The organism is Microvirga sp. GCM10011540 (assembly GCF_042650665.1).
In the GTDB taxonomy this organism is placed as follows: domain Bacteria; phylum Pseudomonadota; class Alphaproteobacteria; order Rhizobiales; family Beijerinckiaceae; genus Microvirga; species Microvirga lenta.
In genome coordinates, this window is the sequence record NZ_JBHSBQ010000131.1 from 1 (window position 1) to 43,771 (window position 43,771).

The following is a 43,771-nucleotide window of genomic DNA, read 5'->3' on the forward strand; positions in this document are numbered from 1 at the left end:
AGCGCCGCCGGCGCTCTGTGCCGAGAACTTCGATCTTCATTGATCTACTGACCTTAAAGCTAGCCTTAAGGTCAGAACGTCACGTGCAAACAGCACTCTCACAAGAGGGCCCACGCCGAGTGCTTACCCTGGATCATCTCCCGGATGCCCGCCACCTTGTGGGCCGCCAGGTTGTCGAGCACGACCACATCACCGGGCGAGAGCTCTGGGATCAGCACTTGCTCGACATAGGCGCGGAAAACCTCACCGGTCATTGGGCCATCGAGCACCATCGGAGCAATCAGGCCGCTCGCGCGCAAGCCTGCCACGAGGGTAGTGACCTTCCAATGTCCCCACGGCGTGGCATCTACCACGCGCTTGCCCTTGGGACCCCAGCCATAACGGCGCGTCATCGTGGTGGTGGCGCCCGTCTCGTCCAGGAACACGAAGCGGGTACTATCCATGTAGCGCTGCCACACACGCCAGCGCTGGCGCTCGCGGGCTACATCCGGCCGGTCCTGCTCGGCCGCCCGACTGTCTTTTTTTGTGCCGCAGGCCAAGCCGGCGCAGGGTGAGCAGGATGGTGGAGAGAGCCGCCACCACGATCCCGCGGGCTCTTAACTCAGCCCGGATCTCGGCCAGCGTGATGCCGGACTTGGCAGCAACTAAGCGGCGGAGTAGGTCCTCATGTGGTTCCAGCACCGGGCGGCGATGCCCACCAACCCGGTCAGGGACGAGCGAGCCAGTCCTGCGGACCCGCTGCATCAGCTTCACGGCAGCCGACGGGCTGACCTCGTAACGTGCGGCAGCCTGGCGGATCGAACTGCCCTTCTCAACGGCCCGGGCAATGCGCCGGCGCAGATCCTGTGATAGCGGTGTGGTCATGGTGAGCCTCGCTGCTCACGCCCCACTCGCTACGGAATCAGACACGTCGATTCCGTTCAACCCCAAACTGCTCTAGCCTTCCTCATTGCGGGCCGAGTGGCTGCAGCTCGGCTAGCCGGCCATACTCATGATTGAAGCGTTCCGTTGATGCGCGAGCAAAAATCAGGAACGGGTTATCGTGCCGACGCGGAGCCGGCACCTGCCGTCGCGTGGCTTCAGCGACAAACGCATCCAGGACCTCGCCTGACCTCCGACACTCCAGGATGAAAGCATAGCCTTCCTTAATCCGGCTAAAGGCGCGCCTATGCCCTTCTGCCTCAACGCCTGTCTGCTCAATTGCAAGGGAATTAAGATAGTCTAATTTTGTAAGGACGTGCTGTAGCACGTCCTGCTCCCGGCCTGCAGTCTCACCGACGGCCTGTTCATCACTTGATTGGTTGGTCATACAGGTTCCATCCAAGTTGAGCTGGATGGTATGCCGTGCTTCCAGAAGACAGACGCGGCGGCACACCACCCTGCTTAAGGGTTGATGTCCGCCACCGCGCAGTGGGGTTATAGCCCGAGTTTTTTACTTACACTCATTGATCAGGGCCCTGATCACCCCTCTCTTGGTCTTCTCAAGAGAGATTGAGTGCCAAGTCACTCTTAGTTCTGTTTGGGATTGACAGAACTAAAGTGCTCGCCGGGTTTGCCCGCCGGATCGCTCCGAACGTCTCTGCCGAGCACTATAAGCTGCAACAGAGGGGGTTAGAGGCGCAGGTGCCTCACAGATGCTTGAAACTCCTCTACCATGCAGAGGAGGCGCGAGGGACCATATAGCCTCAGCGGCGCGCTCAGACAAGATTATAGATGGAATATATTTGTCGCACCGCACGCAGACTAAGATCCCAGATTTCCTTTGCTAGCGAATACATATGTCATACTGGTTATCGGCTCACCAATGGCAATCATGATTCTTGCTGGCCACAAGCACCTTTCAACGACGCAGCGCTATATCGACGTCAACGACGAGATGATGCGCGCTGCGGTCGAAGTGCTTTAGACAAACCGTTATTCTCCGCCCACGACAACGTCCCTAAACTTCTCGCAAATCTCAAATCTTTCGCATCTGAGTTTTGCGAATGTGAACGTCTCGGGCAGCCAGCGTCCGCACCCACTCGCATACACGGGCATACCCCCCTCTGCGGTCCAGTACGGATTGCAAGTCGGCTAAAGGGTGGCTGAGAAAACGGGGTCAATCTAAAGTGGTATGAGAGCCTCATGTTCTAGAAACCTTCTCGTCAGCATGTCTAAATTCTGGTACAAAATGTTAGATCCTGCAGAGATACTATCTACACTAGTTGTCGCGTGCCCATCCCAACGTGATTCAAAGGGCTACCCTGACGGAGGTCGGAGAAATTGGAGATCGCGATGTCTCGATCGTCTGACACTGGACTCGGCCTGGCGGAATATCTGACAGCACTGCAGGCAGAATTGAGCACGGCCGGCGCGCAGGCAAAAAGGAACGATTCCAAATTCAGCATTGATGGAGTCACGCTCCAGGTAGATATCTCATACACGCTCGTTGCATCTGCGGACTCGCCGACGAGCACTAAACCGCAATTCTGGGTACTCGGACCCGCGACACAGGATACCAAAGACGGCAACTCCCCGGTTCATCAAACTAACAACAACTAACCGTGCGATTGTCCCCAATTCCAGAGGCCGCCGACGAGAATGGGGCCAAAGAGGTCGAGGTCTCATCTGTTTCGCCACCAGCCCGTTCTACAGTAAAGAACGGCTAACGAGAGACCGATGGCAAACCATGATCCGATGACGTGAACTACGAAAAGACTGTTACTAGTTCCGTCCCTGCTTGCGGGAGTGCTTGCGATGGATGTGCTAAGGCTCGGAGAACCGAATAACTTCTGGAATGCGCCGGCTTATACGGTCAAGGTGCGCGGGCTGCGATATCTATGGGGGTCGTCCGGCCTCACACAGAATCTTAAATTTGAGAAAGCCTTCATTCTCCACATCGCAAACGATAAGGCCGGTGAGCCGATTACGGTTGGAACGCTTGTCGCGGGGGGAGCCAAAACAGGACTGGGAACCATAGAGCCGGGCGAGTGCCTCTCGGTTTCCGTGAACGATATTTCGGGCGTTTACGCGGAGTGCGCCACCGATTCAATCGTGCACTGTTTGATTTACTAAGCTAGCCGCCAACGGGGAAGATCTGCAATGGGCACTGCAAATATCATTGCGATGGTCGCACAGCCTGTGCACGCATCCTATCTTTGCTTCGAAGTTGGCGGCATTCTTGACACGTGTAGAGCCCAACTAGGCGCAGCCGTGAACGTCATCCCATACGACCAGTTTAGTGGGACTGTGAAGAACGGCGGGACGATCGCCGGCGACCCTTCACGTCTCCAATTCGATTCTGACGGAATCGTGAATTTTGCCCAAAATTTTTCCCTGGCTACCCTCAGGAATGAGGACAGGAAGGCCCTCCTGGACAAGGCCGTCAATACTCGGCAAAACGTCTACTTTTCGAGGCATGCCAACTCTGCTTCAGTCATTTCAACAATTAGGGGCAACTACTCCAAAACTTCGCCGGCTTCGACCCCGAACCTGCTCGAAATTCTGAGCGACATTGCCCAACAACAGTCGATGGATCTCCAGGAGGCCTACAGGGAGGACGACCGATTGGGTGTCGTGAAGGCGACGAGCAGCAGCTTTGAAACAACAACGACGAGCACAGGGCGGGCTCAGCGAATCGGTAAGTTCTACCAGGAGAGTGTGGCGAGGACCTTTAGTCAAACGTCTCGCATCCCGGCAGAGCCGTGGGAAGGGGCAGATCCTTATAAAGATAAACCTATATGGAACAGCTATTATAAAAAGGCTGCCTACACCAGTGTGCCTTCTGGAACCTTACCTGTGCAGACGACCGGGGTAAATTACGAAATGTCGAATAACGACGGCACTGCGCGGGCTACGCAATCGTCAACACATGTTGATTATGAATACAGAACACCTTTTCTCGAAGCACGAGCGAGAAACCTACGTGCTCAAATAAGCTTAAGGGATCAGAAGTTTGAATTTTTTATGTTCGGGCAGACTGTACCACACTTAGAGCAGATTTTTGAAAATGAACTCGCATCTCTCGACAGCGATGTCTATCAACTTCAAATCGCGTTGTTGAGATCGTTCCTGACATCGCCGGTTCCAGGCATCGTCACGGGCATCTACAAAAATCCCGGTGACGCGGTGAGCGCAGGCGAACCCGTAGTCCGAGTCGAGGACAATGCGGTCATCCATCTTGTTGCAAATCTCGTACACTATGGGCCGATTCCGGTTGGTGCGACCGCAACCGTGACGACAACATTGAACGGCTCTGCGGGCGGGACCACGAAGCTTACGGGAAGCGTTGTTGCGGCTCGCGGAGCAGGAAGCGGCGGCCGTTGGGAGGTCATAATAAAGGTCGACAACTTAGACAGTGGCGGCAATTTCATAGTTCCGCTCGGCTATAGTTTTGATGCCGAGTATACCGTCATGACAGTAGTCTGAAGACAGCGTCCTTATACAGGATATTTTGTTGGTTCGGCGCGAGCTGCTTCTAAGTGATTGAGTGAGATCGAGCAGGACTGCCGCCGCGATATAGAGGAGACGCCTCATGCCTGGCGAAGGCGAAACCGGTGGTGGCGGCGGTGGAGATGGAGGTAGCGGTGGATCGGGAGGACCTAACTATAGTGATATCGAAGCTATTCTGCGCTATTTAGGACATTTGCCGATCGGTAAGGACGGTGACTTTACTGGCAACGCCGGCTACTTTGGAGACAATATCGGTCCGGTCGGCTCCAAGGAGCCGGAGAAGTACGAGGATCAATCCACCGCGTTGATCAATGCACTTATGACGTCGTTGGGAAGGATCTCTGGCGGGCCGCCGCGAGCACGTGATGAGAACCAGCGATCACGGGGAATCGAGCCCTATAGTGGCGCCACAATGCCGAGAGAAAACCTGTTTTCCTTTGTCGGCGCCGACGTCGATATCTATTCTGGCCTGCCCTTGGGCATCGAGGACCCGAATCCCTTTACGGGACTGCCTGCTTCCGATCCGTTCGCCAAAGCCGAAGGGCCGGAGCGCATGCGGAGCGGCGCACCGTTCGGCGCCATTCGGCAGACAAGCCTCCTTTCGTCTCCTTATCTGCTTGCCGAAAATGATACCGTCACACGCAATTATAGCCGGGCCCCGAGTCCGCCGACCATGAAAAGCGATTTTAACCAATCCAGCGTCGCAAACTTAATTCAAGCCGAGACGGATGAAAGCTATGCCGCGATTCAAGCCCTTACGGAAGGAAAGGCAAGAATCATCGGCATTACTAATGGTTTTGACGTGCACGCGGCTGCGGCGAAGGCCGTGCAAATGGCACAGAGCGATGAATATAGACTCGCATCTACCGTCAACCAGCTACGCGACCATCCACTGGAAATCCGGCATTCCGCAGTTTCGACTGGTCTCGGACATTTCGCTAAGGGCGTGTTCCTGGCAGGGAGCGGCGTGCTGACGCTCCCGGAGTTGCCTCCGATTGGTGCAATGGGCCTTGCGGCCGGCATCGCTCAGGCTTCCTCAGGTCTCGTCTTGGCCTTCAGCGGCGCGGACATCACAGAAACGATTCGTATGAGCGGCGATCTCGATTACGTCTTCGATCTGACGTCATCGCCCATGAAGATAATGTTTGGAACTACGGGGCTCGTCCTGTTCGGTGGAGACGTCGAAATGTCACATCGGTGGGCTCTCGCAGGTGGCATTTTCGAAGATTTGGCGACACTCCGCGGTGACCCCTCTAAACTTTACTCGGCCTTAATTCCGGGGGTGGGAACAAAGGCCGAAAAAGGGGCGTCAGCGCTGCTCGTGAAGGACGTGGTGGCGCTCGGATACAAGGCGCGCGCCGAGAGCGTCGAGCAGGTTGTGGCAAAGCTCAACAGGAATTTCACCGTTGAAGAATTGAACGCGATTGGAGCGTTCCGGGAGGAGTTGGCCGCAAGTGGCCGATTAGATCTTGCGGGACAAGCCGGTCATGCTGCGGCGGGAGCGGCAGGTGGTAGCGGTGGTGTCGACTTTCCGAAGTTTGGTGGCGCTTTTCAGCAGGAGCTGAAGCTTCACGGTCCGTATACCGGGGTCGTTCAATGGCACTTGGATAAGGCTTCGACCCAGAGCCTCAACTACAGCATCAAATCTCAGTTGGAGACCCGTGCTTTGGGCGAGCAACTGGTCCCAATCCGCTCGGTCAAACACATCTGGATCAGCCCGACCGAAGCCGTGAAGTCTGTCGGAAGGTGATGAAGCTTCTACCCGCGCGGCCGAGCAATGGAGTGCAGGACAGCAGCTGGGCTAACTGGGAACCTCGATAAGCAATTGTTATACGATAAGCATTAGCAAAGGAGAGCGCAATGTCCCAGTCAATTCGACTTATCTACCGGAACGTGCAGGGAAGAGTACGGTTAAATCACAATTGGGGTGCTATCAACAAAAGGTCTGCGGTCATTATTACTGCCGCGGAGTGGAAGCCCGTAAATCCGCCAAACCCGGACGACATGACGGGTCGTCCGCATCTAGGTGACGCGAATATCTATGTGACCAACATAGGCCCACACGATCCTGAAGGAGGTCCCGGAGGCGTCGAGTTTTACCTACATGTCGATTTTGACAGCCCTCTGCACGTCCAGGTTACAATTACTGTCCTAGATCAGGTTGACGGATATCAAGTTATTGGATGAGTCACCAGATCACGTGCGCGTTGACGCGGAGCGACGACAGATACTTCAAGCGATCAGCTTAGGACACTGATAGCTCTCGTCGGCATGCCTATCGGAACTGTTGCATTAACCCTGGCCTTATAGGTTGGTGCGGTTCGTCAGAAACCGCCTCGGTGTCGATGTACAAGCGCAGTCTCGCGTCCTGTTGAGATCATCCTGGTTTGCGTGCGTTGGTGCTGCAGGTATGTAATTTTCTACCGTGATTTGGTGAAGATGATTTAAGAGCATGGCGTCGAGGTTGACCCATCCACAATCTTCCGGTGGGGCATAATCCACCACTGCACTTAGAGCACGACCAGCCTCTCGCTCGGACTGATCACACTGCTCCACTGCATCGTTGCGCACGGTTGAACAACGATCAATATGCACCTTTGCTAACCGATCGTATTCACCTGAGCTTGTTGCGATGACCTGACTTGCGGCTTGGGCGAGCCAATCTGTTGCGCCTTTTTCATCGCGGCGAGGTTTGGAACGTAGGAACGCGTTGGCGGAGAAGACATGGGGTGACTGGGGCGATGGCAGCCCCGGCGCTCAGGGCGAGGCTGCTCTCGGGCTGGGCAGGAGTGTCGCCGCTATGACGCGGAAGAGGTCAGCGTCCGGACAGCAGGACGCAAAGGCCAAGCGGATGCGGCTCGCCGTTTCCTGGACCCGCACGGCGATCTTGAGCAGGCGCAGCCGCAGCGTGGCGAACTCGGCCCAGGCCAGATCGCGGACAGTTGGGATGGCCTCGCGCACGGACAGCATCAGCCAGTAGGCAGCCGTATGCAGCACGAGGCGGACCTGGTTGGCCACCGCGCGGCGGCACGAGGTTCGGTCGGAGGCAAGTTGCGCTTTGTGGAACTTGATCCAATTCTCCGCCTGACCGCGGGCACAGTACAGGCCCTCGTAGACGACGCGCGGGCTCGTCCCGGTCAGGTTGGTGACCACAAAGCGGATGTCGAGCCCGAGGCGGGTCGCCTCGATGCGGGCGATCGCGCGACGCTCGCCCGACCAGCTTTTGGCCCGGTGCCTGGTCTCAGCGAAATCCCGCACCACCTCACGATCCTCGATCGCCCGTCGGGTGCGCACCGCATCGGCGACATCCTGCACCTTGCTGGTGAGCGGTCGGCTCCCGGCCAGCCCGAACAGATAACTGAGGCCGCTCTGCTCGCAGAAGGCCATGACCTCGGGGCGGGCATAGTGACTGTCGCCGCGGATCGTGATCTGCGTGGTCGGCCAGCGCGTGCGGATGCGGCGCACGAGGCGTCGCAGATGCGCCCGTACCTCCACGCCGGAGGGCGTCTTGCCCGGCCGCAGCACGACGGCGACCGGTCGGCCGGTGCTGTCGTAGACATGGATCGGCAGAAAGCAGCGCTCATCATAATGGGCGTTGAACAAGGACAGTTGCTGGTGCCCATGCACCACGTCGCAGGTGTCGTCGATATCCAGCACCACGCCATCCGGTGGGGCGGCATAGCTGTCCATCCACTGGTCGACCAGGGCATAGGTCAACCGGATCGCATCGCGGATCGTAGGCGCATTCTCCAGACGCGAGAGCGTTGGCTGCGAGGCCAGATCCACCCCCGTCTCCGGCAGGTGCCCGCAGGCGAGCTTGAAGGCCGGATCCGTCCGCAGCGGATCAAAGTCGTTGCAGTCCTCGTAGCCGCAAGCGATGGCGAAGATGCGGGCGCGGATCATGTCAGGAATGGCGTGCTTGGTCCGCTCCGGGGTGCGCCGGTCCGGGATGAGGTGCGCCAGTCGCTCGGCGATCCCGAGCCGGCGCTCGGCCTGGGCGAGGAGCATGACGCCGCCGTCTGATGATAATCGTCCAGCATCGAAAGCGGCGGTGATCTTCTTGCGGGACACGGCTGGAAACGGAAACGTTGCGGTTGTATCGTCCGGCATGGCGGGTGTGGCACAGTGCAATCAGTGGCAGGGGTTGGTCTCAGCAACCAAATCCTACGCTGCCTCAAGGCCTTAAGCTACATCCGCCAGCCCTCTCCAGCCACCTCGTGCATAAGAACGGCTAGCTAGCCTGTTCGGGGGTTAGGGTTTGATGCGCGCCCCAAGATTTTCTCTGTATCCGCTAGGAGGAACTTCAGCATCTGCCCCTCCGCTTTCTGGCAAGCGTCTATGTGCCGCCAATAGGTCGCCCAGCGCATCCACTTCGGCTTGAACGGCAACTTCTCCGTTAGGTTCGAACTGCCACCAATCCGCTTCCGGGCCTTACGGGTCCTCCTGCGGGCTTGATCCAGAGCACCCTCCCGCTGCACGGCATACCCCAGGCGATAAGCTTTTTGGGACGCGAAGATGCGTGCCCCATATGGCAGATACAGCTTCATCACGCGACGGCCTGTCGACGGGCACACAAACCACCAGCGCCGACCACCATAGGGTGGAGTGGTCGTGACCAGGTGGATCCTCTGCCCTCCCACGCGGAAAGGTTCTCCAAGCGAGTTGAAACGGTTGATGCTAGCCATTTCCAGAGTGCCGGTATTCTCGCCGAAGGCAGCCTGATACTCGATGTAGCAAACAGGTTGCCTGCTGTTCGGCCATGTCCATTGCAGATTTCCGGATTGCGGGGAGCCTGACCCGAGACCGGCGCGTATCAGATGCCGAAGGTCAAGCGTGATGCTGTTTTCGACCGTTGGACGCCCGCCGCCACTTCTCGCCATTTATTCGCCCTCCATTCCTAAATTTTCTGGCAAACGCTAATTCTCTACGCATAAAAAATTCGACCCCCACAATTCCTACACGTCTTGCAGGGGTCCATGAACTTGAGCACTCGGCTCAGCCAGCTCCCGCTCTCGCCCCTTCTATGGTTTGATGTCGGCCATGATGATTTCTTCGGCAGAGGCTCGGACGAAGGTGCGCCCGTCCGAGAGACGGGCACTTGTTGCCGTGAGGCCAATCACCTGCGCACCCTGAAGTGCCCAAGCCAGAGCCGTGGGCGTGAACTGCGGGCTGATGATGTCGCGAGCCGTCCACCCGAGCCGCTCGGCCGTGCTGCTCCAGCTGTCCAGAAACACACCAAAATCGTTGATGGCCTGGTACCAGCGGGCCACGTCCACGCTCGCCGGTCGAGCCACCTGCAAGGCCGCGAACACCCGGGCGAAGGCGGGGGAGACCCCGCCCTCCAGAGCCATGGCTTCACGCTCCTCGAGGTTACCATTGGAACTTGCCCGGCATGCACCCTCCTCGTGAACGAGGTGCGGGTATTTGAAAGCCGAAGCCGGTGTCACAAGCGTCCCAATGCCGCGTGACAGGTAAGTGCTTGCGCCGCCTGGCATCACAGCGTCACAAGCATCACGCGCCTTTTTGGGCGGGGTGGCTTTCGTCAGCCGGGCCAGGTAAGCGCGCAGCGCCGGAAGGTTCGGTGCCATTACGCCCCCCACGTCTCAAGGGCGTCCGCCTTCACGGCGAACAGGTTCTGGGTGCGACCATCAATGCGCTTGGCCAGCCGGTGGGCCGGATCCGCGCTGGTGACAAGCACGCCGTTTTCCGCCAGCAGCTTCGCGACCGTGGAGGGCTGGCCGACACCGCCGACAACCTCCTTCCAGCCCGTGGCCGTGAAGCCCCACACCAGCTCGCCGTCATGCAAGAAGCGATAGCCCAGCAGGTCGCGGATTGCGCCATGCTGGACCGGGGTCGACGGATCGGTGAACGCCATCGGCTCAAGATTGCGGAAGCGGCTCTCGCCATGGCTCTGGGTGGTGGCGCGCAGCACCTCCACAGCCGTCACGAGTTCGCCCGGTCCTTCGCCACCTCGTGTGCTCCGCAAGGCCTGAAAGCACGCTACAGCAGCCTGCTCCGCCTCGCCTTCAGCCCACGGCAGGTCCAGGATTACCTGTGCTAGCTCACCGGCCACAGCCACTAGAGCAAAGCGCGCGGCGACGCGATGCGCCTGTCCGTCCGACGGCGGAATGCCATCGAGGAGCTTGCTGGTGATCTCCCGGATCCGAATACGCGCTCCACTTTCGACTCCTATCGGATCTGCGGCCAGACCTTCAATGTATGCCAGCCCAACCGTGCCGTAGGTGCGTAGCGCCGCGTTCTTGAGCTCCTTCGAGAATGCTGCCGGCTCCATACCCTTTGTGTCTTCGAACGTGCCGTAGCCCTGGCCGGCATCCGCCGGGATATCCGGCATGCGCGCGAGCTGACCTGCCCGGGGCTGGCGACCGCCCTCGGCGATCTTGTTCGCCAGAGTGACCTCGCCTGAAGATAAGAGCATGATACGCCAGCTCGCCTGGCTCTTGAGCTCCGCATTGCGGGTCGCGCGTGCCCGGCCCATGCCGTTGATCAGCATATACACGGTGCTGCCGATCGTGCGGCCATCGGCCTGTCCCATCTCGTCCAACACCAGAACAGTACCGGAATGAGACCGGGCAATGCTTTCGAGACCGTTCTCCGTGCCGTGCCAGGATTGAACAAAACCCATCCGACCACCGCCACCGAAAACACTTCCTGCCACTACGAGCAGCGTGGTCTTGCCAACACTGGAGGGACCGACGAGATGGAAACCACCGCCCTCCCCCTGCAGCAGATCGTTGAGCGGGCCGGCGAAGGCCACGGAGCAGGCGAACACTGCGCGGGTGTTGCCCGAGCACAGGCGCGCCACCCCTTCCTTCCAGTCCTCCAAGGTACCGGCGGTGGCATAGCGGGCTGCATCGGCCTTGCCCTCGAACATCATCTGCTCGCCGGCGGCGGCGCCGATGGTGCCGGTGGGCAGAACGAAGGCATAGCCGTACCAGCCAGCCTGCTTCACCAGACGCACACGCATGTCGCAGGTGAGCCCGAGCAGAAACTCCTTCAGCAGGCTCTTATGAGCTGCCTTGGGCGAGATCCACAGGCCTCCGGACGCGAGGGGACGGAATACGTCCGCCCCCTCACCAATCAGGTCTGCCTGAGGGAGAACCGCCAAATGGGGCTTACCATCGCGGTCCTTCCAGGTCAGGAGGATACCCCAATCATGACCTTTCGGATCGCGAGCGAGACCACTCACCACCAAAGGACCGGCTATCTTGACCGGCGCACTGCTTTCACTCTTGCTATAAAAAAGGCCGCTATTCTCCAGCAGGAAGCCGTCCGGCAGAACAGGAGTGGAACCCGACGTGTTCGGCGGAAGGTCGGCCGCGCCAATGTAATTTTCGACAGGAGCGTCCATCTAGCCCTCCCTCGAAGCCGTCGCCGCGGATGCGACGAGGATGCGCGGAAGGGGCTGCACGAGCGCAGCGGCCAGCTCGCGGCTGTGCTTCTTGTCCTCCGCAAGCAGCGGGCCCGCATCGATCAAGTAGTTGCGCGCCTTATGGGTATCGGCAATTACGATCCCTTTGCCGCCAGCGTGCAGCCAACCCCACGGCGTACGATGCACGGGCAGGCCTCCGGACAGACGCGGACGGAGAACCGAGTTCTGCCCGAGGGCCCAGCCGACCCCGAGCCAGGTGCCGAAGCGGTCCGTCTTGGGATCCCAGGCTGCAAGGTCTACCAGACGGCCATTGAAGTCGCGGATCGGGAAAACAAAGGCCGGCTCACCCTCCCCGTCTCCGCAGGAGCGGCACAGCTGCGAGAACGCGAAGCGGTAGGCACCAGCCCACACGACCGTTCCCTCGCGGATTGATGCCTTCGTGAGGGTCTCTTTGTCGACGCCCTGGTGCTGGAACTGCGCGACAACGAAACCGGACGGCTCCCAGCAGGAGGCCAGAGTCCCGCCAATGAACTCCAGAGTGTGGGCACCCTGCAGGCCATCATGGTGGTGGCCTTCGATCCGGCGGCGAAGAGCAGAAACAGCAGCGTTAGAGCTGACAAGCAGGCGCTTGTTCTGCGTCGACAGACGCGACCGGCACGCGGCACAATCGTGCTGGTAAGATCCTGAAATTTTCACGTGAAAGTTTCCAAATTTCCAACCCGAGCGAGGCCGCGCGCAAGATGAAGGTCGCTTGTCTTCGGGTTTGGTGTGGAACGTCGTCAGAGGTGGTGGGCCGGACTTAGCGGCCCTCCAGCATCTCGCGAATGGAGGCAACGAACACGAGGCGGCGGCGGCCGATCGTGACGGTCTTCACCTTGCCTTGGTTGATGAGCTCGTAGAACTTGGTGCGGCCAAGACCGGCCAGACGGCGGCCCTCGTTGACTGACACGACAAGGGGCTCTGAGGGGGAGGCGCGAGGGTGCATAATGATCTCCGGGTTGAGCTGCTGTATGCGAACAACAGCGTTCCTCCAGAGACTCCAGCGGAAGCGGGAGATCAGATACGTCGGGTTTGAACTTTCTGCATCCCCAACTGGACGTATTTCAGCGTTTGAGCGCTCTTTTCAAAGACCTACGACTAAGATTCTTCTTTATTCCGAGCGTGGAGAGTAGTGTGGTCACAACCTTCCCGAACGCGCCGTTGGGTTCATCACCCGGCTCTTGATCGAATGCTCGTCTCCATGCGTGACCCAACAATCCGATCAGACGGATTATCGCGGGTGGCGGCCCCACGTAATTGTGCTGTGGCGGCAGGTCAGCATAGGACGCAATCACCTTGCTTGCGGCCGCTGTGAAGATGCCACACTCCCACTGGAATCGATCGAGGAGATAGTCGGATGACAAGCCGATGCGCCAGTTAATGCCGTCCTCACTTATGGGAACAACTCGTCCCAGCATCGTTTTTGGACCGAAGGGGACCTCATCGGTAGCGATACTCATAGCACCGGCGCTCTCGCCGGCTGCAGCATTGGCAGCCTCTTTCCAATGTACGTGCAACCATGCCCTAGCCTCATGTTCTGCGGCGAGGTCGAACTCGGCTCTTTGCCACTCCGGTAGTCTCGACAACTCCTTCTGCAATCCTTCGAGGTGCTTTCTTATGCGCTTGAATTCTGGTGCATCACGATTAGGACCCGCACCGCTACGAAGACGGGTACTTTCAAGGGCAACTCCTATACCAGCCATAAACCGGATCTGGCGCGTCTCCTCGCGAAAGACGTGGAGTCGCCTCTCCTTCAATTCAACCACTACAGCCCTGCGCACCTCTGGAGTGAGAACCAGCCTGCTTACATCGACCTTCCAGGGCCCACTGCTGCTCATGAACTCTCTCCTGATTGCGCCTCTTGCCTTTTTGGGTTTGACAGGGGGTCTCCCCGTGCCGACTGGGAACTACGGCTGAAGCTCACAATGTTCAGCCCACTGCTCCATTAGGGCGCGGCGCTTCTCGAATAGATCCGTCCGGCGATACGCCGCCTCGACTTTGTTCTCAATCACGTGAGCCAATGCAGCCTCCGCCACCTCACGCGGCACACTGGTCTGCTCGGCGGCCCAGTCGCGGAAGGCTGACCGGAAGCCATGAACCGTCGCGTCCACCTTCATCCGCCGCATGACCATCTCCAGAGCCATCGTGGACAAAGGCCGATCCCGCTTCAGGCCAGGAAACACGAGATCGCCGGTCCGGATCTCGCTCATTCTCGATAAGATCTCCTTAGCCCGCCGGGAGAGCGGCACCCGATGCTCGCGGCCTGCCTTCATCCGCTCCTTGGGGACTGTCCAGATCCCCTTCTCTAGGTTGAACTCCTCCCAGCGCGCACCCATAGCCTCACCGCTGCGAGCGGCAGTCAGGATCGTGAACTCCAGACAGAGCGCGCTCACCGAGCCGGTCTGGCGCAGACGGGCGACGAGCGGTGGCACCTTTTCGTACGCCAGTGCCTTGTGGTGGCCACGGGTGAGCTTCTGCCGCTTTGGGAGCAGATGATCGAGGTGTCCGCGCCAACGCGCTGGGTTTTCGCCGGTCCTGTAGCCTTTGGCTTTAGCGGCATCGAGCACCTTCTCGATTCGACCTCTCAGACGGGAGGCGGTCTCTGGGACCTTGCTCCATAACGGCTGCAGAATGCTTAGCACATGCTCGGTGGTGACCGCATCCACGGGCATAGACCGGATTGGCTCGCAGTAGGTGGTGAGGGTCATACGCCATTGATCTCGGTGCTTAGGGTTGCGCCAGCCGGTCTCAAGAGCTGCCACAACCTCGTCCGCCATGCCCCCGAACGTCGGGATCGTCCTCTCATCGCCGCGAACTGTCAGAGGGTTGCGGCCTTCGGCCAGTTGAGCCCGCGCCTGAGCCGCGAGTTCGCGGGCTCGCGCCAAACTGACGGTGCTGGCACTGCCAAGGCCCATCTCCCGAAGTTTGCCGACACCTGTCTGGCTGGGTTCTTTCCAGCGGAAGAGAAACACCCAACGGCGGCGGGATCCATCTGCGGAGATCGCAAGGTAAAGGCCCCCACCATCAGCATGCCGGCCTGGTTTCTTAAGGGTCGCGACAGCTCGGGCGGAGAGCCTGCTCGTAGTTCGTGCCATGTCCGTATCTCAAAGCGGCCCCAACACGGGCCCCAACAACGATGCCGGATTGTGGCGATCTTTGGCGAACAATGCCAGCCGTAGAGTCGCAAAATTCTCAGAGAAATCAGGGATATTGCGAGCACCAGCGATCATCCCTGTACTGGAGTACGACGGACCCCCTCTCCGCCATTGTTCCCTAGAAGACCTTGTCCATTGAAGCCCGGCTCGGGTTCGCAGCTGCCGTCCTGCCACAAGAGGCACGAACTGACGCTTGCGGCGCCCCCGGAAACATCCCCGAAGCTGATCTCTGTTGCCGCTGTGGTGTCCCCGGAGCGCTCCGTCGTTCGTGGGCCGAAGCCCCGTCGCAGGGGTAGATACGGACCGGAAGGGCGCCGGATGCGGCCTAGGGGCGATCAGGCGCAGCCTTATGGGGTTCCACTATTGCCTCTCCTCTGGCAGCCCCACCGTCACATCTGCAGGGAGCATTCAGGTTGGTGGAGCTAGCCTGCTCTGCCTGATTCGACGGAAGGAGCCTGCACAATGGATGGGTGGCAACCTATCGAGACGGCCCCGAAGGACGGAACGGTTATCCTAGGCCGGATAACGCTTCCGGATGGAGAACGCACTGCAGTGCTGAAATGGGATGCTCCGCGTGAGGGCTGGTGTCAGGCCCGGTCAGGATCTGCCTTGCTCTTGTTCCCGCAAGAGTGGATGCCGGCGACCCCGAGCGACCAGAATTCCGACACACCAAGCAGCAGCAGTTCGATGTCCTCCGCTGAGCCATACCGGGAGCGACAGATCAAATCTCGATCTGAATGAAGGCCGCAATCCAAAAGGCCGCCGAGACGAGGAGGGCTCCGACCATAGCGGAGGTGAGGAGGCTCGGGGATCGCATTGCAGCCTCTACCAGCATAGATTGACTTGCCGGATGAACTGCCCAATTTTGGATCAGTTCCATCATACACTGCACAGCTTTGCCCTCGTGCGGAGCTTCCTGCGGAACGACGCCTCTCGAATATACCAGATGCCCCTGTTGTTCAGGACCGCCCATCGGGCTCGCGGAGAAGCATTTTCCATCCGAGCCGTCTCAGGCTATTCCATTGCGCCTGCCGAATGAAGCTTCGACATCCGGCCAGGCAGCTTTGCCCAATGCCTTATGAACCTGCATTTTGCGTGACGGACGCGAATCCGTGAGACAGTATCCGCGTCCATCACATTGGCGGTGTTAGCGTGGGTCGACGTAAAGCTTGCCACCGCCGGCCAGAAACTCTTGGCTCTTGGCACGCATACCGGCCAACTGCTCCTGAGCCTCAGGGGTCATCGCCGCCACCTCCGCCCGTAGATCCTGTGTGATCTTCATCGAACAGAATTTCGGTCCGCACATCGAACAGAAATGCGCCACCTTGTGCGCGTCCTTCGGCAAGGTCTCGTCGTGGTAGGCGCGCGCCGTATCCGGATCGAGAGACAGATTGAACTGATCCTCCCAGCGGAAGTCGAAGCGGGCGCGCGACAACGCATCGTCCCGAACCTGCGCTGCCGGGTGCCCTTTCGCGAGGTCCGCCGCATGGGCCGCGATCTTGTACGTAATCACCCCCGTCTTGACGTCATCCCGATTTGGCAGGCCGAGATGTTCCTTGGGCGTCACGTAACAGAGCATCGCCGTGCCGAACCAGCCGATCATGGCAGCACCGATGCCCGACGTGATGTGGTCGTATCCGGGAGCGATGTCGGTGGTGAGCGGGCCGAGAGTGTAGAACGGCGCCTCTCCGCATTCGCGGAGCTGCTTGTCCATATTCATCTTGATCTTGTGCATCGGGACATGGCCAGGCCCCTCGATCATCACCTGACAGCCCTTCTCCCAGGCCACCCTCGTGAGCTCCCCGAGGGTCTCCAGCTCCGCAAACTGGGCGGCGTCGTTCGCATCGGCAATGGAACCGGGGCGCAGCCCGTCGCCCAGTGAGAACGAGACGTCATAGGCTCGCATGATGTCGCAGATCTCATCGAAATGCGTGTAGAGGAAGCTCTCGCGATGATGCGCCAGACACCAGCGCGCCATGATCGAGCCGCCGCGGGAGACGATGCCCGTGACGCGATTGGCCGTAAGCGGCACATACGGCAAGCGAACGCCCGCATGGATGGTGAAGTAGTCGACGCCCTGCTCGGCCTGTTCGATGAGGGTGTCTTTGAACACCTCCCAATCGAGCTTCACCGGATCGCCCCCCACCTTTTCCAGAGCCTGATAGATCGGCACCGTGCCGATAGGCACCGGCGAGTTGCGCATGATCCAGGACCGGATGTTGTGGATGTTGCGACCGGTGGAGAGGTCCATCACCGTGTCGGCGCCCCAACGGATCGCCCAGACGAGCTTTTCCACTTCGTCGGCCGCGGTCGAGATTACGGCGGAATTGCCAATGTTGGCGTTGATCTTGACCAGGAAGTTGCGCCCGATCACCATCGGCTCCAGTTCCGGATGGTTGATGTTGGCCGGGATAACGGCGCGACCTCGGGCGACCTCCTGACGCACGAATTCCGGGGTGATGAATGGCGGAATGGCGGCGCCGAAGCTCTCTCCATCGGCGATCCGCACCTCGGCCTCCGCCAGCATGGCTTCCCGGCACAGGTTCTCGCGATGTGCGACGAAGATCATCTCCTCGGTGACGATTCCGGCTCGTGCGAACTCGTATTGCGTGACCATCTGGCCTAGCGCGGCACGGCGCACGATGCGCTCGGCCGGGCACGGCTCCACAAGCGCGTCAGCCGAGACATTTCCGTTGTCCTCGGGCCTCACCGGCCGGGCCTCGATCGCCGCAAAGTTCCGCGCTGCAATCCAGGATTCGCGCACGAGTGGAAGCCCCTTTCCAAGATCGATGGCCGCTTCGTCCTGGGTGTAGGGGCCAGATGGATCGTAAACGCGCACGGGGGCCTCATTGGGATCCGTCAAAACGATCTCGCGGAAGGGAACCCGGATATCGGGGTGACCAGCTGGCACGGCATAGATCTTGCGCGATCCCTGAATCGGGCCGGTGGTTACGGATTGGGGGACACCCCTGGGCTTATCGACGAAGATGGTCACTGGATCTCTCCTCTTGAACAAAGGGAGATCCGGGCAAAGCGAGCTGAGGGATAACGTCGTGCTCGATAGTTCCAGTCCCTCCGCCGGTATGACCCGGATCAGGTTCAAGGGTCACGGCGGATCAGCCGACTCTCAGCCCCTCACAGGGCTCCCCTCGGAACAGCACTGATCTTCGGCGAGGCACTCCTGGCTGTCAACCAGCATGCGAGCGGACGACGCGATGCTTGCCAAGAGGGCGCGATGGTACTATCTCGCAGATATCTCCTTGGGGTGCCCATCCGGGCTGAGAGGTCTCGTCGAGACCAACCCATCGAACCTGATCCGGATTATGCCGGCGGAGGGATTGCGAGATGACGAGGGCGCCAGACACCTTTCTTCCAGCATTGGCCGGGACTCTGCTCGAGCGCCTCCGCAGCGAGCGTCCACGCGTGCATGCGATCACGAACGCGGCAGCGCAGACCCTCACGGCCAATCTTCTGCTCGCAGCTGGCGGGTTACCGTCCCTGACCGTCGCGCCGGAGGAGGTCGCGGCCTTTACCAGCCGCTCCGCCGCACTGCTCGTCAATCTCGGCACGCTCGACGGCGACCGCCTCGCAGCCATCCCCCAAGCCATCGCGACCGCCCGCGCTCACGCCAAGCCGTGGGTACTCGATCCCGTGTTCGTGGAATCCTCTCCGCCCCGTCTGGAACTTGCCCGCGCCAGTCTTGCAGGCAGGCCAAGTGTCCTGCGGTGCAATGCGAGCGAGTTCATGGCTCTTGCCGGGAATGATGCGGCACCTGAGGCCGTGCAGGCATTCGCAAGCGCCCATGGCACTGTCGTGGTCGTCACCGGTGCTGCGGATGTGGTCACGGACGGTGCACACACCCTTCGCATCGAGAACGGTCATCCCTTGATGACCCGAGTGACCGCCATGGGATGCGCCGGAACGGCCCTCATAGCAGCCTTCACGGCCCTGCACGACAATGCGCTCGAGGCCGCAGCCTCGGCTTTGCTGGCCACCGGAGTCGCTGGAGAGATTGCAGCCCGTGGCGCAAACGGACCGGGCACATTCCAGCCCGCCTTTCTCGACGTGCTCTTCAACCTCGATACGCCAACCCTCGTCGCCTGCGGGAGAATCCTATGAACCACGTCGATCTCAGGCTCTATGGCATCATCGACCCGGAACGGACTGGTGGCAGAAATCCTGTCGAACTCGTCAGACAGGCTGTCGCCGGTGGTGCGACGCTCATCCAGTACAGGGACAAGCATGCGGAGGGCCGTCGCCTTGTGGAACTGGCCCGCGCGCTCAAAATGGCTCTTGAAGGGACCCGTGTGCCGCTCCTGATCAATGATCGCGTCGATATCGTTCTGGCTGCAGGAGCCGACGGGGTCCATCTCGGGCAGGAGGATCTGCATCCCGAGGATGCACGCAAATTGTTGGGCCCGCACGCAATCATCGGTCTGACGCTCAAGACGCCGGAGCACGCCGATGCGCTCGCGCACATGCCGGTCGACTACGGCTGCATCGGCGGCATCTTCGCAACCGTGAGCAAGAACAATCCTTCTCCGCCGATCGGGCTCGACGGTCTGCGCGCAACTCTAACACGCGCCAGAAACGCAAGCCGAGGTCCGGTCGGCGCCATTGCGGGAATCGATGCCTCGAATGCAGAACCGGTCATCGCTGCAGGCGCTGACGGAATTGCAGTCATCTCGGCGATTTTCATGGCTCCTGATCCACAAGCCGAGGCAGCCCGGCTGCGGCGGATAGTCGATGAAGCGCTGGCCTCGCGGAGCGTCCTGGCATGACAGCCGTCGCAGTCACCATCGCAGGTTCGGATTCGGGCGGTGGAGCCGGGATCCAGGCGGATTTGAAGACCTTTTCGGCTCTGGGGGTTTATGGCGCGAGCGTCATTACGGCACTGACCGCGCAAAATACCCTAGGCGTTCAGGGCATACACGATGTTCCGCCCGCCTTTGTCGAGCAACAGATCGACAGTGTTTTCTCCGATATATCGGTCGATGCGGTGAAGATCGGCATGTTATCCCAACCCGCCATCATCGAAGCCGTAGCGGAGGGCCTCAAGCGCCACCATGCGACACAGGTCGTTCTCGACCCCGTAATGGTGGCGGCCAGCGGTGACCGTCTGCTTGCCCCGGAGGCCATCGATGCATTACGCCACACCCTGCTTCCCAGGGCGCTGATCGTCACGCCTAACCTTCCGGAAGCAGCCGCCCTTCTCGACGAGCCGATGGCCTCCGATGAGCGTGCGATGCTCCGGCAGGCCGAGCGGATCCTTCGCCTCGGCCCCAGGACCGTTCTGGTGAAGGGTGGACACGGCTCAGGAGCGGAAAGCATCGACATCCTTCTGGATTCCCAGGGCATGCATCGATTCACGGCTCCCCGCATCGAGACGCGCAACACCCACGGCACCGGCTGCACCTTGTCCTCGGCCATCGCCGCTGGGCTCGCCAAGGGCCTCCCGCTGACGGAGGCCGTTGCCGCAGCCAAGAGCTTCATCAGCGCCGCCATTGGCGCCTCCGGCCAACTCCAGATCGGACGCGGGCACGGGCCCGTGCATCACTTCCATGCCCACTGGTCCTAAACTCTCCCGCCGCATGGCGCTCGGCATCGGCGCCGCGTCTCTCGCGACACCGACTGTCGTTCGCGCCCAGACCCTGCGCTGGCGCATGGTCACCTCCTGGCCGAAGGGTCGCACCGGCCCCGGCATCTCCGCGCAGCGGATCGTCGAGCGCATCAATGCCATGAGCGGTGGACGGCTGCAGATCGACCTGTTTGCAGCCGGTGAGATCGTGCCGCCGTTTGCAGTGCTCGATGCGGTCTCGAACGGCACCGTCGAAATGGGTCACACGGCGGCGCTTTACTGGCAGGGCAGGATGCCGGCGGCAGGCTTCTTCACGAGTGTCCCTTTTGGCCTCGGCCCCATCGAGCACCAGGCATGGATCGAGTTGCGGGATGGGCAGGCGCTCTGGGACGAGCTTTACAATCCCCACGGCGTCCGGGCGTTCCTTGCCGGGAACACAGGCCCCTCGATGGGCGGATGGTTCCGGCGCAGGCTGAATGGCCTTGAGGATCTGAAGGGCATGCGCCTGCGTGTGCAGGGCCTGGGAGCAGAAATTTACGCCAAGCTTGGAACCGTACCCATGGCGGTTTCCGCCGGCGACCTGCTCCCGGCGCTCGAGAAGGGCTCCATCGACGCGGCGGAGTTTCTGGCGCCGGCGACGGATCTTGAGACAGGTCTGCCGAAGTATGCGCCATTCTATTACGCACCCGGATTCAACAAGCCGAACGGCGCCAGCGAACTTCAGATCTCGCTTTCGGCATGGGATCGGCTCTCGCCGGACCTGCGCCATATCGTAGCCGAAGCCTGCAGAGCCGAACATTCCCTAGGTCTCGCCGATGCCCACCAGACCAATGCTGTCGCGCTGACGGAAATTCTCGGCACGTATCCGGTGAACCTTGAGGCTTTTCCCCGCTCCATCATCGATGCGGCTCACGCAGCTTCAACGGAACTCCTCACAGAGATCGCCTCCACCTCCTCTCTCGCCGGTCGCATCGTGGAGAGCTACAGGAACGCCCAACGTGACCTTCGAGGCTGGTCGACACTTGCCGCCGATATGGCCAGAGCCAACACGCGCGCATCCTCGGCGGCACGGTAGATGACGGTGGGAACTAGCATGGATGCTTCGGGTCGCACCAAGAGATCCCAGTCCTTCGGGAACCTCCGTCGCTTCGTGCTTGTCCCAGGCAGTTGCTGAGCGCCAGCGTGGGGCTATCTCCGTCCGTGGGCCATTGGCCGACTTCCGGATGTGCCGTTGTCCGATCTTTCAGGATCGGGCTGCCCTTCACTGCAGCACGGACGCGATTCTCCCGAAGGCTGTTTATCAAGCCATCGCAATCGGCTAGGTGATGCCGCAGATGGAATGCACCTTAAGGACTACGGCGATGAAGACGATAGGTTTGATCGGGGGCATGAGCTGGGAGAGCTCGGCGCAATACTATCGCATCATCAACCAAGAGGTGCGGGAGCGATTGGGTGGGGCACACTCCGCGCAAAGCTTGATGTTCTCCGTAGACTTCGGCGAGATCGAACGTCTGCAGCACGAGGGCCAGTGGTCAGTGCTGACCAGCAGGATGATCGAGGCCGCCCAACGCCTCGAGCGCGGTGGCGCAGACTTCTTCCTCCTGTGCACGAACACCATGCATCGGATGGCCGGCGAAGTTGCCGCGAGCGTGTCCATCCCCATGCTGCACATTGCCGATCCGACGGCAAAAAAGATCAAGGAGGCCAGCTACAGCCGTGTTGGCCTTCTCGGTACGGCCTTCACGATGGAGCAGGAGTTCTACAAGGGCCGGCTGGTCTCAGAATACAGCCTGGATGTTCTGGTGCCGGAGCCTGCCGACCGCGCGGTCGTGCATCAGATCATTTATCAAGAGCTGATCGCAGGCCAGGTTCTGTCTGCCTCCCGCAGGAAATACTGCGAGATCATCCAGCGCCTGATTGAGCATGGCGCAGAGGCGATTGTTCTTGGCTGTACGGAAATCATGTTGCTGGTGCAGCCCGAGGACAGCCCAGTCCCATTGTTCGATACGACAACCCTGCACGCTCAGGCTGCGGTGCAACAGGCGATCGCGGCCGGAACCGTTTAAGAGCATTGCTCCCTCGGCATTATGGCGCCATCAACAGGTCGCCGACCAGCCAATCTGCGTCGCTGTCGAAAGGGCGGAACCCGCTACCGTTGCACCACCAGACAGGAGGCTGGGCCTCTCGCACGGCGAGCGATGGGTCTTCGCCGTACCGCGTGAGGCCTGCGATCTGCAAAAAAACTACCAGTGGTGAAGGCTTGACCTCCCGGAGGCCTCATTCAGGCCATAAGCGAATCGGGAGAACCGGAGGCGGCGGTCTCCTCTGTTCCCCGTGAAGGATGAAAGACCCTCGATATGCCCCAAGCAGCTTTCGGCATGTGTTTCCCCCTGTCCAACGCCGAGGATCATGGCGAGGAATCCTCCATCGTGTCCCCTCCGGCAGAAAGTGTCGATCTCCGCCGTTCTGACCGTTGCGCCGCCTCCTCCGCACACTTTTCTACGTGAGCGGCTCGGTTGATGACCTGAAGGTTAGGCGCTCCCCAGAAGGCCAGCAGTTCCGGCCAGGGCTTCGTACGAGACTGGGACCACACGGCGAAGAGCGGAACCCGATGGTCCACCTCGGCGGTCCTGAGCAGGCGACGCCCGGTCGTTGCGCATTTCCGGTTCTGGCGAAGCTTCAACATTCTGAGGTGATCGGAAGGTGCGGTCCAGAACTGCCAGGCCGCAACACAAGCGGCATGCCAGATGGCATTCTTGTTAGGCTTTCCATCACCCCAAAGATCGCGGTGCCATCCCAAACGATAGACAGGCTGCCCACAGACGCAGCAATGCCCCGGCCCGCGCGAGAAAGCGGGCTCCCGATAGGGCGAAGGCGGAGTGCGGAACGATATCGGCAGCCCCTCCTCCTTGCCGGATCCGAGACGCCAATGCCAAGCTGCAGGCTGCCCGCTCTTGGCTGCGAGTGCCCGTGCCAATCGATCAGCCAGAAGAGGGCGATGTCGCCAGTACGACTCCATTGCACGACGCTGCGTCGGAGGAATCAACGGCTGCCTGAGCGCGTGGGACACGACGCATGCGGGGAAGTGCTCGGAGAGACGCTTCTCGAGCCGGGCACGGGCCTTCTGGTTTCGCTCGTCTCGCCAGTTCGACATGTCAAATCCGCTGCCCTATGCAATTCATCATCGTTTTTGTAGCCGCCGACATCACCGACTGCCTCGCCCTGGCAAGATGCAGAACAGGAATTAATCATCGCTTAACCCTATTCTTGCACCTCTGCGGGACACGTTGGATCCCGCACTCAGCCGCGCTTTAGATCCGCTGCCAGGATGCCGCTTCTGCAGAGCGCCGCAAGGCGTCCAAGATGCGCATGTTCATGAGCGCATCTTGGATACCGTAGCCCAGGGGCTCGGCGCCACGGACAGCCCGGGCGAACGCCTCGCCCTGAAGCTGGTACTGGTCTAAGGCCTCGAACTCGATGGTTCGCGCCGAGCGCCCGCCATGGACACTTCCATCGTCGACGAGGATGCGGGTCGGCTGATCGGGCGGGGCATTGAAGGGGATCTCGATTTCGATGCGCCCCCTCGTCCCGAGAATCTGCAACCGCTGATAAGGGACCATCTGGGTCGAGACCGTAAAGATGAGCTGCCGGCCCGCGCCGAAATCCATGAGAGCGCTCGTGGTCCGATCGATCGCCATAGCAGGGTCGAAATCCGTCAGCACTACAGCGCGAGTCGGCTCGGCCTCGAAGAAATAGCGCCCGGCCACTACCGCATAGCAGCCGATGTCCAGCAGGCCGCCACCGCCAATATCCGCCTTGTTGCGGATATTGGACGGGTCCGCGTTGAAATACGAGAACAGCACCTGGATTGCTCTCACCTCGCCAACCCCTCCCTGCCGGATCAGATCTCGGGCTTGCTGCCACTGCGGATGGTGGCGGACCATGAACGCCTCGGCGATGAGCACCTGGGACGAGGCGTCCTCGAGCTGCCCTGCCTCCTGAGCCGTCATCGCGATAGGTTTTTCGCACAGCACATGCTTACCGGCGGCAGCGGCCTTGAGGGTCAGCGGAACGTGCAGGTGATTGGGAAGCGGATTGTAGATGGCCTCGACATCCGGGTCCGCAAGCAGCGCCTCGTAGGAGTCATAGGCCTTTGGAATTCCAAGCTCCCCGGCCATTGCCTCGGCAGACGCCGCATTCCGCGACGCTACGGCCGTGATGGCGCATAGCGGGCTTTTCATCATTCCCGGAACGACCTTCGTCCGACCGATCCTGGCTGTGCTCAAGATACCCCAACGAACCGGCTCCATGTCATCCTCCTGAAACTATGCGTCCTGTTGAGCGACGCGCCGTTTTGACCCCTGCAACGCCGCACGGCGCAATCTTCGCGGCCATGCTCACCTGGTCGCTTGGCATGTCGGCGCGGTAAGAGAAGTGATCGAAATCCGCCGGCAGGGCGCGACCTGTCAGGTCGTGCGCGGCCATCCCAACGAAGGCGCCCGTGAAGGATCCATGAGCTCCCGGCCCCGCCTCATCGGAGAGAATGCTCGCATCGAGGATGGGACCGACAGGTTTCCAGTTCACTCCGTCAATGGACCATCTGAATTGAAGATCAGCCAAATGGACATCGACGCCGAGATGGATGGGGCCATCCTCAGGCAACGGCAGATCGCTGTCGAGCATATAGGTCATCAAGGCGTCGGGATGATCTCCCAGGCACGAGATGACCTGAAGCACCCGCCTCCCCTCATCGTCAGCGGACACGGCGAGATAGTGAAATCGCGCGCGATCGTAGTAGCAGATCAGACCGGCCATCTGCTGATAGGTTTCAGGCTCGAACTCCAGCGCCGTCTCGGCCGAATAGCTCCAATCCGTCTGGCGGCGGGCGACAAGCGCCTGCTCGAACCAGCTTCCGATGGACTCGCGCCCGTAGAGCCGGAGATGGCTCGCCCGGGCCGTCAGCGAGAACAGCCGCCCCCAGTCGGGCGTGCGCAGCCACTGAAAGGCTGAAGGCAATCTCCCATCGTCGAAATCGTGGCGCTCCGGCTCGGGTGGGAACGGGTGCGGCGGGAGATCAGGCCCCTTGACCTCGACAGCGGGAACCTGCCCTCCATGAGCGAGATAGAGCCAGTCGTCCTCTCCCCATACCACCCGCTGGATTGCCGTTTCTCGGCCCAGCGGCGAGCGCCGGGTTCCAGGCAACGGGCGGCTACAGAGATGTGTGTGATAGACCTCGCCGGTGGATGCCTCCACGTAAAAGCCGTGGCCTGCCCTCTGGAGCGGAGCATCCAGCGCATCCTTGCTGGTCAGGAGATGGGTGTTCGGATGAAGCTCGTAGGGCCCATCGATGTTCCTGGAACGCGCCATCGTGACGGCATGGTTGTAGGAGGTGCCGCCCTCGGCCACGGTCAGATAGTACCAACCGTTGCGCTTCCAGAGATGTGGCCCTTCGACGAGCCCGAGTGGGCTTCCCTTGAAGATGTTCTTGATCGGACCAACAAGCCGCTGCTCGGCGGGCGAATATTCCTGCAGCAGAATGCCGTCGAAGGAGCTGCGACGGCGGCGATGGTCCCAAACCATGTTGACGAACCACTTTCGCCCGTCATCGTCGTGAAAGAGAGAGGGATCGAAGCCTGACGAGTTCATAAAGATCGGATCGGACCAAGGCCCCTCGATGGACGGCGCCGTCACAAGGTAGTTGTGAGTGTCCTTGAAGTTGCCGAGACGGCGCTTCACGTCCGTGTAGATCAGCCAGAACAAGCCGTCCGCATAGGTCAGAGCAGGTGCCCAGACGCCGCAGCTGTCCGGGTTGCCGCGCATATCGAGCTGGGATTGGCGGTCAAGGGGACGACAGACCAGCCTCCAGTTTACAAGATCGCGGGAGTGATGGATCTGCACGCCCGGATACCATTCGAAGGTTGATGTGGCGATGTAATAGTCATCGCCGGCCCTGCAGAATGCGGGATCAGGGTTGAACCCAGGCAGAATGGGGTTGCGAATGGTCGTCATGAGCGTTTCCGGCATTTGTGTTTCAATGGACAGAAGGGCGGGAAGGATTGCCGGCACGGTGAGAGCTTGAGAGAGGAGCAGCGGAATTGGTACCGCGACGCCCCTCAGGGATATAACCGTCGCGATCCGTGGGCATGCTGATCACTTTGCACTCCGGCCTCTTCTCGGCGCGGGCCCTGTCGTGCCGCGCTCAAGCAGTTGCAACGGCAGCCGAATGTCCCAATCCGCCGGACTCATTTTCCCCTGGATCATCTTTAGGAGAATGCGCGCTCCGGTGCGCCCGAGCTCATGCAGCGGCTGCTGGAAGGTGGTGAGCGTCGGCTCGGTGTAATCGGCGAACTCGATGCCATCGAAGCCGACGACGGACACATCATCGGGAACCCGGACCCCGGCCGATCTCACTGTCTTGATGAATCCAATCGCACTCTCGTCGCAGGCGGCGAAAACTCCCGTAGGGCGTTTCTTCAAACGAAGGAAAGCTTCTGCAGCAGCAACGCCGGTCGCGAATGTGAACGGCCCCTCCCAGCGCACGAAATCCTCCTGGGAGAGTCCAGCGGCAGCGACTCCCTCCTGAAAACCGGAGAAGCGTTCCACCTCGATGAATGTGCCGGGAGTACCTGAGATATAGCCGAGCTTGGAGTGCCCGAGTTGCGCCAGGTACTCCACCGCCCTCCGGGAGGCTTCACGGTCCTCGACCGTCACATTGGGGATCCCGGCATCCGGGATTGCCGAACACAGGGCTACAATCGGGAGTCCGGCTTCGCCCATGCTGCGCCTGCCCTTCTCGGGAATGCGTCCGTTCATCAGAAGAACGCCATCGACTTGCCGCGAGAGCACGAGATCGACGTATCGGGCCTCTCGCTCGATGAGATTGTCCAGATTGCCGACGATGATTCCGTAACCGTTCTGCGTCAGTTCGTCGTCCACCCCACGGAGCACTTGCGCGAAGACCGGGTTGGTGAGTCTCGGCGCAACGACCAGCACGGTCATGGTGCGACGGGTGCGTAGATTCCGGGCCGTGCTGTTGGGCGTGTAGCCGCTACGGCGCACGGCTTCCATCACAAGGTCGTGTGTTTTCGGTCGGACCTGATCCGGGTTGGCCAGAACGCGGCTGACGGTGGCGGTCGAAACGCCGGCGAGCCGTGCCACGTCTGCGATGCGCGTTTCTTTGACCGCGCGCCAGCGCCTACGGCTCATGCTGCCCACCCCTTATGATCGTACAAAGTATCACCTCAGTCATCGCGGCCATCTTGAGGCGATACTTTATGCTTGACTTACCTTGAAGTCGATTTCAACTTATATAAAATAAGATGTAATCGATTACAGAAACGACCGAAACGCTTCTGGGAGGAAGCCATGAGCCTGAAGACACGCGTTTCCGCGTATACCCTTTCTGTTGCCCTCATTTGGAGCTCTGGAGCCTTCGCTCAAAAGGCGGAGGTACTCCATTGGTGGACTTCGGCGGGAGAATCCGCCGCCGTCAAAGTCTTCGCCGACCAGTACGCCAAGACTGGCGGCACCTGGGTCGACAACGCCATTGCCGGCGGCGCGAACGCCCGTGCGGCAGGCATCAACCGCATCGTCGGCGGCAATCCCCCGACCATGATGCAGTTTAATACCGGCAAGCAGTTCGACGAACTCGTAACCAATGATCTTGTGCGCGACGTCGAAACCGCGGCGAAAGCCGGCAAGTGGCGTGAGATCATGCCCAAACCCATCGTCGAGGCAACGGTCCGCGACGGTAAGTTCTATGCGGTTCCGGTGAACATTCACGGTCAGAACTGGCTCTTCTACAACACCAAGCTCCTCAAGGATGCTGGCGTCGAGCCCCCGAAGACCTTCCCTGAGCTCATCGAGACCGGCGAAAAGCTGAAGGCCAAGGGGGTCATTCCACTTGCCCTTGGCGGCCAGCCCAACTGGGAGCACAACCTGTTCCGGGCCGTTCTTGTTGGCAGCGGCGGAGCCGATCTGTTCCGTAGTGTCTATGGAAAGCGAGACACGAAAGCCGCCAAGAGTGCCGAGTTCAAGGAAGTGGCCGAGCTGTTCGGTAAGATGCGCAGCCTCGTCGACCCGGGCTCACCGGGCCGCAACTGGAACGACGCCGCGGCCCTTGTGATCACCGACAAGGCGGCCATGCACTTCAACGGCGACTGGGCCAAGGGCGAGTTCACCGCCGCGGGCCAGACGGCAGGCAAGGAATATGGCTGCACCATCGTCGGCAAGGACCCCCGGCTCGTGATCGGCGGCGACGTCTTCGTATTCCCGGCGACCAAGGACAAGGACCAGCTCGCAGCCCAGGACAAGCTGGCTGAAGTTCTGCTCGATCCAGCCACCCAACTCGAGTTCAACAAGAAGAAGGGCTCGATCCCGGTTCGCCTGGATGTCGATGTCTCGTCCATGGACATCTGCGCTCAGAAATCTGCTTCGGTGCTGAAGAACCCGGAAAACCAGGTCGAGGCCATGGAGCTCCTGAGCACGCCGAACTTTTCCGGCGCCATGCAGGATGCGGTCACGCAGTACTGGAACAACCCGAACATGTCGGCAGACGCTTTCGTGGAAAAGGTCACGGCTGCCATGCAGAGCGCCAGCTGAGGCAGGTTGAGCTCCGTGGATTCGGCAGGCCCTACGCCCGCCGAATCCTACCACTCCCGACAGAACGGGTGCCCGATGGCTATTGTCTCCATCCCGACTGCCGTTGCCAGCTCCGCACGTCCGCTCAAGAGCCGGCGCCGCGTGAGAATGCGACTCCCAGCCGCCCTGGCGCTTCTGCCGACAGCGCTCATCGTCCTGGTCGTCTATATCGGCTGCATGCTCTGGACGGTGCGGCTGTCATTCACGAGCTCGACACTCCTCCCCAAGCTCGACTGGGTCGGCTTTGCTCAGTACAGCCGTCTTTTCATGAACGACCGCTTTCTGGTCTCGGCTGAAAACATCCTCATCTTCGGCACCCTTTTCGTCTCAGGGTGCCTCATCCTCGGCTTCCTGCTCGCCGTGTTTATCGATCAGAACGTGCGCGCCGAAGGCGTCCTCCGCACGATCTTCCTTTATCCCTACGCCATGTCGTTCGTCGTCACCGGCGTGGCTTGGCAGTGGTTTCTCAATCCCGGCCTCGGACTTCAGAAGCTCGTGCGGGACATGGGCTTCGAGAATTTTACCTTCGATTGGCTCGTGAACCAGGAGATGGCGATCTACACTATCGTCATAGCAGGTTTATGGCATGGGGCCGGACTGACCATGGCAATCCTGCTTGCGGGATTGCGAGGGGTGGATGCGGACCTGTGGAAGGCTGCGCGCGTCGACGGGATTCCGACCTGGCGGGTTTACCTCTCCGTTGTCCTGCCGCTTCTGCGGCCGATGGTGGTGACCGCGACTGTTCTGCTCGCGACCGGCGTCGTGAAGCTCTACGACCTCGTCGTCGCCATGACACTCGGCGGCCCAGGCATTGCGACCGAAGTGCCGGCGAAGTTCGTCATGGACCACCTGTTCGAGCGCAACAACATCGCCCTCGGAACCGCCGCAGCGACGATCATGCTGATCACCGTGGTCGTGATCCTCGCGCCCTGGGTCTACGCCAAGTACGTCCGTCCGCAGGGGAGACCGGCATGACCGCTGTCGTACCGCAGGGGCGCCGCCCGAAGCACATCACGATCGGCCGTATCGGAATCTATGTATTCCTCATCTCGGCCGCCCTGTTCTTCCTGCTGCCGCTATGGATCATGATTGTGACCTCGCTCAAGCCGATGGAGGAGATCCGGCTCGGCAATATCCTCGCCCTGCCCTCGATGCTTACCTTCGATGCCTGGAGCAAGGCCTGGTCCTCGGCCTGCACCGGCCTCGAATGCAATGGCATCAGCGTCGGCTTTTGGAACTCGGTTCGCATCCTGATCCCCTCCGTAATCCTGTCGATCGCCGCAGGCGCCATCAATGGATACGCCCTATCTCTCTGGCGAGTTCGCGGTGCCAACCTGATGTTCGGCATCCTTCTCCTCGGAGCGTTCATCCCTTACCAGGTCTTCCTCTATCCCCTGGTGCGGATCTTCTCCATGACCGGGATCTACAACTCGCTGCTCTGCATCGTCATCGTTCACGTGATCTTCGGCCTGCCCACGATGACCCTGCTGTTCCGCAATTACTACGCCGGCCTTCCCATCGAACTGTTCAAGGCCGCCCGCATCGATGGCGGCGGTTTTTGGACAATCTTCTTCCGGGTGATGCTGCCTATGTCGACGCCGATGATCGTGGTCGCGGCGATCCTTCAGGTCACCGGCATCTGGAACGACTTCATTTTCGGGCTGACCTTTGCGGGCCGGGAGAACCTGCCCATGACGGTGCAGCTCAACAACATCGTTCACTCGACCCAAGGTGAGCGCGCCTACAACGTCGATATGGCGGCAACCATGCTGGCGGCCCTCGTCCCTCTCGCGGTTTATTTCGTGTCGGGACGCTGGTTCATCCGTGGCATCGCCGCCGGTGCTGTGAAGGGGTAAGCATGTCTGCGGTTTCCGTTCGCGATATCACCGTAGCCTTCGAAGCCGTCCGCGTCTTCAATGGCCTGTCGTTGGATTTCGAGGAGGGGGAGTTCATCGTCCTCCTCGGTCCCTCGGGCTGCGGAAAATCCACGCTGCTCAACGCCATCGCCGGCCTTCTCGACATTTCGGAAGGGCAGATCTGGATCGGCGGACAGAACGTCACTTGGGAGGAACCCAAGGACCGCGGCATCGCCATGGTGTTCCAGTCCTACGCCCTCTACCCCCGTATGAGCGTGCGCGAGAACATGTCGTTCGGGCTCAGGATGGCAAAGACCCCCAAGCCAGAGATCGAACGCCGCGTCAACCAAGCGGCGGAGCTCCTGCAGATTTCTCATCTCCTCGACCGGCGCCCCGATCAGTTGTCGGGAGGTCAGCGTCAGCGTGTGGCGATCGGCCGGGCCTTGGTCCGTGATGCGGCGGTCTTCCTGTTCGACGAGCCGCTCTCGAACCTCGATGCCCAACTCAGGAACGAACTGCGGGTCGAGATCAAGAGATTGCACGCCAGGCTCGGCAAGACGACAATGATCTATGTCACGCACGACCAGATCGAAGCCATGACCCTGGCGGACAAGATCGTGGTCATGAAGGAGCAGAGGATCCAGCAGGTCGGCAGTCCCTCGGAGATTTATCGCCGCCCTGCCAACATGTTCGTCGCCGGGTTCGTCGGCTCGCCACAGATGAACTTCATCAAGGGCAGGATCGAGAACAGCGGGAGCGGGCCGATCTTCGTGTCCGGTCAACGTCGCCTTCCTCTCCACGGTTATGAGTTCACGGGCGCCCCCATCTCCGGACAGGAAGCTGTGCTCGGAGTTCGGCCGGAACATCTTGAGGTCGTTGAAGTGGGCGCCTGGTCGGGTTTCCGGATCGACATCATCGAGCCCATGGGCGCTGATACCGTGATCTGGTGCAGCGACAATGATGGCTCGCTCCAGGTCCGCACAAGCGGGAATACCAGGACGTCCCTGGGTGAACAGCTCGCATTGGGGATCGATGCCGCACAGGTTTCTCTCTTCGATTCCCAAAGCGGCGAACGTCTGTAACCAACGGCAACTGCATCTTTCGCGTCCGCTTGCGTCCCAGGTGGATGCAGTCACTTCGAACCTCGGGGACTCCATGAGCGTCACAGACTATCTTTCGATTCAGCTTTACACCTTGCGCTCGATGGAGGATCTCGACCGCATTCTCGATACTGTGGCTCAGGCCGGGTATCATTATGTGGAGACGGTCGGGTCGCATCTTGACGATGCTGCGGGCGTGAGATCCAAATTGGATTCCCGCGGCCTGAAAGCATCCTCGAGTCATGTCAGCATGGCGGCATTGCGCGAGAAGCCCGACGCCATCGTGGACGCCTGCCGGATCCTCGATGTCACGGATCTCTACATGCCGGCTGTTCCGCCGGAGCAGCGCGACATGGAAGCGGATGGATGGCGCTCGCTCGGACGGGAACTCGGCAGGTTAGCCGAGCGCTTCCAGAGAGACGGCATTCGTCTTGGCTATCATAATCACCACTGGGAATTAAAGTCGAAGGACGGGAACAAGACCGCGCTTGAACTCATCTTCGAGGAGGCGGAAGGGAGTCCTCTCGCCTGGCAAGTTGACGTGGCTTGGCTCGTGCGAGGCGATGCCGATCCCAGGGAGTGGATGAAACGCCATCGCAGCAGGATCACGGCTGCCCACGTCAAGGACATCGCCCCCACAGGGCAAAACGAGGAGCAGGACGGCTGGACAGATGTCGGCTCCGGTGTGCTGGACTGGCGCAACCTGTGGCGCTCCTGCCGCGAGGCCGGAGCCAAGTGGATGGTCGTGGAACACGACAAGCCTGCGAATCCTGCTCACACAGCCCGCCTCAGCTTCGACTTCCTGCGCAGTATCGAGGAATAACCATCATGAAAGCCCTGAACGTCGGCATCATCGGATGCGGCAATATCTCGGGTATCTACCTTCAGAACATCCCGGCCTATCGAGGGCTGATGCTGCGGGCCTGCGCGGACATGAGACCCGAAGTCGCGCAAGTCCAAGCCAGCCGCTACGGCACTGAGGCGATGGCGGTCGACGAACTTCTGGCCCACCAAGACATCGATCTCGTGGTCAACCTCACGGTCCCCAGCGCTCATTTCGGCGTATCCCTTGCAGCATTGAGCGCGGGCAAGCACGTCTTCTCGGAAAAACCCCTTGCCGTGGATTTCGAGCAGGGCCGCAAGCTCGTCGACGAGGCCGAGGCGCGAGGCCTGCTGCTGGGCTGCGCGCCGGATACCTTTCTAGGCGCTGGCGGACGACTTGCCCGCAAGCTGGTCGACGACGGTGCGGTTGGGCGGATCCTCTCGGGGTCGGCCTTCCTGATGTCCCACGGCATGGAGCACTGGCATCCCGATCCGGAATTCTTTTTCAAGCCGGGGGGCGGACCAATCCTCGACATGGCGCCGTATTATCTCAGCGCCCTCGTCAACCTCATCGGTCCCGTCCAACGCGTTTTCGCCATGTCGAGCATCGGATTCCCCGAACGGGTTGTAACGTCGGAATCTCCCCGCAAGGGTCAGCGCATCGCCGTGGAGACGCCCACGACCGTCATGGCACTTCTGGAGTTTGCCTCAGGCGCGCAGGTCACCTTCTGCATGAGCTGGGATGTGTGGAAGCACGGTCATCCGGCGATCGAGCTCTATGGTGCGGAAGGTTCTCTACGAGTGCCGGATCCGAACTTCTTCGGCGGCCATGTCGAGATGACCGAGCGTGGTGGGGACTGGCAGGCCAGGGACTCGAGCGGTATGCCGCTCGGGGCTCCGAACTGGCGCTCGCCGAACTGGCCCCCCGATGCGCCGTCACGCGCCAACTACCGGGGGCTCGGCCTCGCCGACCTTGCCAGCGCCGCTCTCAATAGCACGCTTCACCGCTCCACGGGCCGGTTGGCGCTTCATGTTCTCGAGGTGATGCACAGCATCCTGGAGGGAGCTGCCACCGGACGCGCGATGGCGATCACGACCATGCTGGAGCGTCCGGCGGCTCTGTCTGACGAGGAGGCAGCCGGGCTGTGGCAAGGCCCACCCCAAACGGCGACGGCAGCATGAAGGGTGTCTTCAGCCTACCGGCTTGAGATAGGCCGATATGAGGCGCTTCACAATGAATTGCCAGCCGGTTGGCAATTCACTTTCCGCTCGGTTGCCCAGTGGTTGTGGTTCCAAGACCATGGGATTTACAGGACCAAACTCAACGCCTTCACGATTTCGGACACTGAAGCCCAAGAGCCCACAGATCTCCAAGCAGGCAGTGTCGGATGTCAGCGACGTTACCAGCGCCCCTTGAGGTGCTTGAACTGGTTCCTCCAGCTACTCGGCGGCCCGCAATCCTTGCACGACATCCTCCGCCTTACGGGCGCGGTCTTCGTCAAGACCTGCATCTCGCCCGAGATAGAGGGTATGAGACGGAAATGCGAAGCTGGTTCCGCTCCGTTCGACGACCTCCATGCAGCGCAGGAGCAAATCCTCCTGGATCTCGAGAAACTCGTCGTAATCTCTTGCATGCACGTAGGCGAAAATCTCCAGATCGAGCGAGTGAGGCCCCAGCTGAATGAAACGGACGCGCGCTGGATCGGGGCTTACGTTCGGATGTGAGAGCAGCATCGAACGCAGTTCGCGCAGAAGAAAGCGGATTTGGTCGCGGCTTGTCTCGTACCGGACATTCAGGATGGGGTGAAACCAGAAGCGGTCCCGCTTCGAGTAGTTCTCGATCTGGAGCGAGGAGAACTCGCCGTTGGGGACGGTCAGGATCGTGCGGTCCAGCGTCCGGATCCTGGTGGACCGGATCCCGATTTCCTCGACCGTTCCCAGAGCGGAGCCGAACCGGCAGAAATCACCGATTCTGACGGGGCGGTCCGCGATCAGCGTCAAGCTCCCGATCAGGTTTTCGAAGAGCTTTTGCGCGCCGAGCGCAATGGCAAGGCCGCCGATGCCGAGTGCGGCCAGCCCGGTCGTCACGTCCACGCCGAAAGCGCCGAGCAGCGTGATCCCGAACAGGACCACGAGGAGCGCCTTGGCAGCCCGCTTCATGAAGCTGACGGCGGAGTAGGCCGTTAGCTGGCCACGACGCGACATCCGCCCGAGCACGACCTCTCCTGCGGCATCGGCGGTCCGCCACAAGAGCCACGCCATGGCGCAAAAGCCCAGGATCTGCCCGAGAAATACGGCCCGGTAGCGGGCGACGACCGAGACCCCCAAGGACTCGATGCCGGCTCTGAAGACGAGCACCGCCACCAACACGCCGATGGGTCCAGCGCAGGCCTCCAGATAGCGGGTCAAGCTCGTCTCCTCGCCGCGTCGACGAAGAAGGCGCAGGACAGGACCGCGCATGGCCATCAGCAGCCAGACAAGGCCCGAACTCAGACCGGCGAGCACGAGAAGGGCGAGCCAGTGCGAGGATGATACACCGCCAACCGATGGCCCCTTCGGCAACTGATCAATCAGCGACGCTCCGGGGGAATTGTACTGTATCGCCTGCGCGAGCGAAGGAATTTCCTCCAGGGTATCGACGGAGACCAGCCATAACTGTACCCCGTCCCGCTCCACGCGCTTCGCCAGCAGCGGAACTTCGCGATACTTGGTCTCGACAAGCCCGAACCGCTCCTTGTCCCCCGGAAGGCCGTCGTCGAGCCGACCGGTCGGTGCGGCACTCAACTCTGCCGGAGTGACAACGGCCCCGGCCCGATCAAGGACCTGCTGGAATGTCTTGGCCAACTCCGGCCCAGACAGAACTACGTTGCCGGAGCGGCCCCAAATCCGCTCCGCCTCAAGAAACTGCGAAGCCCGCTCGTAGTCCGCATCTGCAAGAGCACTGATCAAGCCGGAGACCAAGCCTTGCGGAGTTTCGCGGCCGAACGGATCCCGTTGTGCTGCCGCGGCATCCCCGCCGGACGGCGCCGATCCCGGCTTGAGAACATCCTGAGGCCAGGCCGCTACGGTGAACAGGAGAAGAAGGGCGAGAGCGGAGAGAAAAATCCGTGCAGGCAGTCTCAATGTCATCTTTTCTCGCTGGCTTAAGCAGAGCTCATGGAGAAGACCGGGACCTCAGGTCTGAAACTCGTGAAGGAATGAAGGCCCGGCTGGGAGAGGAAACAACCCCCGTATCGGACAAGCCACTGGGACACCCCAGTGGCTTGTCATTAGCATTCGTCGCCTTAAAGCTTGCCTGGGTTTTAGGACGCTGTGGCCATCTCGCCGGTGAGCCAGTACTTCACGCGGGCGGGGTGCTCGCTGATGTAGTTCTCAACGGCCTTGTCCACCGAAGACTCGTTGGCATCGGACATCGCCGCCTCGAGCTCGTCGAGCGGAATATGCATGCGCATCAGGAACTGGGCGACCTCCGGGTAGTCGCTCTGGAATCCCTGCCGCGCAATTGCGTACACCCGCTCGACGCCGCCAAGCGCATTCTTCGGATCATCGAGATAGCGCAGTTCGTACTTGCCGAACATCCAGTGCGGGCTCCAACCCGTCACCACGATCCACTCGTTTCTGCGAATGGCCCGGTCGAGGGCAGATACCATTGCGGCATCGCTGGCGGTGGTCAGATCATATCCGCTCAGATCGTAAGTCTTGATGGCTTCCTTCGACAGGCGGGTGAGACCGGCGCCAGGATCGATCCCCTGAACCTTTCCATTCAGCTTTTCCTTCACCTCCGGCTTTGCCAGATCGGCGATGGATGCGAGCTGGTCCTCCGGAACATACTTCGGAACGACCCAGCCGAGCTTGGCGTCAGTGTAGAGGACGCCGAGAGTGACGACCTTGTCACCGACACGGCTCCAGTAGTCCTTATGGGTTTCGGGCAGCCATGCCATCATCATGGCATCGATGTCACCTTTCGCGACCCCCTGGTATTGAGGCGCAATATCGGTCTGCAGCAGCTCGACCTTCTGCGAGTAATTGTCCTCGATCAGTTTCTTGGCGAGCTTGGTGACGAACTCGGCGTCGGCCCAGGCAGTCCAGCCGATCTTGACCGGCTTTTTTTCTTCCTGTGCCTGCAGCGTTCCCGCAAGGCCTGTGGTCAGGGCCGCCGCGAGGGCGATCCGGGCGAAGGTCTTGAGCATAGGGTTCTCCTTTCAGCTCGTAGGTATGGTCGAGCATCGGGACGGGTACCCATTCCGATGCCCGGCGTTAGACGCCTGCTTTGGCAGGCGTACTCTCCATTTCGACAGCACCGTGCATGATGGGACTGTCCCGACGCGCCAGACGCGGGATACGCAAGGCCGCCGGTTGTGAGAGACTCTGGGTCAAGCGATCGAGGATGATTGCCAGGATGACCACGGCGAGACCGCCCTCGAAGCCAAGCCCGACATCGAGGCGCTGAATACCTGTCAACACCGTATTGCCCAGACCGCCCGCGCCGATCATCGAGGCAATCACCACCATCGAAAGGCCGAGCATGATCGTCTGGTTCACGCCTGCCATGATCGAAGGCAGTGCCAGGGGAAACTGGACCTTGAACAGAAGCTGCCGGTCGGTGCACCCGAAGGCGAGGCCTGCTTCGATGAATTCGCGGTTCACCTGAGTCAGGCCCAAGGCTGTCAGACGCACGACAGGCGGCATGGAAAAGATCACGGTCGCAATGGTGCCGGGCACTGCTCCAAGACCGAAGAACATCGCGGCCGGGATGAGATAAACGAATGCGGGCATCGTCTGCATCAGGTCGAGCAGTGGGCGCGTGCCGGCAGCCGTGATCGGGCTGCGTGCCATGAGAATGCCGAGAGGAATGCCGATCGTGATGGCGATCGCAGTCGCCGCGATGACGAGCGCAAGAGTCTCCACCGTCTCCTTCCACAGCCCCATACCGACGATCAGAAGCAGCGCCGCGCCGCAAAGTACGGCGAACCTCCAGCCGATCCGCCAAAAGGCGAACAGCGCAACTGCGGTGATGAACGCCCAAGCCGGCAGCCAGAGCAGCGCATCCTTGATGCCGTCGGCGAACAGCCCGATGCCGTCGGCTATTGCGTCAAGCGTCGGAGAAAAGTTGTCGAGCATGTATTCGACGGCCGCGCTGGCGCCGGCGCCGATGCTGAGATCGAAGTCCATGATGGTATCCTTCACACGCTGGCGGATCAGCCGGCGCGGTCGAGGGTCATGAGAAGGGATGACTTGGAGATGGCGCCTAGATAGCGGCCTTGGGCATCCACCACAGGCACAGGCCAGCGGCTCTCCGCAACACGCCCCATGACCTGTGCCAGCGGCGTTTCGGCCTCGATGGGATTCATATCGGGCAGGAATGCCTGTCGGTATGGATCAGCTCCACCAGCACGGACCGCTTCCTTGAGGGAATCCGCACTGATCATCCCTTGGTAGCGCTTGTCGCGGGCAATGACGATCGCGACATCGCGATCATGCGCACGCATGCGCTCGAGGGCGGCGTTGACGCTATGGCCAGCGCGGTCGATCAGTGTGACCTGGCTATGGCGCGCGATGTCGCCCGCACGGAAGACGTGGCTGACATCCACATTGCGGAAGAACGAGCGGACATAGTCGTTAGCCGGGCTCATCACGATTTCTTCAGGCGTGCCCACCTGCACTACGACGCCGTCCTGCATGATCGCGATCCTGTCGCCGATGCGCATGGCCTCGTCCAGATCATGACTGACGAAGACAATCGTACGGCTGCGCTCCGCCTGCAGGCGCAGGAGCTCATCCTGCATCTCGGTACGGATCAGCGGATCGAGTGCCGAGAAGGCCTCATCCATGAGGAGGATGGTAGGTTCGTTGGCTAGCGCACGAGCAAGACCGACGCGCTGCTTCATTCCGCCGGAGAGCTCATCAGGCCTGCTGGCCGCGTAGCGGTCGAGTCCGACTGCTTCGAGCGCCCGAAGAGCTTTTCGGTTGCGCTCTACCTCGGAAATGCCTGCGATCTCGAGTCCGAAAGCGGTATTGTCGAGCACAGTGCGGTTTGGCAGGAGGGCGAAGCTCTGGAACACCATACTTATGTCGCGGCGCCGCAGCTCGATCAGATCGCGCTTGCTCATGCGCGTCACATCCTGACCGTCCACCGAGACGGATCCGAGCGTCGGCTCGATCAGGCGATTGAGTAGGCGCAGCAGGGTCGATTTGCCGGAGCCCGAGAGCCCCATCACCACAAAGATTTCGCCCTCTCTGATGCCGAAGCTGGCGTCGTTGACGCCAATTGTGCAGCGGGTCTCCGCCTGAACGGCATCCTTGCCTTGCCCCGCCCGGATCAAATCGACCGCATGTGCGACATCCGAGCCGAAAATCTTGAACACATTACGCAACGCAATTTTATTAGCATCCGTGCGAACAGCGTCTCCACAGCGCACAGAATCGTCTTCGATAATCATCGATACCCCATTTCCCCTGTCCTAAAGATTAGGGGCAGCCTCCAATGTGTAATTGTTGATCTGCGCAGTAGTCATATGATCGGACGCGGCAATATCATATCACGCATAAAGCTACGAAATTGCTCACGTCCGACAAAGCGTTCAACGCACATCGTTGTCGTTAGCGCAGGTTGTTTAGACCGCTCAGCTCGAAAAGCCAACCCCTTGGGCATGAATTGGCTGCATTCACTGTGAACCCACGCTCTGTCGTCAACAACCGCAGAAACCTTCTTCAGTTTGAGAAACAACAGGTTGGACCCTTCGAGCGGCCGACGCCGAACGCCCTGCATCTGTTGGATCCGTTCAGGCTGCAAGGCATTGTTAACTTGGGCGGGCGAATGAGCAGAGGCAGAGCAATGTCACGGTCAAGAGTAAGGCGCCCGCAGGCACAAATAAATGCTCCCGTCTTCTTCATCTCTGCGGGGGTGATTTTGGCCTTTGTCTGTCTCGGCGCTCTCTTCACGGAACAGGCCGCAACCTTCTTCTCTGCCGTACAAGGCTCCATCGTCGCGGGCTTCGGCTGGTTCTACATTGCCGTGGTCGCGGGCTTTCTCATCTTCACATTTTTCCTCATGCTCAGCCGCTATGGGGACGTGAAGCTCGGGCCAGATGACGCCGAACCGGATTACAGCTACCTCTCCTGGTTTGCTATGCTCTTCAGCGCTGGCATGGGCATCGGCCTGATGTTCTTCGGCGTCGCGGAGCCGATCTACCACTACATGGATCCGCCTGTTGGCGAGGGCAACACCCTCGCCGCCGCGCGGCAGGCGATGATCATCACTTTCTTCCACTGGGGCCTGCATGCCTGGGCGATTTATATCGTGGTCGGCCTCGCCCTGGCCTATTTCGCCTTCCGCCGCGGCCTTCCACTCACAATCCGCTCCGCTCTTTATCCTCTGATCGGGGCGCGCATTCACGGCCCTATCGGACATGCCGCCGATATCTTTGCCGTGTTCGGCACCATGTTCGGAGTCGCGACTTCGTTGGGCCTGGGAGTGCTGCAGGTCAATGCAGGATTGGAATACCTGTTTGGCCTACCCGCGAATGTGGGCGTTCAGCTTGCCCTTATTGCCGTCATCACGGGTCTAGCCACTGTCTCTGTCATGCTCGGGCTCGATGCAGGCATCCGGCGGCTGAGCGAACTCAATATCATCCTGGCCGTCCTGCTGCTGGGCTTTGTACTGACCGCTGGGCCAACGGTGTTTCTGCTCCAGGCGCTGATGCAGAACACCGGAGCCTATCTCGATGACGTCGTGCGGCTCACATTCCGAATGTATGCCTATGAACCGAACGAGTGGCTCGGGAGCTGGACGCTTTTCTACTGGGGCTGGTGGATTGCCTGGTCGCCTTTCGTGGGCATGTTCATCGCGCGGATATCGCGTGGCCGCACGATCCGTGAATTCGTTCTGGGCGTCCTGTTCGTCCCTGTCCTGTTCACCTTCCTCTGGATGACGGTGTTTGGAAATACGGCACTGTGGATGCAGCTGAACGGAATTGCACCCATCGGGCAGGTGGTCGCCGACAACATGCCCGTTGCCCTCTTCGCGCTTTTGGAGGCCCTGCCCCTTTCGACCATCACCTCCGTTATTGCGACGCTCCTTGTGGTCACCTTCTTCGTAACCTCCGCGGATTCGGGAGCGCTCGTAATCGACATGATCACTTCCGGAGGCGCCGAAGAGCCGCCTGTCTGGCAGCGCATCTTCTGGGCGATATCGGCAGGAGTGGTTGCGGCCGTGCTTCTTGTCGCCGGTGGACTGCAGGCTCTACAGACTGCAGCCATCGCCAGCGCACTACCCTTCTCTGTCATCATGGTGCTCGTTTGCTACGGTTTGCTAAGGGCCCTTCAGCTCGAGCGCATGCACCCGTTGGAACGGCTGCACATAGCGCCTCCCTCGCCCGCACGTCAGGCGGTCGGCAGCAGCTGGCAGCGGCGTCTCAGCCTGATCATGCACTTTCATGACCGCGAGGAGGTTGTCAGATTTTTGAACGACACGGCCCGTCCGGCGCTCGAAGAGGTCGCCGCACAGATCCGACAGCGCGGCCTCGAAGCCCAGGTCGAACCAACCTCCGATCAGGTCCAGATCACTGTGATGCCCCACCTCAAGAACGAGTTTCGCTATCGCATCTGCATGCGCAGCCACCGGATCCCGACCTTCGCCTTTCCGGAACTAGCCCCTATGGAGGGCAAGGAGCGCCGCCATTATCGAGCCGAGGTCTATCTCTCCGACGGACCACAGCACTATGAAGTGACCGGCTACACCCGCGAGCAAGTCATCAACGACTTCCTGGCACGATACGAGGAATACATGCAGATCGTTCAGACCGGCCAAGTCTAACCATGCGGGTCAGGAACCAAATGGAGCAAGAATACGATCCGGACGTCGAGGCGCAGTGATCATGGTCGGCATCCTGCGTTCAGTCCTTGTTCTTCTCCTGGCCATCCTTCTTCTGATGGCTGGAAACGGTCCCCTCAACACGATAATCGGCGTTCGGCTGGAAGCTGCCGGAACCGCTCCCGCCATCATTGGAGCTGTGATGTCGGCCTATTTCGGGGGCCTCACCCTCGGATCCCTTTTCGCCTACCGGATCGTGACCGGTTATGGACACATTCGGGCTTTCACCGCGTTCGCCTCGGCCCTTTCGGGCATATCCCTTGTCTATGCGCTACATCTTGACCCGCTGCTATGGAGCCTCCTGCGTCTATCCGAAGGCTTCTGCATGGCAGGCTTATTCATCTGCGTCGAAAGCTGGCTGAACGACAGAACCACAAGCGAAACGAGGGGTAAGATCCTCGCCTTCTACATGGTCTGCCTCTATGCAGGCCAAGCCGGCGGCCAGTTCATGCTGAACCTGCAGGATGAATCGGGCTTTCTCCTCTTTGCCCTCGTTTCCATTCTTATTTCATTCGCCGTGATCCCCGTCGCCCTGACACGGGTCGCCCCGCCGATCCTCCCCCATGTGGAAGGCCTCAGCTTCTACCGCCTCTACGAAGCTTCACCGCTAGGAATGGTCGGCACCGTCTCAAGTGGGCTGGTGCTGGGGTCATTCTACAGTTTGGGCCCCTCCTTCTCGAGCGAAATCGGCCTTGATCTCTCCCAGACTGGTATGTTCATGAGCGCCGTCATATTCGGCGGCGTCTTGCTCCAGTTGCCTGTAGGACGACTGTCGGACGTCTTCGACCGCCGTCTCGTGATCATTGGCGTCCTTACAGCCATGGTTCTGGTCAGCGCCGGCACCGCTGCCGCTGCCTATCCCGGCAGCCCCCTTCTCTATTGGGCCGCCCTCGTCTTTGGCGGCGCTTCGTTCGCTCTATATCCGCTCTGCGTGGCGCATATGAACGACCATCTCGGCGCAGCCGCACGGGTCTCGGCCAGCGGTGGACTGATCCTCGCGTACTCGGCAGGTGCCACTCTGGGACCACTGCTCTCATCTGGCGTGATGACCCTCACCGGAGCACCCGGCCTGTTCGCCTTCACGGCTATGGTCAGCAGCTTTGCGCTGGTTTTCGGCCTTTGGCGGATGCGCGCCCGCCCCTCCCCTCCAGCCGAACAGCAGGGACCGTACCAGATGCTGCCCCGAACGACGCCCGTGATTGCACCACTCGACCCACGATCGGAGCCGGGAGACGGAGAATAGCGTCTAGCTTGGCTCGCCATGAGCCCTCCAGGACTGCGAGTAGCAAGAAATGTCGAGCACTTCCTCCAGCCGAGCCCGTCTCTGGAACTTTCGCCTCCCGGCGCCGCTGCGTATGCATCTATAGCAGACGCAAGGGAGCCCCTCGGGAGACATTCCATAGCCCAAACAGAATGCACCAATGTTCGCCCTTGCAATGGCGAGAATATCGACTATGTGTGCCTTCCCCGCGCCGCTGCGTCAGCAAGCGAGCGCCATTTCCGGACACGGCAATCATCAGTTCCCAGGCCCTCGCCGAGGAGCGATGTTGAACCTTCAGAAGATGGATCGCTCCAGACCCAACCAGGTCCGAGCCCGCCTTCCAAGGGTGAAGCTCTTTGTGTCCGGCCACATCCATGAGCCTTGTATTGTCTGGAGTGATCTGGGCTGTTATGGGCTCCTCTGGGGACAATCCGCACAGGTGTCGAAGGTTTCGCGCCGTTCGACGAGGTTCAGCGCAGAAGCAAGTATGTTTCTGTGATCGCTCTTTCTTTGTCTTTACTTGGGAGAGGCAGGATCGGGTGCCGGAAAATTCGAAAAAGCTTCGATTTTCCGATTGACTTCTGGGTCGGGGCGTTCTAAATAGGATCCATCGACGGCGCGGTTCGG

The 43,771-nt window shown here is 60.5% G+C and carries 35 protein-coding genes, 1 pseudogene and 2 riboswitches; of the genes and pseudogenes, 17 read left to right on the top strand and 19 right to left on the bottom strand.

Translation table 11 applies throughout. From position 1 onward, the window contains the following. Window positions 1-98 precede the first annotated feature (98 nt). Window positions 99-443 (bottom strand): transposase, encoded by a 345-nt coding sequence (locus ACFOYU_RS19275; RefSeq protein ID WP_377034855.1) that lies wholly within the window; start codon window positions 441-443, stop codon window positions 99-101. A gap of 223 nt (window positions 444-666) precedes the next feature. Here ACFOYU_RS19275 and ACFOYU_RS19280 point away from each other — a divergent pair, with 223 nt between their 5' ends. Next, on the top strand, window positions 667-849 hold the full coding sequence (locus ACFOYU_RS19280; protein WP_377034856.1) for a hypothetical protein: 183 nt from the start codon (window positions 667-669) through the stop codon (window positions 847-849). 97 nt (window positions 850-946) lie between these two features. On the opposite strand, the gene ACFOYU_RS19285 is transcribed toward ACFOYU_RS19280, so the two are convergent. Next, a complete protein-coding gene (locus tag ACFOYU_RS19285; RefSeq protein ID WP_377034857.1) occupies window positions 947-1,309 on the bottom strand; it encodes a hypothetical protein in 363 nt (120 codons plus the stop codon). A 965-nt stretch (window positions 1,310-2,274) separates the two neighbouring features. Between ACFOYU_RS19285 and ACFOYU_RS19290 the strand changes: the two genes are divergently transcribed. The 3 genes from ACFOYU_RS19290 (at window position 2,275) to ACFOYU_RS19300 (ending at window position 6,181) form a co-directional block, all read left to right on the top strand. Continuing rightward, window positions 2,275-2,541: a trypco2 family protein gene (locus ACFOYU_RS19290; protein WP_377034858.1), complete on the top strand. Its 267-nt coding sequence runs from the start codon at window positions 2,275-2,277 to the stop codon at window positions 2,539-2,541. Between the two features lie 540 nt (window positions 2,542-3,081). After that, window positions 3,082-4,407, top strand: a complete 1,326-nt coding sequence (locus tag ACFOYU_RS19295) for an HlyD family efflux transporter periplasmic adaptor subunit (protein ID WP_377034859.1) — start codon at window positions 3,082-3,084, stop codon at window positions 4,405-4,407. Window positions 4,408-4,513: 106 nt separating this feature from the next. Next, window positions 4,514-6,181: a hypothetical protein gene (locus ACFOYU_RS19300; protein WP_377034860.1), complete on the top strand. Its 1,668-nt coding sequence runs from the start codon at window positions 4,514-4,516 to the stop codon at window positions 6,179-6,181. A 1,007-nt stretch (window positions 6,182-7,188) separates the two neighbouring features. Here ACFOYU_RS19300 and ACFOYU_RS19305 read toward each other — a convergent pair. The 9 genes from ACFOYU_RS19305 to thiC all read right to left on the bottom strand — a co-directional run bounded on the left by ACFOYU_RS19305 (window position 7,189) and on the right by thiC (window position 18,010). Further along, complete coding sequence (locus tag ACFOYU_RS19305; RefSeq protein ID WP_377034861.1) at window positions 7,189-8,541, bottom strand: IS1380 family transposase; 1,353 nt, start codon at window positions 8,539-8,541, stop codon at window positions 7,189-7,191. A gap of 125 nt (window positions 8,542-8,666) precedes the next feature. Next, window positions 8,667-9,311, bottom strand: coding sequence for a hypothetical protein (locus ACFOYU_RS19310; RefSeq protein ID WP_377034862.1), 645 nt, complete (start codon window positions 9,309-9,311; stop codon window positions 8,667-8,669). 141 nt (window positions 9,312-9,452) lie between these two features. Next, the gene (locus ACFOYU_RS19315; RefSeq protein WP_377034863.1) at window positions 9,453-10,019 is read right to left on the bottom strand and encodes a hypothetical protein; all 567 of its coding nucleotides are present in this window, start codon (window positions 10,017-10,019) and stop codon (window positions 9,453-9,455) included. Beyond that, window positions 10,019-11,800, bottom strand: a complete 1,782-nt coding sequence (locus tag ACFOYU_RS19320; protein WP_377034864.1) for a DUF927 domain-containing protein — start codon at window positions 11,798-11,800, stop codon at window positions 10,019-10,021. The genes ACFOYU_RS19315 and ACFOYU_RS19320 overlap by 1 nt, the downstream gene beginning before the upstream one ends. Then, window positions 11,801-12,517: a hypothetical protein gene (locus tag ACFOYU_RS19325; RefSeq protein WP_377034865.1), complete on the bottom strand. Its 717-nt coding sequence runs from the start codon at window positions 12,515-12,517 to the stop codon at window positions 11,801-11,803. Between the two features lie 103 nt (window positions 12,518-12,620). Continuing rightward, window positions 12,621-12,770: a helix-turn-helix domain-containing protein gene (locus ACFOYU_RS19330; RefSeq protein ID WP_377034866.1), complete on the bottom strand. Its 150-nt coding sequence runs from the start codon at window positions 12,768-12,770 to the stop codon at window positions 12,621-12,623. A gap of 154 nt (window positions 12,771-12,924) precedes the next feature. Further along, window positions 12,925-13,698, bottom strand: coding sequence for a hypothetical protein (locus ACFOYU_RS19335; RefSeq protein ID WP_377034867.1), 774 nt, complete (start codon window positions 13,696-13,698; stop codon window positions 12,925-12,927). Between the two features lie 69 nt (window positions 13,699-13,767). Then, complete coding sequence (locus tag ACFOYU_RS19340; RefSeq protein WP_377034868.1) at window positions 13,768-14,955, bottom strand: tyrosine-type recombinase/integrase; 1,188 nt, start codon at window positions 14,953-14,955, stop codon at window positions 13,768-13,770. Window positions 14,956-16,162: 1,207 nt separating this feature from the next. Further along, the gene (gene thiC / locus ACFOYU_RS19345) at window positions 16,163-18,010 is read right to left on the bottom strand and encodes a phosphomethylpyrimidine synthase ThiC (RefSeq protein WP_377034869.1); all 1,848 of its coding nucleotides are present in this window, start codon (window positions 18,008-18,010) and stop codon (window positions 16,163-16,165) included. Window positions 18,011-18,067: 57 nt separating this feature from the next. After that, window positions 18,068-18,175: riboswitch (TPP riboswitch) on the bottom strand. A gap of 91 nt (window positions 18,176-18,266) precedes the next feature. Then, window positions 18,267-18,370, top strand: a riboswitch (TPP riboswitch). Between thiC and thiM the strand changes: the two genes are divergently transcribed. From thiM to ACFOYU_RS19370, 5 genes are all read left to right on the top strand, one after another. Then, window positions 18,361-19,134, top strand: a complete 774-nt coding sequence (gene thiM / locus ACFOYU_RS19350; RefSeq protein WP_377034870.1) for a hydroxyethylthiazole kinase — start codon at window positions 18,361-18,363, stop codon at window positions 19,132-19,134. It overlaps the preceding riboswitch by 10 nt. Beyond that, on the top strand, window positions 19,131-19,796 hold the full coding sequence (gene thiE / locus ACFOYU_RS19355) for a thiamine phosphate synthase (RefSeq protein ID WP_377034871.1): 666 nt from the start codon (window positions 19,131-19,133) through the stop codon (window positions 19,794-19,796). Before thiM ends, thiE begins: the two co-directional genes overlap by 4 nt. Next, entirely contained in the window at window positions 19,793-20,593 is an 801-nt protein-coding gene (thiD, locus tag ACFOYU_RS19360) for a bifunctional hydroxymethylpyrimidine kinase/phosphomethylpyrimidine kinase (protein ID WP_377034872.1), read from the top strand. The genes thiE and thiD overlap by 4 nt, the downstream gene beginning before the upstream one ends. Then, window positions 20,577-21,668, top strand: coding sequence for a TRAP transporter substrate-binding protein (locus tag ACFOYU_RS19365; RefSeq protein WP_377034873.1), 1,092 nt, complete (start codon window positions 20,577-20,579; stop codon window positions 21,666-21,668). Before thiD ends, ACFOYU_RS19365 begins: the two co-directional genes overlap by 17 nt. A gap of 286 nt (window positions 21,669-21,954) precedes the next feature. Continuing rightward, window positions 21,955-22,659, top strand: coding sequence for an aspartate/glutamate racemase family protein (locus tag ACFOYU_RS19370; protein ID WP_377034874.1), 705 nt, complete (start codon window positions 21,955-21,957; stop codon window positions 22,657-22,659). A 341-nt stretch (window positions 22,660-23,000) separates the two neighbouring features. Here ACFOYU_RS19370 and ACFOYU_RS19375 read toward each other — a convergent pair whose 3' ends face one another. The 4 genes and pseudogenes from ACFOYU_RS19375 to ACFOYU_RS19390 form a co-directional block, all read right to left on the bottom strand. Beyond that, window positions 23,001-23,747, bottom strand: a complete 747-nt coding sequence (locus ACFOYU_RS19375; RefSeq protein ID WP_377034875.1) for a hypothetical protein — start codon at window positions 23,745-23,747, stop codon at window positions 23,001-23,003. 157 nt (window positions 23,748-23,904) lie between these two features. Then, the gene (locus ACFOYU_RS19380) at window positions 23,905-24,903 is read right to left on the bottom strand and encodes a Gfo/Idh/MocA family protein (protein ID WP_377034876.1); all 999 of its coding nucleotides are present in this window, start codon (window positions 24,901-24,903) and stop codon (window positions 23,905-23,907) included. A 115-nt stretch (window positions 24,904-25,018) separates the two neighbouring features. After that, window positions 25,019-26,602 (bottom strand): annotated as a pseudogene (locus ACFOYU_RS19385) (glycoside hydrolase family 43 protein); the annotation flags it as partial. Between the two features lie 141 nt (window positions 26,603-26,743). Beyond that, window positions 26,744-27,751, bottom strand: coding sequence for a LacI family DNA-binding transcriptional regulator (locus ACFOYU_RS19390; RefSeq protein ID WP_377034877.1), 1,008 nt, complete (start codon window positions 27,749-27,751; stop codon window positions 26,744-26,746). Between the two features lie 207 nt (window positions 27,752-27,958). Here ACFOYU_RS19390 and ACFOYU_RS19395 point away from each other — a divergent pair, with 207 nt between their 5' ends. The 6 genes from ACFOYU_RS19395 (at window position 27,959) to ACFOYU_RS19420 (ending at window position 34,193) form a co-directional block, all read left to right on the top strand. Further along, window positions 27,959-29,194: an ABC transporter substrate-binding protein gene (locus ACFOYU_RS19395; protein WP_377034878.1), complete on the top strand. Its 1,236-nt coding sequence runs from the start codon at window positions 27,959-27,961 to the stop codon at window positions 29,192-29,194. A gap of 147 nt (window positions 29,195-29,341) precedes the next feature. Next, on the top strand, window positions 29,342-30,208 hold the full coding sequence (locus tag ACFOYU_RS19400; RefSeq protein ID WP_226742694.1) for a carbohydrate ABC transporter permease: 867 nt from the start codon (window positions 29,342-29,344) through the stop codon (window positions 30,206-30,208). Then, on the top strand, window positions 30,205-31,089 hold the full coding sequence (locus tag ACFOYU_RS19405) for a carbohydrate ABC transporter permease (protein ID WP_377034879.1): 885 nt from the start codon (window positions 30,205-30,207) through the stop codon (window positions 31,087-31,089). The genes ACFOYU_RS19400 and ACFOYU_RS19405 overlap by 4 nt, the downstream gene beginning before the upstream one ends. A gap of 2 nt (window positions 31,090-31,091) precedes the next feature. Next, window positions 31,092-32,171 (top strand): ABC transporter ATP-binding protein, encoded by a 1,080-nt coding sequence (locus tag ACFOYU_RS19410; RefSeq protein ID WP_377034880.1) that lies wholly within the window; start codon window positions 31,092-31,094, stop codon window positions 32,169-32,171. Further along, window positions 32,098-33,012, top strand: coding sequence for a sugar phosphate isomerase/epimerase family protein (locus ACFOYU_RS19415; RefSeq protein WP_377034881.1), 915 nt, complete (start codon window positions 32,098-32,100; stop codon window positions 33,010-33,012). Before ACFOYU_RS19410 ends, ACFOYU_RS19415 begins: the two co-directional genes overlap by 74 nt. A 5-nt stretch (window positions 33,013-33,017) precedes the next feature. After that, window positions 33,018-34,193: a Gfo/Idh/MocA family protein gene (locus ACFOYU_RS19420; protein WP_377034882.1), complete on the top strand. Its 1,176-nt coding sequence runs from the start codon at window positions 33,018-33,020 to the stop codon at window positions 34,191-34,193. Window positions 34,194-34,451: 258 nt separating this feature from the next. Here the strand turns inward: ACFOYU_RS19420 and ACFOYU_RS19425 are convergent, their stop codons facing one another. The 4 genes from ACFOYU_RS19425 to proV all read right to left on the bottom strand — a co-directional run bounded on the left by ACFOYU_RS19425 (window position 34,452) and on the right by proV (window position 39,451). Next, window positions 34,452-36,140, bottom strand: a complete 1,689-nt coding sequence (locus ACFOYU_RS19425) for a mechanosensitive ion channel family protein (RefSeq protein ID WP_377034883.1) — start codon at window positions 36,138-36,140, stop codon at window positions 34,452-34,454. A gap of 173 nt (window positions 36,141-36,313) precedes the next feature. Beyond that, window positions 36,314-37,201 carry a glycine betaine ABC transporter substrate-binding protein gene (locus ACFOYU_RS19430; RefSeq protein WP_377034884.1) on the bottom strand — a complete coding sequence of 296 codons (888 nt, stop codon included), beginning with the start codon at window positions 37,199-37,201 and terminating at the stop codon, window positions 36,314-36,316. A 67-nt stretch (window positions 37,202-37,268) separates the two neighbouring features. Then, window positions 37,269-38,183, bottom strand: a complete 915-nt coding sequence (locus tag ACFOYU_RS19435) for an ABC transporter permease (protein ID WP_377034885.1) — start codon at window positions 38,181-38,183, stop codon at window positions 37,269-37,271. 26 nt (window positions 38,184-38,209) lie between these two features. Next, complete coding sequence (proV, locus tag ACFOYU_RS19440) at window positions 38,210-39,451, bottom strand: glycine betaine/L-proline ABC transporter ATP-binding protein ProV (RefSeq protein ID WP_377034886.1); 1,242 nt, start codon at window positions 39,449-39,451, stop codon at window positions 38,210-38,212. A 395-nt stretch (window positions 39,452-39,846) separates the two neighbouring features. Between proV and ACFOYU_RS19445 the strand changes: the two genes are divergently transcribed. Together ACFOYU_RS19445 and ACFOYU_RS19450 are read left to right on the top strand one after the other, a co-directional pair. Further along, window positions 39,847-41,826, top strand: coding sequence for a BCCT family transporter (locus ACFOYU_RS19445; RefSeq protein WP_377034888.1), 1,980 nt, complete (start codon window positions 39,847-39,849; stop codon window positions 41,824-41,826). Window positions 41,827-42,079: 253 nt separating this feature from the next. Beyond that, entirely contained in the window at window positions 42,080-43,126 is a 1,047-nt protein-coding gene (locus ACFOYU_RS19450) for an MFS transporter (protein ID WP_377034887.1), read from the top strand. Window positions 43,127-43,771: the final 645 nt, after the last annotated feature.

What these genes read in the sequence shown, in the direction of transcription:
- ACFOYU_RS19445 (WP_377034888.1), top strand. Translation starts at nt 39,847, where the DNA reads ATGTCACGGTCAAGAGTAAGGCGCCCGCAGGCACAAATAAATGCTCCC.
- ACFOYU_RS19315 (WP_377034863.1), bottom strand. Translation starts at nt 10,019, where the DNA reads ATGGCACCGAACCTTCCGGCGCTGCGCGCTTACCTGGCCCGGCTGACG.
- ACFOYU_RS19425 (WP_377034883.1), bottom strand. Translation starts at nt 36,140, where the DNA reads ATGACATTGAGACTGCCTGCACGGATTTTTCTCTCCGCTCTCGCCCTT.
- ACFOYU_RS19295 (WP_377034859.1), top strand. Translation starts at nt 3,082, where the DNA reads ATGGGCACTGCAAATATCATTGCGATGGTCGCACAGCCTGTGCACGCA.
- ACFOYU_RS19335 (WP_377034867.1), bottom strand. Translation starts at nt 13,698, where the DNA reads ATGAGCAGCAGTGGGCCCTGGAAGGTCGATGTAAGCAGGCTGGTTCTC.
- ACFOYU_RS19280 (WP_377034856.1), top strand. Translation starts at nt 667, where the DNA reads ATGTGGTTCCAGCACCGGGCGGCGATGCCCACCAACCCGGTCAGGGAC.
- ACFOYU_RS19380 (WP_377034876.1), bottom strand. Translation starts at nt 24,903, where the DNA reads ATGGAGCCGGTTCGTTGGGGTATCTTGAGCACAGCCAGGATCGGTCGG.
- ACFOYU_RS19340 (WP_377034868.1), bottom strand. Translation starts at nt 14,955, where the DNA reads ATGGCACGAACTACGAGCAGGCTCTCCGCCCGAGCTGTCGCGACCCTT.
- ACFOYU_RS19290 (WP_377034858.1), top strand. Translation starts at nt 2,275, where the DNA reads ATGTCTCGATCGTCTGACACTGGACTCGGCCTGGCGGAATATCTGACA.
- ACFOYU_RS19375 (WP_377034875.1), bottom strand. Translation starts at nt 23,747, where the DNA reads ATGTCGAACTGGCGAGACGAGCGAAACCAGAAGGCCCGTGCCCGGCTC.
- ACFOYU_RS19400 (WP_226742694.1), top strand. Translation starts at nt 29,342, where the DNA reads ATGCGACTCCCAGCCGCCCTGGCGCTTCTGCCGACAGCGCTCATCGTC.
- ACFOYU_RS19420 (WP_377034882.1), top strand. Translation starts at nt 33,018, where the DNA reads ATGAAAGCCCTGAACGTCGGCATCATCGGATGCGGCAATATCTCGGGT.
- ACFOYU_RS19395 (WP_377034878.1), top strand. Translation starts at nt 27,959, where the DNA reads ATGAGCCTGAAGACACGCGTTTCCGCGTATACCCTTTCTGTTGCCCTC.
- ACFOYU_RS19285 (WP_377034857.1), bottom strand. Translation starts at nt 1,309, where the DNA reads ATGACCAACCAATCAAGTGATGAACAGGCCGTCGGTGAGACTGCAGGC.
- ACFOYU_RS19410 (WP_377034880.1), top strand. Translation starts at nt 31,092, where the DNA reads ATGTCTGCGGTTTCCGTTCGCGATATCACCGTAGCCTTCGAAGCCGTC.
- ACFOYU_RS19405 (WP_377034879.1), top strand. Translation starts at nt 30,205, where the DNA reads ATGACCGCTGTCGTACCGCAGGGGCGCCGCCCGAAGCACATCACGATC.
- ACFOYU_RS19275 (WP_377034855.1), bottom strand. Translation starts at nt 443, where the DNA reads ATGGATAGTACCCGCTTCGTGTTCCTGGACGAGACGGGCGCCACCACC.
- thiM (WP_377034870.1), top strand. Translation starts at nt 18,361, where the DNA reads ATGACGAGGGCGCCAGACACCTTTCTTCCAGCATTGGCCGGGACTCTG.
- thiD (WP_377034872.1), top strand. Translation starts at nt 19,793, where the DNA reads ATGACAGCCGTCGCAGTCACCATCGCAGGTTCGGATTCGGGCGGTGGA.
- ACFOYU_RS19430 (WP_377034884.1), bottom strand. Translation starts at nt 37,201, where the DNA reads ATGCTCAAGACCTTCGCCCGGATCGCCCTCGCGGCGGCCCTGACCACA.
- ACFOYU_RS19370 (WP_377034874.1), top strand. Translation starts at nt 21,955, where the DNA reads ATGAAGACGATAGGTTTGATCGGGGGCATGAGCTGGGAGAGCTCGGCG.
- ACFOYU_RS19305 (WP_377034861.1), bottom strand. Translation starts at nt 8,541, where the DNA reads ATGCCGGACGATACAACCGCAACGTTTCCGTTTCCAGCCGTGTCCCGC.
- ACFOYU_RS19310 (WP_377034862.1), bottom strand. Translation starts at nt 9,311, where the DNA reads ATGGCGAGAAGTGGCGGCGGGCGTCCAACGGTCGAAAACAGCATCACG.
- ACFOYU_RS19300 (WP_377034860.1), top strand. Translation starts at nt 4,514, where the DNA reads ATGCCTGGCGAAGGCGAAACCGGTGGTGGCGGCGGTGGAGATGGAGGT.
- proV (WP_377034886.1), bottom strand. Translation starts at nt 39,451, where the DNA reads ATGATTATCGAAGACGATTCTGTGCGCTGTGGAGACGCTGTTCGCACG.
- ACFOYU_RS19365 (WP_377034873.1), top strand. Translation starts at nt 20,577, where the DNA reads ATGCCCACTGGTCCTAAACTCTCCCGCCGCATGGCGCTCGGCATCGGC.
- ACFOYU_RS19435 (WP_377034885.1), bottom strand. Translation starts at nt 38,183, where the DNA reads ATGGACTTCGATCTCAGCATCGGCGCCGGCGCCAGCGCGGCCGTCGAA.
- ACFOYU_RS19320 (WP_377034864.1), bottom strand. Translation starts at nt 11,800, where the DNA reads ATGGACGCTCCTGTCGAAAATTACATTGGCGCGGCCGACCTTCCGCCG.
- thiE (WP_377034871.1), top strand. Translation starts at nt 19,131, where the DNA reads ATGAACCACGTCGATCTCAGGCTCTATGGCATCATCGACCCGGAACGG.